The following is a 57,671-nucleotide window of genomic DNA, read 5'->3' on the forward strand; positions in this document are numbered from 1 at the left end:
AACCTGCGACCAATTGATTAAAAGTCAACTGCTCTACCAACTGAGCTAACGACCCACTTTTTTCGTCGCTTCAGGCTTGTTTGATATCCCGTGGCAACGGCGGCATATATTACTGATTTAAGAATTCAGCGCAACAAGTATTTCGATAAAAAACATCTGACTGCTTAGGATTCACGCGACAAGACCAGAAATAATGCGATTTCTGGTCATGCCATAATCACCCAAGGGCATTAAGACGTTTCTGAGCCTGTTTCGCGCCGTCGGTGCCAGGAAATTTACTGACGACCTGTTGGTAAACAGCCTTCGCCTTCGCGGTATCGCCTTTATCCTGCATAATCACGCCGACCTTAAACATGGCATCAGGCGCTTTCGGGGATTTAGGGTAATTCTTAACCACGGAAGCGAAATAATAAGCGGCATCATCTTTTTTCCCCTTGTTGTAATTCAACTGACCGAGCCAGTAGTTGGCATTCGGCTGATAGGTTGAATCCGGGTACTTTTTGACGAAATTCTGAAATGCTGCCTGCGCGTCATCCTGGCGGGACGGATCTTTCACCAGCGCAATAGCCGCATTGTAGTCAGTATTGGCATCCCCGGTCGAGGCGGGAGCGCCAGAAGAGGCGGCTGGCGCCGCGGTAGCCGCCGCACCCTGATCGCCTGCCGAAGACGATGGCTGTGCACCTGCCGCCGCCCCACCGCTGCTCAGACCGTCGATCTGTAACAGAATTTGCTTCTGCCGTTCGACAACCTGATTGAGCTGATACTGATTTTCCTGAATCTGGCCGCGCAGGGAATCAATATCATTCTGATTATCGGAGAGCTGTTGCTGAAGTTGGGTTAAAAGCTGGCTGTGAGCGTTAGAAATACGCTCGAGTTGAGTGACGCGGTCTTCGACCGAGCCTGAGCCGACACTACTGATTGGCGCCTGAGCAAAAGCGGCCCAGGGGGCCGCTATGCCAACCAGTAACGACAGACTCAACAGATGATGTCTGAAGTTACTGCTCATGCAATTCTCTTAGTAAACCAGTACGGCGCGACGGTTTTTAGCGTAAGCCGCTTCGTCGTGACCCAGTACTGCAGGTTTTTCTTTACCGTAAGAAACGATGGAGATCTGGTCAGCAGAAACACCTTTGCCCTGCAGATACATCTTAACGGCGTTAGCACGACGCTCACCCAGAGCGATGTTGTATTCCGGAGTACCGCGCTCATCCGCATGACCTTCTACGGTCACTTTGTAGGACGGGTTGCTACGCAGGAAGTTAGCGTGCGCATCCAGCATTGCAGCGAAGTCAGAACGGATATCGTACTTATCCAGATCGAAGTAAACGATGTTGTTCTGCTGCAGCTGCTGCATCTGCAGACGAGCCTGCTCTTCAGAAGACATATTGCCGCCGTTACCGTTAGCATCCATACCAGTGCCGGCACCCAGCATGCCTTCACCGCTCTGGTCGTTGCTGGCGTTCTTGTTAGAAGAACATGCCGCGATTGCCATAACCGGCAGAGCGATCATCAGCCCTTTCAGCACTTTGTTCAGTTGCATTTCTTTGATTCCTTTAGTAATCAATTATTTATTATCACAGATACGGAGACCAGGCAGGGAATTTTACCTGTCCGTCAGTCGCCGGAATACGCGCTTTGAAACGCCCATCTGTAGAAACCAGATTCAGCACAGATCCCATCCCCTGAGAAGAGCTGTAGATTACCATAGTGCCGTTAGGTGCCAGACTTGGCGTTTCATCCAGGAACGTTGACGACAGAACTTGTACGCCACCCGCTACCAGATCTTGTTTGGCAATGTGCTGCTGACCACCGGCCGAGCTGACCATTACCATAAATTTACCGTCGCTGCTGACATCCGCATCCTGGTTCTGCGAACCTTCCCAGGAGATACGCTGCGGAGTGCCGCCGCCGATGCTGACTTTATACACCTGCGGACGACCGGCCTGGTCAGACGTAAAGGCCAGGTTCTGACTATCCGGGAACCAGCTTGGTTCGGTATTGTTGCTGCGACCGTTGGTCACCTGACGAATCTGGCCCGAGCCCAGATCCATCACATACAGGTTCAGGCTACCGGTTTTCGACAATGCGAAGGCCAGTTTGCTGCCGTCCGGCGAGAAGGCAGGAGCGCCGTTATGCTGCGGGAACGAGGCAATCTGACGCACCGCGCCGTTAGCCAGGGTCTGCACCACCAGCGCTGAACGACCGCTTTCGAAGGTCACGTAAGCCAGTTTAGAACCATCCGGAGACCAGGCCGGAGACATCAGCGGCTGCGGTGAACGGTGGACGACAAACTGGTTATAGCCATCGTAGTCGGAGACGCGCAGCTCATACGGGAACTGACCGCCGTTAGTCTGGACAACGTAGGCGATACGGGTACGGAAAGCGCCTTTTATCCCGGTCAGTTTCTCAAACACCGCGTCGCTGGCGGTGTGAGCCGCATAGCGCAGGTACTGTTTAGTGACCTTATAAGAGTTCTGCGCCAGAATCGTCCCCGGTGCACCGCCGGTATCCACCAGCTGGTAAGCCACGTTGTACGACCCGTCCGGGTTCCCGGTCACCTGACCGACAACCACCGCATCAATACCCAGCGCAGACCATGCCGCCGGCTGAACTTCTTGCGCCGTTCCCGGTTGCTGAGGCAGACGCGAGCGATCCAGTGGGTTGAACTTACCGCTGTTACGCAAGTCAGCCGCCACGATACCGCCAATATCTTCAGGCGCGGCACCCGGCCCTGCCCACTGGAACGGCACAACGCCGATCGGGCGCGCCGAGTCCACCCCCTGGGTGATCTCGATACGTACTTCTGCGTGCAGCACCGCCGCCCACAGCATTAAAAAACCAAATGCTACTCGTAATGCCTGCTTCATCATATCTCCCTTATCCGGGCGGAAAGCCCACGATAATTTAGCAGAATGTTAACAAACTCAAATACACAAAACTACCGAAACCCAGTGACTACCATAGTTTGTTTTCCCCGCATGAACGGGGAAGATCACTACAGTTTAAAGTCCAGTGTGGCATTTTTTATTCTTTCATAAACTGCCTGACTAGGCGGTTTAGGAATAGTCGCAGTTTTTGCCGCTGTCAATGCAGCCTGGCAAAGCGCCTGATCGCCGCCTTCAGATGTTATGCCTTTTAAAGTACCATCAGGTGCGAGGTTGATATGCAACACGCACCGTTTGCCCTGATAAAGGCTTGCATCATACAGACGGCTCTGGATGGCTATCTGAATTTGCCTGGCATAAGCGCTTACTTCTGCCCCGTTATCACCGCCGTTAGAACCAGACTTCCCGGTGTCTTTCGAAGGCTGATTGTTACCTTTTGCCCCACCGCCTGTTTTAGGCGCATTCTTACCTGAACTCAGATCGCCGAGCAGGTCGTCTACGCCCTCAGCATCCTTCGCTGCCGCGGCTTTTTTCGCGGCAGCAGCCTTGGCTGCTGCCGCTTTAGCCGCTTTATCAGCAGCAGCTTTTTCCGCTGCTGCGGCCTTGGCTGCGGCGGCTTTTTCCGCTTTTTCCGCGGCGGCTTTCTCTGCTGCGGCGGCCTTTTCTGCTGCCGCTTTTTCAGAGGCGGCTTTTTGCGCCGCGGCTTTTTCAGCTGCTTTTTCGGCTGCTTTCTCAGCGGCTTTTTCGGCGGCGGCTTTCTCGGCCGCTGCCTGCTTAGCCGCTTCCTGCTGGGCTTTCTTCTCAGCCTGCTGCTGCGCTTTTTTCGCAGCATCGGCTTCGGCTTTCTTCTGGGCATCCGCTGCGGCTTTCGCCGCTTCAGCTTCCGCTTTCTTCTGAGCATCCGCCGCGGCTTTCGCTGCTTCGGCTTCCGCCTGTTTCTTCGCATCGGCTGCGGCTTTAGCGGCTGCGGCTTCGGCTGCTTTCGCCTGCGCATCGGCCTTCGCTTTCGCGTCAGCTGCGGCTTTTGCTGCCGCTTCCTGTGCTTCTTTCGCCTGAGCATCCGCTTTAGCTTTCGCCGCTGCCGCCGCTTTCGCCGCCGCCTCTTCAGCCTGCTTCTGCTCTTCCTTCGCTTGCTTAGCCGCTTCCTGCGCCTGCAAACGCTCCTGCTCCATCTGTTTCAGTCGTTCCTGTTCGGCGGCCTGCTTTTCACGCAATTCTTCAGCCTGCTGCTGAGCCTGCTTCTCGCGCTGCTCCGCAGCCCGACGCGCGCTGGCCTGCTGCTGCTGTTGGCGGTTGTAGTTACTCACCACCGCCCCCGGATCGACCATTACCGCATCAATGGAAGAACCTCCGCCGCCGCCGGCTGAGGTATCCAGATGCTCGTCGAACGAACTCCAGATCAGCAGCGCGATCAGAATGATGTGCAGCGCGACTGAAATTATGATCGCTCGTTTAAGCTTGTCGTTTTGTTCGGTTGCCTTTGACACTATCGGTTCCCAAAAACTGTTCGCCTGTCCCCGCTACTCTCGCCGGCCGCGAGTCTGTGATTCTCGCAGCCAGCGGCCCGGCGGGCGCACATATCCGAAGCGATTAAATAGGCTTGGTCATTAAGCCAACCGATTTAACCCCTGCGCTATGCAACAGGTTAAGCGCTTTAATAATTTCATCGTAAGGTACGTCTTTCGCACCGCCGATCAGGAACACCGTCTTCTCGTTGGCGTCGAGTCGGCGCTTCGCTTCAGCAATAACCTGCTCTGGCGGTAGCTGCGACAGCGTTTCCGGACCCACTTTCACGCTGTACTGTCCGACGCCGGAAACTTCAACAATCACCGGCGGATCATCATTACTTTTGACCGCCTGTGTTTCCGTCGCATCCGGCAGGTCGACCTCTACGCTCTGCGTAATGATCGGCGCGGTCGCCATAAAGATCAGCAACAGCACCAACAAGACATCCAGCAGCGGAACGATGTTGATCTCGGACTTCAGTTCGCGACGTCCGCGTCCACGTGCTCTGGCCATGGCTTACCCCTTATTGCTTTCGCTGCTGGTAAACGCCTGACGGTGCAGAATCGCGGTGAACTCTTCCATAAAGTTGTCATAGTTCAGTTCAAGTTTATTCACACGCTGGTTCAAACGGTTGTAGGCCATCACCGCCGGAATCGCCGCGAACAGACCGATTGCCGTGGCGATCAGCGCTTCGGCGATACCCGGAGCAACCATCTGCAGAGTAGCCTGTTTCACCGCACCGAGTGCGATAAAGGCGTGCATGATCCCCCAGACGGTACCAAACAGGCCGATATACGGACTGATGGAACCCACGGTTCCGAGGAACGGGATGTGCGTTTCCAGCGTCTCGATCTCACGGTTCATCGAGATGCGCATGGCGCGTGATGCCCCTTCAACCACCGCCTCTGGCGCATGGCTGTTGGCGCGATGCAAACGAGCAAACTCTTTGAAACCACTGTAGAAAATTTGTTCCGAACCCACCAGGTTATCGCGACGCCCCTGGCTCTCCTGATACAGGCGAGAAAGCTCAATGCCCGACCAGAACTTGTCTTCAAAGGCTTCCGCCTCGCGGCTTGCCGTGTTGAGGATGCGCGTTCTCTGAATAATAATGGCCCAGGAAGCGATAGAAAAACCAATCAAAATCAACATGATAAGTTTAACCAGAAGGCTTGCCTTCAGGAACAAATCAAGGATATTCATGTCAGTCACTGCTTAAACTCCGCGACAATAGACTTGGGAAGCGCACGAGGCTTCATTAAGAGTGGATCAACGCACACGATGAGAACCTCAGCTTCGTTCAAAACTGCATTCTCTGCGTTGACGATTCGCTGCGTGAAAACCAACGAGGTACCTCTCATCGAGGTGATTTCCGTCTGGATTTCGAGCATGTCGTCGAGTCTGGCGGGCGCAAAATATTCCAGCGTCATTTTGCGAACCACGAAGGCAACTCGCTCAGCCAGCAAAACCTGCTGACTGAAGTGATGGTGGCGCAGCATCTCTGTGCGTGCTCTTTCATAAAAAGCAACGTAACTGGCGTGGTAAACCACACCACCGGCATCGGTATCTTCATAGTAGACACGAACCGGCCATCGAAACAGCGTTGTATTCACTTTACATCCCGGTAATGCAAAAAAAGATTAGTGCTTTCAAACTTCGCTACTATACGCGCGGGAAAGGTGGTTTGGAATGGGGGAAAGTAAACAGCGAGTAAATTTTTATGGGCTTATGCAAGCCCATGAGGTTAACAGAGTTCTCTTATTCTCTTCTCTTTCAAAAGAAGAAAAAAAACAGCCCCGTGATGAGTACAATATCAGCGATAAGTGGACAAAAAATCCCTTGCCAGTGAATGGCATGCGGGCGGAAACCGACGCCGTGGATAACGCCGGCACACACGGCCCACATCAGCAGGAAGCCGTGCCAGATCTCCAGCTCACTGGTCTTTGCCGCAAAGCGCGACGGATCCCAGAAAATGCAGCCGGCCAGCAGCAGCGCCATCAATAAGGAAAGCGCCCTTAACGGGCGCTTATCCATTATCGCATACAGCATTGCGATAATTTTACTCATCAGTGTTCTTCTTTACCTGCTTTGGTGCTTTCCACGTGCTCAAGCGCTAACGCGGTGATAACCCCAAAAGCACAGGCAAGAAGCGTTCCCAAAATCCATGCGAAATACCACATATCTAGCTCCTTACCTTAATACAACGAGTGGGTGTTCTTTTCGATGTCTTCGCGGGTAATGCGACCGAACATCTTCCAGTAACACCAGGTGGTGTAGCCCAGAATAATCGGCACGAAGATAATCGCCACATAAGTCATTACGTTCAGCGTTCTCTGGCTGGAGGTTGAATCCCACATGGTCAGGCTCACGTTCATCATCGTGCTGGACGGCATGATGAACGGGAACATCGCAATCCCGGCAGTCAGGATGATGCAGGCCAGCGTCAGAGAAGAGAAGATAAACGCCAGAGCGCCCTTCTCCATCCGCGAGGTCAGGATAGTCAGCAGCGGCAAGACGACGCCCAGTACCGGGATAGCCCACAGCGAAGGCATATTATTGAAGTTCGCCAACCATGCTCCAGCCTGACGAGTCACCTCTTTGGTCAGCGGGTTAGACGGCGCAGTGTGGTCGATAGCCGAGGTGACCACATAACCGTCAATCCCGTATACCACCCAGACACCGGCCAGCAGGAAGCAAACCAGCGTTACCAGCGCCGCTACCTGAGAGGTAGTGCGGGCACGCAGGTGCAGCTCACCCACGGTACGCATCTGCAGGTAGGTCGCCCCCTGCGTCAGAATCATCGCCACGCTAACAATACCGGCCAGCAGACCAAACGGGTTCAGCAGCTGGAAGAAGTTACCGGTGTAGAACAGGCGCATATATTCATCCATATGGAACGGTACGCCCTGCAGCAGGTTACCGAACGCCACGCCAATCACCAGCGGAGGAACGAAGCTACCGATGAAGATGCCCCAGTCCCACATGTTGCGCCAGCGCGTGTCTTCAATCTTCGAGCGGTAGTCAAAACCCACCGGACGGAAGAACAAAGAGGCCAGCACCAGAACCATCGCCACATAGAAGCCGGAGAACGCGGCGGCATACACCGTCGGCCAGGCGGCAAACAGCGCGCCGCCGGCGGTGATCAGCCACACCTGGTTTCCGTCCCAGTGCGGAGCGATGGAGTTAATCATGATTCGACGCTCGGTGTCATTACGACCGAGGAAACGGGTGAGCATGCCCACCCCCATGTCGAAGCCATCGGTGACGGCAAAACCAATCAGCAGGACACCGATCAGCAGCCACCAGATAAAACGCAATACTTCATAATCGATCATTTGACGACTCCTGTCTTAGCGTGCCGGCTGAGTAGTCGTGGAAGACTGCTCGTAGTGGTAGCGACCGGTTTTCAGGCTGCTTGGTCCACGGCGTGCGAATTTGAACATCAGATACAGCTCCGCGACCAGGAACAGGGTGTACAGACCGCAAATCAGCAGCATCGAGAAGAGCAGATCGCCCGCAGTCAGGGACGAGTTCGCTACCGCGGTAGGCAGTACCTCACCTATCGCCCACGGCTGGCGGCCATATTCCGCCACGAACCAACCGGACTCGATAGCGATCCACGGCACAGGAATTGCGAACATCGCAACGCGCAGCAGCCATTTCTTCTCGCCAATCTGGTTACGGATAACGGTCCAGAACGACGCCGCGATGATACCGAGCATCAGGATGCCGCAGGCCACCATGATACGGAACGCGAAGTACAGCGGCGCAACGCGAGGAATAGAATCTTTCGTCGCCATCGCAATTTGTTCTTCCGTCGCTTCAGCCACATTCGTGGTATAGCGTTTCAGCAGCAGACCGTAGCCCAGATCTTTCTTCACGTGATTGAATTCATCACGAACGGCCTGGTCGGTTGAACCGGAACGCAGCTGTTCCAGCAGCGCGTAAGCTTTCATCCCGTTGCGGATGCGCGCTTCGTGCTGGCTTAACAGATCTTTCAGACCGATAACCGGCTTGTCTACGGAACGGGTCGCAATGATACCCAGCGCATAAGGGATCTGAATCGCGAAATGGTTTGTCTGTGCGTCCTGGTCCGGAATACCAAACAGGGTAAAGGCAGCCGGAGCCGGCTGGGTTTCCCATTCGGCTTCGATGGCCGCAAGTTTAGTTTTCTGCACGTCGCCCATTTCGTAACCGGATTCATCGCCGAGCACGATAACGGAGAGAATCGCCGCCATACCGAAGCTGGCAGCAATGGCAAAGGAACGTTTAGCGAAGGCGAAGTCGCGGCCGCGCAACATATAGTAGGAACTGATACCCAGAACGAACATCGCGCCGCAGACGTAGCCGGATGCGACGGTATGCACAAATTTCACCTGAGCAACCGGGTTCAGAACCAGTTCAGAGAAACTGACCATCTCCATACGCATGGTTTCAAAGTTGAAATCCGAGGCGATCGGGTTTTGCATCCAGCCGTTAGCCACGAGGATCCACAGTGCAGACAAGTTGGAACCCAGTGCCACCAGCCAGGTTACCGCCATGTGCTGAACTTTGCCCAGACGATCCCAACCGAAGAAGAACAGACCTACAAAGGTAGATTCGAGGAAGAAGGCCATCAGACCTTCAATGGCCAGAGGCGCACCGAAGATATCGCCCACGTAGTGAGAGTAATAAGACCAGTTTGTCCCGAACTGGAACTCCATGGTCAACCCGGTTGCTACACCCAGCGCAAAGTTGATACCAAACAACTTGCCCCAGAATTTGGTCATATCTTTATAAATCTGTTTGCCGGAGAGGACGTAAACCGTTTCCATGATGGCCAGCAGGAACGCCATACCGAGCGTCAGTGGCACAAAAAGGAAGTGGTACATCGCGGTCAAGGCAAACTGTAAGCGCGACAGTTCGACTATATCTAACATCATGACTCCTTGCTCATCGCATGAAGACTCCGAGAATGAACCCTGCACATCTGATTCATACGCATGCCCCAATACAAAATAACTTGCTTCCCGCTTCGTTACCGTTTCGTCACCAGACGAAACAGCTCCTCGCAAAGGTTACAAATACGTTAACGAAAAACCCAATTGATTCCCCAATATATTACGCCGCAATAACCTTACAATAAACAGGATTTTATTGAATCAGTTTTACATTTACGACAGTGATCAATATATAGCGAAAATGCCTGACTTAAGCCAATTTGATTGGCGACAATTTAACGTTTTTTTATGGATTTTTCCAAGCTTTAAACATTGATATAAATCAATTTTTCTCACTCATGTTAATTATGTATCCCAACAAAGAATAATGGTGAAAGTAATGTTAAATATATGTTTAATGCATGCCAATAATGGTTACTAAAAAGAGAGATATGAGAAGTATAGGTAATATGATTTAACTTTAAGCCGCGTGGCGTGAAAAAAAATAGCGACCCGATTAATGTTAGACGCTTCACAGTATTTTTCCTGATAGACAGCATCAATTAAATCATCATTTTTATCTTTTCATTTTCTGGCAAGAAATAGCACTGAGTATCATTCCCTCCCCTGCCGAAAAATATCTTATTTTTATTTATAAAAAACAGGTTTTAAATCAATACAATAGAAGTGGTTTTTCTGAACGGTTCGGCCGTGGCGCAGTAAAACTGCGCCACCAGCCGCCCTGAAGCGCCAGGAAAGACAGGCATAAAAAAGGCCACCTGGACGGTGGCCAACCATGTCGAAATCGGACATTGTTCTGCTGCGCAGGAGCAGAGAGGGTTTACTTAATGATGGATTTCAGCGCTTCGCCGATATCCGCCAGGCTACGCACGGTTTTTACGCCCGCGGCTTCCAGCGCAGCAAATTTCTCATCAGCCGTGCCTTTCCCGCCTGCGATAATGGCGCCCGCGTGGCCCATACGCTTGCCTTTCGGCGCGGTAACGCCCGCGATGTAACCGACAACCGGTTTGGTGACGTGATCTTTGATGTAGGCAGCCGCTTCTTCTTCTGCGCTACCGCCGATCTCACCTATCATCACGATAGCCTCGGTCTGCGGATCTTCCTGGAACAGCTTCAGGATGTCGATAAAGTTAGAGCCCGGGATCGGGTCGCCGCCGATACCCACACAGGTAGACTGGCCAAAGCCATAGTCGGTAGTCTGCTTAACGGCTTCATAGGTCAGCGTACCGGAACGGGAAACGATGCCCACTTTGCCCGGCTGGTGAATGTGGCCCGGCATAATGCCGATTTTGCAAGCGCCAGGAGTGATAACGCCCGGGCAGTTCGGGCCTATCATGCGCACACCGGCTTCATCCAGCTTCACTTTCACCGTCAGCATATCCAGCGTCGGGATACCTTCGGTGATGGTAATGATAAGCTTAATGCCTGCGTCGATAGCTTCCAGAATAGAGTCTTTACAGAACGGGGCCGGAACGTAGATAACGGTCGCGGTCGCGCCGGTCGCTTCAACAGCCTCACGCACGGTGTTGAACACCGGCAGACCCAGGTGAGTAGTGCCGCCTTTGCCCGGCGTAACGCCGCCGACCATTTGGGTGCCGTAAGCAATCGCTTGTTCAGAGTGGAAAGTCCCCTGGCTACCGGTAAAGCCCTGGCAGATAACCTTGGTGTTTTTATCAATTAAAATGGACATTATTTCCCCTCCACTGCGGCAACAACCTGCTGTGCTGCGTCCGTCAGACTTTTCGCTGCAATAATATTCAGGCCGCTGTCAGCCAGTTTTTTCGCACCCAGTTCGGCGTTGTTCCCTTCCAGACGAACGACAACCGGTACGTTCACGCCCACTTCCGCTACCGCGCCGATGATGCCGTCAGCAATCAGGTCGCAACGCACGATACCGCCGAAGATGTTAACCAGTACGGCTTTAACATTGCTGTCGGAAAGAATGATTTTGAACGCTTCGGTCACGCGCTCTTTGGTTGCGCCGCCGCCAACGTCGAGGAAGTTAGCCGGTTCGCCGCCGTGCAGTTTAACGATGTCCATGGTGCCCATTGCCAGGCCCGCGCCGTTAACCATACAACCGATGTTGCCGTCCAGCGCAACGTAGTTCAGTTCCCACTGCGCAGCCTGCGCTTCACGCGGGTCTTCCTGCGACTGGTCACGCATTTCACGCAGATCCGGCTGGCGGAACAGCGCATTGCCATCGGCGCCCAGTTTGCCGTCGAGGCAGATCAGGTCGCCCTGTTTGGTGATAACCAACGGGTTGATTTCGATCAGCGCCAGGTCGCGCTCCAGGAAGATAGTCGCCAGACCCATAAAGATTTTGGTGAACTGCTGAACCTGTTTACCTTCCAGACCCAGTTTGAACGCCAGCTCGCGTCCCTGGTAAGGCATCGGGCCTGCCAGCGGATCGATAGCAATTTTGTGGATCAGGTGCGGGGTTTCTTCCGCCACTTTTTCGATTTCCACGCCGCCTTCGGTGGAGGCCATGAACACCACGCGACGGGAGCTACGGTCAACAACCGCACCCAGATACAGCTCTTTAGCGATATCTGTCGCTGCTTCAACCAGAATCTGGTTAACCGGCTGGCCGTTGGCGTCTGTCTGGTAGGTCACAAGGCGTTTGCCCAGCCAGTGCTCAGCAAAAGCGCGAATGTCTTCTTTACTGTTAACTACTTTCACACCGCCCGCTTTACCGCGGCCACCAGCGTGAACCTGACATTTCACTACCCACGGACCCGCGCCGATTTTTGATGCGGCTTCTTCTGCTTCGCGCGGAGTAGTACAGGCATAACCCACCGGCGCCGGTAAACCATAGCGGGCAAACAGTTGTTTTGCCTGATATTCATGTAAGTTCATGTGTTCAGTCCATCCTTCAGGGAATAATTATCTTTAAACCTGTAGGCCTGAAAAACGCGCTAGCGCCGCCATCAGGCATCTCATCAACGCCGGATGGCGGCGTAACGCTTTATCCGGCCTACGGTAGGTAATACTCTTGCTGACTACACGTCCAGCAGCAGACGTGTCGGGTCTTCCAGCAGCTCTTTGATAGCGACCAGGAAGCCTACCGACTCACGTCCATCGATCAGACGGTGGTCGTAAGAGAGCGCCAGGTACATCATCGGCAGAATTTCTACCTTGCCATTGACCGCCATCGGTCTGTCTTTAATGGCATGCATACCCAGAATGGCGCTCTGCGGTGGGTTGATGATTGGCGTGGACATCAGAGAACCGAATACGCCGCCGTTGGTAATGGTGAAGTTACCGCCGGTCAGGTCATCTACGGTCAGCTTGCCGTCACGGCCTTTCACTGCCAGCTCTTTAATATTCTTTTCGATATCCGCCATGCCCAGCAGGTCCACATCACGCAGAACCGGCGTCACCAGACCGCGCGGGGTAGAGACCGCCATGCTGACATCGAAGTAGTTGTGATACACCACGTCATCGCCATCGATGGAGGCATTCACTTCCGGATAGCGTTTCAGCGCTTCAACCACGGCTTTCACATAGAAGGACATAAAGCCCAGACGGATACCGTGACGTTTTTCGAAGGCATCGCCGTACTGCTTACGCAGATCCATAATCGGCTTCATGTTGACTTCGTTAAAGGTCGTCAGCATGGCGGTGGAGTTCTTCGCTTCCAGCAGACGCTCGGCAACGCGTTTGCGCAGGCGGGTCATCGGCACGCGTTTTTCAGAACGGTGGCCCAGTTGCGCAACCGGTGCTGGCGCTGCGGCAGGCGCTTTGGCTTCGGTTTTAGCCGGAGCCGCCGCCAGATGTTTCTCAACATCTTCACGGGTCAGGCGGCCGCCGACGCCGGTGCCTTTAATGGCAGCGGCATCGAGGTTGTGTTCAGCCAGCAGACGACGAATCGCCGGGCTGAGCGCATCATTGCTCTGCTCTTCCAGAGACGCCTGCTGACGCTGAGCCGGGGTGGACTCTTTGGCGTCGGCTTTCGCCGCAGACTCTTTGCCCGCGCTGTTGCCTTCACGCAGGCGACCGAGAATCTGGCGAGAAAGTACGGTTGCACCTTCGTCTTCCAGCACTGCGTCCAGAATGCCGTCCGCTGAAGCCGGTACTTCCAGTACCACTTTGTCAGTTTCGATTTCCACCAGCACTTCATCACGCTGGACGCTATCGCCCGGTTTTTTATGCCAGGTCGCAACCGTCGCGTCAGCTACGGACTCAGGCAGATCGGGAACCAGAATATCTACGCTACTCATTATGTATCCTTTAATTAATCGACGTTCAGCGCGTCATTGACCAGATCTTGTTGCTGTTTCTGGTGAACGGACATATACCCTACCGCCGGAGAGGCGGAGGCCGGGCGGCCTGCGTAACGCAGAGAGGCCCCAAACGGAATCACTTCGCGGAAGTGATGCTGACTGCAGTACCACGCACCCTGGTTGAGCGGCTCTTCCTGGCACCAGACAAAGTCATGCACGTGAGCGTAAGGCTTCAGCGCTTCCTGTACCGCCTGATGCGGGAACGGATAGAGCTGCTCTACGCGCACGATAGCGACATCTTTTTGGTCGTTCTTACGGCGTTGTTCCAGCAGATCGTAATAAACCTTACCAGAGCACAGGACAACACGCTTCACTGCTTTCGGGTCGAGGTCATCAATTTCACCGATAGCCGGCAGGAAAGTGCCGTTCGCCAGTTCGTCGAGGCTGGAGACCGCCAGCGGATGACGCAGCAGAGATTTCGGCGACATCACCACCAGCGGGCGACGCATACCGCGCAGCGCCTGACGACGCAGCATGTGGTACACCTGAGCCGGAGTCGATGGCACGCAAACCTGCATATTCTGTTCAGCGCACAGCTGCAGATAGCGTTCCAGACGCGCGGAGGAGTGCTCCGGACCCTGGCCTTCGTAGCCGTGCGGCAACAGCATCACCAGACCGCACATCCGGCCCCATTTCTGCTCGCCGGAACTGATGAACTGGTCGATAACCACCTGAGCGCCGTTAGCAAAGTCGCCAAACTGCGCTTCCCAGATGGTCAGCGTGCGCGGTTCGGCAGTGGCGTAGCCGTATTCGAACGCCAGCACCGCTTCTTCAGAAAGCACCGAGTCCCAGACTTTGAAATGCTCCTGACCGTTATGCACATGCTGCAGCGGGGTGTAGGTTGAACCGTTCACCTGGTTATGAATCACGGAGTGGCGGTGGAAGAACGTACCGCGACCGGAGTCTTCACCGGACAGACGGATCGGAATACCTTCATCAACCAGCGTAGCGTAAGCCAGGTTTTCTGCCGCGCCCCAGTCGAACAGCTTCTCGCCGGCCGCCATCGCCTGGCGATCGCCATAAATCTTCGCCACACGGGACTGCATCTCAATGCTGTCCGGCACGGTGCTGATGCGTTTAGCCAGCTCCTGCAGACGTTTCATCTCGACTTTACTCGGGTAGCTCTCATCCCACTCGTGGTTGAGGTACGGCGACCAGGTAAAGGAGTGCAGATTCATCGGACGCCACTCCTCAACCACGCATTCGCCGGCATCCAGCGCATCACGATAGAGGTTAACCAGTTCGGTCGCATCTTCCAGGGTCGACACTTTGTCGTGCTCAAGTTTGTCGGCGTAGATTTTGCGCGGGGTCGGATGTTTTTTGATTTTCTGATACATCAGCGGCTGAGTTGCGCTCGGCTCGTCGGCTTCGTTATGGCCGTGACGGCGGTAGCACACCAGGTCGATAAAGACATCGCGTTTGAAGGTATTACGGAAATCCAGCGCCAGGCGGGTGACGAAAGCAACGGCTTCCGGATCGTCCGCGTTGACGTGGAAGATAGGCGCCTGAACCATTTTACCGATATCGGTGCAGTACGGCGTAGAGCGCGCATCCAGCGGGTTCGAGGTAGTAAAGCCCACCTGGTTGTTAATAACGATACGTACGGTACCGCCCACTTCGTAGCCGCGCGCCTTGGACATGTTCAGGGTTTCCTGAACCACGCCCTGACCGGTCACTGCGGCGTCGCCGTGGATAGTAATCGGCAGCACTTTATTGCTGCTCGGCTCGTCGAGGCGATCGAGACGCGCGCGAACCGATCCGATAACCACCGGGCTGACGATTTCGAGGTGCGATGGGTTAAACGCCAGCGCCAGATGCACCAGGCCGCCTTCGGTTTCCATGTCGGAAGAGAAGCCCATATGGTACTTCACGTCGCCGGTGCCAAGGTGTTCTTTATGCTTACCCGCAAACTCGTCGAACAGGTCCTGCGGTTTTTTACCCAGAACGTTCACCAGCACGTTCAGACGACCGCGGTGCGCCATGCCGAGCACCACTTCACGGGTGCCGCTTTTACCTGCGTGCCGGATCATCTCTTTGAGCATCGGGATCAGCGCATCGCCGCCTTCCAGCGAGAAGCGTTTGGCGCCCGGGAATTTCGCGCCGAGGTAACGTTCCAGGCCTTCGGCTGCCGTCAGCTCGGTCAGGAAACGTTTTTTCTCGTCAGCGGTAAAGCTGGCTTTGCCTGCTACCGACTCAATACGCTGCTGAATCCAGCGTTTTTCTTCGGTAGAGGTGATGTGCATGTATTCCGCGCCGATAGCGCCGCAGTAGGTTTGTTTGAGCGCGGCAATCAGCTCGCCCAGTTTCATCGTATCTTTGCCGATGGCGAATGAACCTACGTTATAGCTTTCCTGGAAATCGGCCTCGGTCAGATCGTGGTATGCAGGATCGAGATCCGCCACTCTCTCTTGCTTCCACAGTCCCAGCGGATCGAGATTCGCATGCTGGTGACCACGGAAGCGATATGCGTTGATGAGCTGCAGGACTTTAACCTGCTTCACATTGGTATCAGGGTCGGAAATCGAAGAAGTGTAACGTGAGGCATCCTTCGCCAGTCGACGGAAATAATCACGCGTTTTCGAGTGAAATTGATCCGGTTTGACTCCGGTGCCAGGTAACTGCTGGAACATAGAACGCCAGTTGGCGTCAACAGAGTCAGGATCGGTTAAGAAGTCTTCATAGAGCTGTTCTATCCAGCTCTGGTTCGAACCAGAGAGGTAAGAAGAGTCCAGCCAGGCTTTCATTGCGCCGTTCTGCATCGTGATCCCTTAAGCATTTATATGCTTATTTCGCCGTAGAAACTACCACGCACAGCAATTGTACGTGCCGGGGTTCACTCTTTACGGACGAGTTGTGGCTTCTGCGTCCGCGAAGGAACCTTTAAAAACTGCCTAATAATCTTCTTTGTTCAGGCTGCGACTGTGTTGCGACCCTCACTCACTCCGGTCACATAGTTCACTATGCTCCCGGAGATTCGTTCTGCTCGCGCCTTGTCTCGCGCTGAACATCTCGATTATTACTATTCATGTGGCAGTTTTTAGAGGTTTCCTGCTATATCCCCCGGCGGCGCGAACGCTTGCCGGGGCTACTGCTTCGGGTAGCCCGGATAAGCGATAGCGCCATCCGGGACAGACCGGGTTGCTTACGCACTGCGCTGCAGCAGCATCGACTTAATATGGCCGATGGCGCGCGTCGGGTTAAGCCCTTTCGGACAGACACTGACGCAGTTCATGATGCTGTGACAGCGGAATACGCTGAAAGCATCGCTTAGCCCTTCGAGACGGCTGTCGGTTTCGGTATCGCGACTGTCAATCAGGAAACGATACGCAGCCAGCAGACCGGCCGGGCCGATAAACTTGTCCGGGTTCCACCAGAACGACGGGCAAGAGGTTGAGCAACATGCGCAAAGAATACACTCGTACAGACCATCAAGCTTCTCACGCTGCTCCGGAGACTGCAGGTGCTCACGAGCCGGAGGATTTTGCCCATTATTCAACAAGTAAGGCTTAATCTTCTCATATTGTGCATAGAATTGCCCCATGTCCACCACCAAATCACGGATAACCGGCAAACCGGGCAGCGGACGGATGACAATTTTCTTACCCGCCTGATTCAGCGCGGAGATCGGCGTGATGCACGCCAGACCGTTTTTGCCGTTCATGTTCAGACCGTCGGAGCCACACACCCCTTCACGGCAGGAACGACGAAATGAGAGTGACGGGTCTTTTTCTTTCAGCTGCATCAGGGCATCCAGCAGCATCATGTCACGACCTTCTTCCGCTTCGAGGGTGTAATCCTGCATGCGCGGAGCATCGTCAACGTCCGGGTTATAACGATAAATTGAAAACTCGAGTTTCATTTTCCTGTCTCCGCATTAATAAGTACGAATCTTCGGCGGGAATGCCGGACGCAGTTTCGGTTCCATATTGACGCTACGACGCGTCATGGATTCCGACTCTGGCAGATACAGGGAATGGCACAGCCAGTTTTCGTCATCACGATCCGGGAAGTCGAAGCGACTATGCGCGCCGCGGCTTTCGGTACGGAAGTTTGCCGACACCGCAGTGGCGTAGGCCGTTTCCATCAGGTTATCCAGCTCCAGACACTCAACGCGCTGGGTGTTGAATTCACTGGAGGTGTCATCCAGGCGCGCATTTTTCAGGCGCTCGCGGATAGCTTTCAGCTGCTCAAGCCCTTTGGCCATCGCATCGCCTTCGCGGAAGACCGAGAAGTTATGCTGCATGCACTCTTGCAGCGCTTTACGGATTTCCACCGGATCTTCGCCGTTACGGTTGCCGTTCCAGCGGTTCAGACGCTCAAGGGAGGCATCGATTTCAGCTTCGGTCGCGTCAAGCAGATCGCCCTGCTCGGCAATCGACTCCTGCAGATGCAGACCGACCGCACGACCAAACACCACCAGGTCAAGCAGAGAGTTACCGCCCAGACGGTTCGCGCCGTGGACCGATACGCAGGCAATTTCGCCGACGGCGAACAGGCCAGGAATCACCACGTCTTCGCCCTGCTCGTTTACGGTCAGCGCCTGGCCGGTCACTTTGGTCGGAATACCGCCCATCATGTAGTGGCAGGTCGGGATAACCGGAATCGGCTCTTTCACCGGGTCGACGTGGGCGAAGGTACGAGAAAGCTCCAGAATGCCCGGCAGACGGGATTCCAGAACCTCTTTGCCCAGATGGTCCAGTTTCAGTTTTGCATGCGGGCCCCACGGGCCGTCACAGCCGCGACCTTCGCGGATTTCGATCATGATGGAACGCGCCACCACATCACGACCCGCCAGGTCTTTCGCATTCGGGGCGTAACGCTCCATAAAGCGCTCGCCGTGTTTGTTCAGCAGATAACCGCCTTCACCGCGGCAGCCTTCCGTCACCAGAACCCCGGCCCCGGCGATACCGGTCGGGTGGAACTGCCACATTTCCATATCCTGCACCGGCACGCCGGCGCGAATCGCCATCCCGACACCGTCACCGGTGTTGATGTGGGCGTTAGTGGTGGACTGGTAGATACGGCCCGCGCCGCCGGTTGCCAGCACGGTCGCCCGCGCTTTGAAGTAAACCACTTCCCCGGTTTCAATGCACAGCGCGGTACAACCCACCACCGCGCCATCGGCGTTTTTCACCAGATCCAGCGCATACCACTCGGAGAAAATGGTGGTGTGGTTTTTCAGGTTTTGCTGATAAAGGGTATGCAGCAGTGCGTGACCGGTACGGTCAGCCGCAGCCGCGGTACGTGCCGCCTGTTCGCCGCCGAAGTTTTTCGACTGGCCGCCAAACGGACGTTGATAAATGGTGCCATTCTCCAGACGGGAGAACGGCAGCCCCATATGGTCAAGCTCCAGAATCGCTTCCGGGCCGGTCTTACACATATATTCGATGGCATCCTGGTCGCCGATATAATCGGAACCTTTCACCGTGTCATACATATGCCATTCCCAGTTATCTTCATGGGTATTACCGAGCGCCACGGTGATGCCACCCTGCGCGGAAACGGTATGGGAACGGGTAGGGAACACTTTAGAGAGCAGCGCACAGGTCTGGCCGCTCTGGGAAATTTGCAGCGCCGCGCGCATACCTGCGCCACCGGCACCAATCACAACTGCATCAAATTCTCTGACAGGCAATTTCATCACACACCCCACACCACAACAAATCCATAAAGAACGTAAGCCACCAGCGCAACAACGATAACCAGTTGCAGAATTAAGCGTACAGCCAGCGGTTTAACGTAGTCCGTCAACACCTGCCACATCCCGATCCAGGCATGAATCAGAATGGAGACGAGGGCTAACAGGGTGAAGACTTTAGTGAATGCGGAGGAGAAAAAACCCGTCCAGACTTCCCAGGAAATTTCACCGGTGGTGGCGAAAAAGCCGACCATATAGATGATGTAAAGGGTCAGAACGATGGCGGTAGCACGAACCAGAATGAAGTCATGTACGCCGTTGCGTCCCAGTGCTGAGGCGTTGCTTACCATACGAGGACTCCTGCGAGAAGTGAAAGCACGACAGTAATAACAAAAGAAATCTTAGCGGAGCGTGTCCCTACTTCGAGGGTTTCTTCCAGGTAGCCAAAATCCATCAACAGGTGGCGGATACCGACAACGGCGTGGTATGCCAGCGCGGTCAGGATGCCCCACATGATGAACTTCACAAAGAAGCTATCCATGATGGAAGACGCAACGAGGAAACCTTCTGGAGAGGAAAGGCTGGTGCCCAGCAACCAAAGCAGAATCCCGACCGCCACGAAGGTGATCACACCGGAAACGCGATGGAGAATGGACGCTATCGCTGTGATTGGGAACCGGATCGTTTGCAGATCCAGATTGACAGGTCTTTGTTTTTTCACATTTCTTACCATGAATAACGCCCACATGCTGTTCTTATTGTTTCCTTCCTCCGGTCTGCTTGCGGGTCAGACAGCGTCCTTTCTATAACCAGTGGTCATGATAAAACCCCTTTTCAAGAGCTAAAACGTGACCAGACAACGCTGGGTGGCTCGGGATTGCAGGGTGTTCCGGAGACCTGGCGGCAGTATAGGCCGTTCACAAAATCATTACAATTAACCTACATATAGTTTGTCGGGTTTTGTCCCGAACAGTGATCGAGGTCACGATAACAACATTATTTTAAATTTTAATCACCTGATTTGACAAATATTAAACATTCTTGTTACAACCATTACCAGATAAATGCAATAATGCGCAAAAGTTATGGGGTCACTCTTTCACCTGAGAATAAGTTATGCAACAGTGTGATGGTATTGACCGATGTAATCAGGACAGTTATTAGTGGTATACAGATTTTTAAATTCGGACTGCTAAAACGCTGATTTGCTGCTGTTTCGTCGTAGGCTGAAGACGTACCATCAAGCGCCTTTGCTCTGTACCCTGCCATTTCCGCTGACGCAGAGCTGTGTGCAACATAACAAACTGGTAACGTAATCAGACACGGGCCGAAGGCAAATCCACACCCGGCAGTCTTACGCAATAAAGGCGCTAAGGAGACCATAAATGTCTGATGCTAAAGCAAAAATCACCCTAGGCGGTGATACTGCTATTGAACTGGATGTGCTAAAGGGCACGCTCGGTCAGGATGTTATTGATATTCGTAGTCTTGGATCAAAAGGCGTATTCACCTTTGACCCTGGTTTCACTTCCACCGCATCATGTGAATCTAAAATCACGTTTATCGATGGTGATGAAGGTATCCTGCTCCACCGCGGTTTCCCGATCGATCAGTTAGCGACCGAGTCCAACTACCTCGAAGTGTGTTACATCCTGCTGAACGGTGAAAAACCGAACCAGGAACAGTACAACGAATTCAAGACCATCGTTACCCGCCACACCATGATCCACGAGCAGATTACCCGTCTGTTCCACGCGTTTCGCCGCGACTCCCACCCGATGGCGGTGATGTGCGGTATCACCGGCGCGCTGGCCGCGTTCTATCACGACTCTCTGGATGTCAACAATCCGCGCCACCGTGAAATCGCCGCCTACCGCCTGCTGTCCAAAATGCCGACAATGGCAGCCATGTGTTACAAATATTCAATCGGCCAGCCTTTCGTTTATCCGCGCAACGACCTCTCTTACGCGGGCAACTTCCTGAATATGATGTTCTCCACACCGTGTGAAACCTACGAGGTTAACCCGGTACTGGAACGCGCTATGGACCGTATCCTGATCCTGCACGCCGACCACGAACAGAACGCATCCACCTCCACCGTCCGTACCGCAGGTTCTTCTGGCGCGAATCCGTTCGCCTGTATCGCTGCGGGCATCGCCTCCCTGTGGGGACCGGCGCACGGTGGCGCCAACGAAGCTGCGCTGAAGATGCTGGAAGAGATCAGTTCCGTTGAGCACATTCCGGAATTTGTCCGTCGCGCGAAAGACAAAAACGACTCTTTCCGTCTGATGGGCTTTGGCCACCGCGTGTACAAAAACTACGACCCGCGCGCCACCGTGATGCGTGAAACCTGTCATGAAGTGCTGAAAGAACTGGGCACCAAAGACGATCTGCTGGAAGTGGCCATGGAACTTGAGCACATCGCGCTCAACGACCCGTACTTTATCGAGAAGAAACTCTACCCGAACGTCGATTTCTACTCCGGTATCATTCTGAAAGCGATGGGCATTCCGTCCTCCATGTTTACCGTTATCTTCGCGATGGCGCGTACCGTTGGCTGGATTGCTCACTGGAACGAAATGCACAGCGACGGCATGAAAATCGCGCGTCCGCGTCAGCTGTATACCGGCTACGAAAAACGCGACTTCAAATCCGACGTGGTCAAAGGCTAAGTGCGATTCTGAAGAGCAAAAACGCGCCTGCGGGCGCGTTTTTTTATTGTTAACAAAGTGCGTTCTGGCGGCATTGCCCGGCGGCGCTTCGCTTGCGCGGGCCGACAAAAGCAGGTCGATAGCGCAGGCCGCTTGCGTGGGCCTACCCCAACCGGTAGATACCGTGGGCCGGGTCAGGCGCATGCCATACCGGCACGCTATCTAAAAGAGCGAGCAACGTATCGCTAACGCTGGCATCCCGGACACCAGTAAAACGGCCGCGACGCGAGCATCGTTTTCTCGATAATCCCGCCGCAGCGCTCGCAAATTTCGCCATCGCGATGGAAAACCTTAAAGTGGAACAGCGCGCCGTGATGTTTATTCTCATCCACCCTACCGCGGGTACGATACGACAGGCGCGGAATATCCAGCAGCGCATGGGCCAGGGCATCGAGCTGCTTATCATCGAGCGCCGATGCGTTATGCCGCCCGCTCAACCCCACCTGCCAGAGAATCTCCACGCGTAAATAGTTTCCCAGCCCGGCCAGAAACGCCTGATCCAACAGCAAAGCGGAAAACTGCCGCCGACGGAATCTGGCCGACAGCAGGCGGGCTTTGACCGATTCCGCGGTCAGCGTCATATCCAGCACATCCGGTCCCACCCGCAATAAAAACGGATGGCTGGCCAGCTGCTCCGGCGTCAGAATAGCGATATCCGACGCGCTATAGAGCAAAATCGCCTTCTCCGCTGTCTGCAGTCTGACCCGCAGCACCCTATTGCTGACCGGCTGTTCGCCCGCCGCCACCACGCGCCAGACGCCGTACAGCTGATTATGACTGTAGAGCGTCAGGCCGCCGGAGAAATGGGTCAGCAGAGCTTTGCCGCGGGTTTCTATATGGGTTATCCGCTGGCCTACCAGTTGAGCTTGATACACCTGTAGCGGCGGAAAAGCGAACCAGACATCGGTAAGAGGTTCGCCTTTGACCGCCGCCTCCAGGCTATCCGCCGCGCGGCGGATCTCCGGACCTTCTGGCATAGTAGCGTCCTTGTGTTAGTGCGTGGCCCCGCCGACGATTTTCACATCGCCTTCCTGGCGCAAGGAGACGGCAATCGCCGTCTCCAGCGCCGCACGGACCGTTGGTAGCGCCATACTCGCCTCACCCGGATGGGCGGCCGCCTGCTCCGGGAGGTACGGAATATGGATAAAACCGCCTTTCGCTCCGCTTCTCCCGTTTAATGCCTGCAGCAGGCCATACATCACATGGTTGCAGACGAATGTCCCCGCCGTTTGCGACACCGATGCCGGTATGCCCTGTCCGCGCAGCGCCGCGACAATCGCTTTCACCGGCAGGCTGCTGAACCAGGCCGCCGGACCGCCGGCCACCACCGGCACGTCAACCGGCTGCTGGCCTTTATTATCGGCAATACGCGCATCATCGACGTTTATCGCGATGCGTTCGACGGTAATATCGACACGCCCCCCCGCCTGCCCGACCGCTATCGTTAACACCGGCTGATACTCATCCAGCGCCGCATACAGCGTCGTCAGGGCCTCGCCAAATACACAGGGCAGCTGTCGTGCGACCACGCGCTCGCCGCCAACGATCGCGCCGTCAAGCTGCTTAACCACTTCCCACGAAGGGTTCACCGCCTCGCCGCCAAAGGGTTCAAATCCAGTAATCAATACGCCAGCCACGATCCCTCCTTACAAGAACAGCAGGAAACAGAGCAAAAAAACGTTCACGATGGCTAATATCAAGCCAATGATGGTTTTATTCTTCTGTTTCCGCGCTGACCTGAATATTGCGTCCGGCAAAAGCCGCACGCAAACGGCGCGCAAAATCCAGCGCATGCTCGCCGTCGCCGTGAAGACACACGGTGTCGGCGATAACGTGCGCCCATTCACCGGTGAGACTGCGTACCCGATTGTGTTGCACCATTTCCAGCGTCTGCGCCAACGCCTGCTCTTCGCTGTCGATAAGCGACCCGGGCTGTGAACGCGGCACCAGACTACCGTCAGCCAGATACCCGCGATCGGCGAACACCTCCTGCCGCGTAGCCAGCTTGTAATGTTGTCCGGCGCGAATTAATTCACTGCCTGCCAGCCCGACCAGGATCAGCGCAGGATCGAAATCCCGCACCGCCCGGGCAATCGCATCGGCCAGCGGCGCCTCTTTTGCCGCCTGGTTGTAGAGCATACCGTGCGGCTTCACGTGCCTGAGTTCACCGCCTTCCGCGCGCACGATCGCCGCCAGCGCGCCAATCTGATACAGCATCTGGGCATAGACCGTCTCCGGCGGCAGCTGCATTGCGGTGCGGCCAAAATTTTCCCGATCGGGAAAGCTGGGATGCGCCCCGACGGCCACGCCGTTTTTCAACGCCTCACGCACGCATTTATGCATCAGTAACGCATCGCCGGCGTGAAAACCGCAGGCGATATTGGCGGAGGAGACCAGCTGTAACAACGCGCTATCGCTCGCGCAGCCTTCCCCCAGATCGGCATTTAAATCAATGATCATCGCTCAGTCTCCATGCCAGTTGTTCCAGATAACGCTGCTGATCCGCACGCGCTTTCAACGCCTCTTCCAGCGTGCACGGAACAAAGTGAATCGGCTGGCCCAGCGGAATTTGCGCCAGCTGGTACATATCAGCGTCGATAATACAGGCAATACGCGGGTAGCCGCCGGTGGTCTGCGCGTCGTTCATCAGAACAATCGGCTGGCCGCTATGCGGGACCTGCACCACGCCCGGCAGCAGGCCGTGCGAGAACATTTCGCGATCGGTGGTGCGGGTAAGCGGTTGGCCCTGCAGGCGATATCCCATCCGGTTACTCTGGGCGCTAAGCTGCCAGGGGGAACGCCAGAACGCCCCCTGCGAAGCCCGATCAAATTCATGGTACTCCGGCCCCGGTAACGCGCGGATGCGGTTCCCGACCGGCAGTGACTTAATGCCACGCGACGCGCTGAATCGCCGGGACGCTTTCCCCAGTTTCAGCCGATCGCCATCCTGTAGTCGCCGCCCTTCAAGGCCGCCAATGCCGACTTTCAGATCGGTACAGCGCGAGCCAAGCACCTGCGGGACATCAATGCCTCCGGCCACCGCCAGATAGCTGCGGATCCCGTACTGCGGGTTTTTAAGCACCAGATGCTGCCCGGCCTTCGCCGCCATTCGCCAGCCAACCCATACCGGCTTGTCGTCCAGCATGGCTTCACAGGCGGCACCGGTCAGCGCAAACCAGCAATCGCGTTCAAACTGAATATCCACCTGGCCGAGCGTAATCTCCAGCGCGGCGGCATTCGCCGCGTTGCCGACCAGCAGGTTGGCAATCACCAGCGAAGGTTTATCCAGCGCGCCGCAGAGACTGATCCCCGACTGCCGCTGTCCTTCACGCCCGCCATCCTGTACCGAGGAGTACATTCCGGCGCGGATCATCTTCAGCATATCCCCTCCTTTTGCGGCACAAAGCGAACGCGATCGCCGGCACGCAGCAGCACGGGCTCCTGACGCATGGGATCAAAAAGCGCCAGCGGCGTGCGGCCCAGCAGTTGCCATCCGCCCGGCGTCGCCAGCGGATACACGCCGGTTTGCGCGCCGCCGATGCCGACAGAGCCGGCGGGGACCCGCAGACGCGGTTCCGCATGTCGCGGCATCGCTAAACGTTCCGGCAGTCCGCCGAGATAGGGAAATCCCGGCTGGAAACCAAGAAACCACACCACGTACTCGACGGAGGCGTGCAGTTCAACGACCTGCTTTTCCGTCAGCCCGCTGTGGAGCGCCACGTTTGCCAGATCGGGGCCATCTTCACCACCGTAGATAACCGGAATGGTCATCAGCCGCGACTGCGGCTCAAGCGCCTCACTCTCCTCCCACCAGCGCTGCAACTGCTCAATCGCATCCCATGCCATCGTCTGCGGATGGCGCAGGACCACGGTAATATTGTTCATCCCCGGTATCGCATCCAGGGCCTCTTCATGATCCGCCAGTCTTTGGGCCAGCCGCCAGATACGCTTTTGACTCTCCAGCGTCAGCGGGGGATCGAGCTCCAGAACCACGGCGGTTTCGCCTAACATGTAACAACGCGCTCGCTGCACTTTTTTTCTCTCATCAGGCCGGGTTAGGAATATCAATAAAGGTCACATCCAGATCGGTATTTTCCGTCAGCCATTCGCTCAACGCGCGAATACCGCCGCGTTCAGTGGCATGGTGCCCGGCGGCATAAAAATGCAGGGACTGCTCGCGCGCGGAGTGGATGGTTTGCTCCGAGACCTCGCCGGTAATAAACGCATCGACGCCGAAGCGAGCGGCGCTGTCAATAAAGCTCTGACCACCGCCGGTACACCAGGCGACACGGGCCACTTTTTCTGGCCCGGTATCCCCGCACCATAGCGGTTTGCGTCCCAGGCGCGCCTCAATCCACGAGGCCAGCTCGAGCCCGGAAACCGGCATCGACAGCTCTCCCCACGGGAGCAGCGGCTCAATTTCGCCCTTGATAGTCATTCCGAGCAGTTGCGCCAGCTGGGCGTTATTCCCCAGCTCCGGGTGGGCATCCAGCGGCAGATGCCAGCCATAGAGATTGATATCATTCGCCAGCAGCGTCTTCAGACGCTGGCGCTTAATGCCGCGAATCACCGGCGATTCGCCTTTCCAGAAATAACCATGATGAACAATCACCGCATCTGCCTGCAGGCGCACGGCTTCATCCAACAGCGCCTGACTGGCGGTGACGCCGGTGATAATTTTTTGCACCGTTTCACGCCCTTCCACCTGTAGGCCATTTGGCGCGTAGTCGCTGAATGTCGCGCTATTGAGCTTTTCGTTAATCAGTTGTTCCAGTTCACTATTTTTCATTGCCGCTCCATCAGGTCATCATTTTGTGCACAGGCATAACATAGCGGTATCCGCGTAGATCGTCGATAGCCTCTCGGCGAGAGCCTATCATTTGACTTTTAGCTTAATCCCGCAATTTGTCTACCCACCCCATAATGCATTCGTGTATATTTATGCACTATTAAAGCATATTAAATAACCAGAAAGCCTTTAAGACCATGAATATCACTACCAAACCGCTATTCATGCAGAAAGATCGACTTTCGTATTACGGCAGGAACCAGGCGTTACATGAACAGACAATCCTCGCAGCCGCGCGCAATCTATTACGTCGTGGCGCTGCAAATTTGGGAATACTTTAGTTTTTACGGGATGCGGGCGCTGCTGATTTTGTATCTCACCAATCAGCTTAAGTATGACGATAGCCACGCCTACGCCCTCTTCAGCGCCTACTGCTCTCTGGTGTACGTCACGCCGATTCTCGGCGGTTTCCTGGCCGATAAACTCCTCGGCAACCGAATGGCGGTGATGCTCGGCGCGTTGTTGATGGCCATTGGCCACCTGGTGTTGGGCGCCAGCGAAATTGCGCCGACCTTCCTCTATCTGTCGCTCGCAATCATCGTCTGCGGCTACGGATTGTTTAAATCCAACGTTAGCTGCCTGTTGGGAGAGCTGTACGAGCCCACCGATCCACGTCGCGACGGCGGCTTCTCGCTGATGTATGCGGCGGGAAATATCGGTTCGATCGTCGCCCCCATCGCCTGCGGATATGTGCAGGAAGAGTACAGCTGGGCCATGGGCTTCGCCCTCGCCGCCGTCGGGATGATTGCCGGGCTGGTGATTTTCCTCTGCGGCAGTCGCCATTTCCGCCACACCTCGGGCGTCAACCGCGAAGCGCTCTGCGCGCGCCGCTTTATGCTGCCCACCTGGGGCTGGCTGCTGGTTCTGCTGATCGCGGCCCCGCTGCTGATCGGCGTACTGTTCTGGCAAGAGTGGTCGGTCTATGCGCTGATCGTGGCAACGATTGTCGGCCTGGTGGTACTGGCCAGAATTTATCGGCGGGCAGAGACGGCCAGACAACGTCGAGACCTGCGGCTCATTATCGTCCTGACCGGGTTCAGCCTGCTGTTCTGGGCTTTCGCGCAACAGGGCGGCAGCTCCATCAGCCTGTATATCGACCGCTTCGTGAACCGGCATATCCTGCGTTATGAGGTCCCGACCGCGATGTTCCAGTCGGTGAACGCCTTTGCGGTCATGTTCTGCGGAATGGTGCTGGCCTGGCTGGTGAAAGAGAATATCAACGGCAACCGTACCGTGCGGATCTGGGGGAAATTTGCGCTGGGTCTGGGGCTGATGAGCGCCGGCTTCTGCATTCTGACCCTGAGCGCGCGCTGGTCAGCCGCTTACGGACAATCGTCGATGCCGCTGATGGTGCTGGGCCTCGCGGTGATGGGCTTTGCCGAGCTGTTTATCGATCCGGTGGCGATGGCGCAAATCACCCGCATCGCAATCCCCGGCGTGACCGGCGTGCTGACCGGCATCTATATGCTGCTCTCCGGCGCCATCGCCAACTATCTGGCCGGCGTGATTGCCGACCAGACGGCGCAGGGCGCGTTCGATGAAGCCGGTGCGACCAACTACGCCATTGATGCCTATATTAACGTGTTCAGCCAAATCACCTGGGGGTCTTTAGCCTGCGTCGGCCTGGTGCTGATCATCTGGCTGTATCACGCCCTGCGGGTCAGGAGCCGCGCCCTGGCCGTGGAGTAAGGCTTTTACTGGCAGCCTCCCAGGCCGCCAGCGTCTCCAGCCGCGCCTGCTTATGATCGACCAGCGGGCGCGGATAGTTCAGGGTCACCCCCTGCTTATCGGCCCACCGCCACGGCTGATGCAGCGCGTTATCAGGAACGTCCGCCAGCTCAGGCAGCCATTGCCGAATAAACGCCCCCGCTTTATCAAACTTCTCGCCCTGGGTGGTTGGATTAAATATACGAAAATAAGGGGCGGCGTCGGTGCCTGTCGAGGCGGCCCACTGCCACCCGCCGTTATTGGCCGCCAGGTCGCCATCAATCAGCTGGTTGATAAAATAGCGTTCGCCCGCGCGCCAGTCGATGCGCAGATCCTTGACCAGAAAACTGGCGGCAATCATCCGCAGCCGGTTATGCATCCAGCCCGTGGCATTGAGCTGGCGCATCGCGGCATCGACAATCGGAAAACCCGTCTTCCCGGCTTGCCACGCCTCTAATCCTTGCTCATCGTCCCGCCATGCCACGTTATCGGTCCAGGCAATAAACGGACGCCCCTTGCATAACTGCGGGTAGAACACCATCAAATGCCGGTAAAATTCCCGCCAGATAAGTTCGTTCAGCCAGACGGAACCTGCTTCGCCGTCGAGCGCTGCGGGCTGCTCAGCCAGCAGTCGATGCAGGCACTGACGTGGGGAAAGTACGCCCACGGCCAGACATGGCGACAGTCGGCTGGTGCCTTCCGTGGCGGGAAAATCACGCTGCAGATCATAACCGGCGGCTTTTTGCTGGCAGAAATGACGCAGCCTGGCGATAGCCGTTTTCTCATCGTCGGCAAAAAGGTGTGGGTCGAAAGCCTCCTGCGGATAGCGAATCTCCGGCAGCGGCGCTGGCGCCAGGGGGCCGTGGCTGCGTACCGTCGGCGCGGCGACGCACTCCGGCAGCGCCTCGCGCAATCGACGGAGAAAAGCGTTTTTAAAGGGCGTAAACACTTTATACATTTCGTGATTACCGGTCAGCACGCTGCCGGGAGACAGTAACAGCGCATCGTCAAACCCGTGACACACCACGCCGCTCAGCCGTTTTTCCACCGCCGCATCGCGCTGACGCTCGTTAATTTCGTACTGGTAGTTATAAAACAGGTGGCTGACCTGCTGCTGCGCGCAATAGTCCGTCAGTAGCTGGACGCTGGCCGAAAAATCCTCCGCCTCCGCCACCAGCAGCGCTATCCCCCGCTCGGCAAGAGCTGACTGCAGGCTACGCAGATGGCGGACGATAAAAGCCGCCTGCCGCGGCGCCATACCGTGCTGACGCCACTGGCCCGGCGTGGCGATAAACAGCGCCAGCACGCGGGCATGCGGATCGCGACAGGCGGCGGCAAGCGCCAGGTTGTCATGGATACGTAGGTCAGCGCGAAACCAAACCAGATGAGTGGCCATAAAACTCCTGCAATCAGTCACATTCATGGATTCGATATCTCCCGTCCGGGTACGTAGCCCGCGAGGGAAGCATCAGGAAATTCAGATATAGAGTGTTGCAGGAGGCGCGCAGGCGCAAGCAGAGCTCGTCTGAGCGGGCAAAAAAAAACCGCCGGAGAACCGGCGGTTATGCAGTCGGGCGATGGCTGTCAGTAAAAATCGGCGGCGGCTTTTTCAGCCTGCGCCATCCACACCGGCTGTTCGCTGGTTTTTGCCCATACCCGGTGCAGCCAGCTGTAATAGCGGGCCCGGTCTTTCCACAACAGCATCACCGGAAGTGCTGCCACGCCAGCCACGACGGCGAAAGCACGACGTAAAAAGATAACGTGAGTCGGATAAGTTTTATACAACGCCATAATTTCTCTCCCTTAGTCAGGCCGGCAAGCGACGCCGGTAAAGTGTCAATGTCTTTCTGGCTAAAATAATACCGCTTTGGCTGTAATTTTACTACTCATCCGACCACTAAAAGCGGCCCGTTTTGCCTTTATTTACATTCACCCGGTAATTTAGTTACAAAAAAGTTAAATTAATACTAACCATTGGTTAATTTGTGGTTTTAGTGATTTTTATACTTTTTTTACACCCCCCGTTCTGATTTTTGCAAAATCTTTGCACGCGAATTTCTATCCTCCAGGTAAATCGTAAAGACACCCGGAGGTGGATTGTGAGTGCAGGCGTAATTGCTGGCGTGGCGCTGGTATTCCTGTTGCTGGCCTATTTGGTCTATGCCCTGATAAACGCGGAGGCATTCTGATGGCCGCACAAGGATTCTTACTTATCGCCAGTTTTCTGCTGCTGCTGATGGTGCTGGCTCGCCTGACGGGGACGTTGCTGGCCAGAATGATCGCCGATACCCCGCTACCGGGGCTTGCCGGCATTGAACGCGGCATCTGGCGGATCTCGGGGATTCGTACCCAGGAGATGAACTGGCGCCAGTATCTGCTCGCCATTCTGCTGTTTAATGGCGTGGGACTGGTGGTGCTGTTCGCCCTGCTGATGTCTCAGGGCGCACTGCCGCTCAACCCTCAGCATCTTCCCGGCCTGTCATGGGATCTGGCGCTGAATACGGCGGTGAGTTTCGTCAGCAACACCAACTGGCAGGCCTATGCCGGAGAAAGTACCCTCAGCTACCTCAGCCAGATGGCCGGTCTGACGGTGCAAAACTTCCTCTCGGCGGCCACCGGTATCGCGGTGATTTTTGCCTTCACCCGCGCCTGGTCTCGCCAGCAGGTCAGCACTCTGGGTAACGCCTGGGTCGATCTCACCCGCATTACCCTATGGCTGCTGCTGCCGGTGTCACTGCTGATCGCGGTGTTCTTTATTCAGCAAGGCGTGCCGCAAAACTTTCTGCCGTATCAGGCCTTCACCTCGCTGGAAGGGGTGCATCAGTCGCTGCCAATGGGGCCGGTCGCCTCGCAGGAAGCCGTCAAAATGCTCGGTACCAACGGCGGTGGGTTCTTTAACGCCAACTCCGCGCACCCGTTTGAAAACCCGACGGCGCTGAGCAACATGGTGCAAATGCTGGCGATGTTTTTGATCCCGGCCGCACTGTGCTTTGCCTTTGGCGACGTCGTCGGTGACCGCCGCCAGGGACACGCCATCCTGTGGGCAATGACGCTGATCTTTATCGTCTGCGTGGCGGTGGTGATGTGGGCAGAAACCCACGGTAACCCGCACCTGTTGCAACTGGGGGCGGACAGCAGCCGGAATATGGAAGGCAAAGAGAGTCGCTTTGGCATTCTGACCAGCAGTCTGTTCGCGGTTATCACCACCGCCGCCTCCTGCGGCGCGGTCAATGCCATGCACGACTCCTTTACTGCGCTGGGCGGCATGGTTCCCATGTGGCTGATGCAAATAGGCGAAGTGGTCTTCGGCGGCGTGGGCTCGGGTCTGTACGGCATGCTGCTGTTTGTCATGCTGGCGGTCTTTATCGCCGGGCTGATGATTGGCCGGACGCCGGAATATCTCGGTAAGAAGATAGATGTACGCGAAATGAAAATGATCGCCCTCGCCATCCTCGTGACGCCCACTCTGGTGCTGCTGGGTACCGCGCTGGCGATGATGACCGAGGCCGGACGCGCGGGGATGTTTAATCCGGGAGCGCACGGCTTTAGCGAAGTGCTGTATGCCGTCACCTCCGCCGCCAATAACAACGGCAGCGCCTTCGCCGGCCTCAATGCGGCCACGCCATTCTGGAACCTGCTGCTGGCGTTTTGCATGCTGCTCGGCCGTTTTGCGGTCATCGTGCCGGTAATGGCTATCGCCGGTTCTCTGGTGAGTAAAAAGATCCAGCCGACCAGTTCCGGCACCCTTGCCACCCATGATGTGCTGTTTATCGGTCTGCTGATCGGTACCGTGCTGCTGGTTGGCGCCCTGACCTTTATTCCTGCCCTGGCGCTCGGCCCGTTGGCGGAACACTTCTCCTTACTTTAAGTGATGCGGAGCACCCTGTTATGAGTCGCAAACAATTAGCCCTGCTCGAACCGACGCTGGTGCGCCAGGCGCTGCTGGATGCCGTGAAAAAACTGAGCCCGACGGTGCAGTGGCGCAACCCGGTGATGTTCATCGTCTGGATCGGTAGCCTGATAACCACGCTGCTGGCCGTGGCGATGGCCAGCGGGCATCTCGCCGGCAGCGCCGCTTTTACCGCCGCCGTGAGTATCTGGTTGTGGTTTACCGTGCTGTTCGCCAACTTCGCCGAAGCCATGGCAGAAGGCCGCAGCAAAGCGCAGGCCAACAGTCTGAAAGGGGTGAAAAAAACCGCTTTTGCTCGCAAGCTGCGCGCGCCGCAGCATGATGCGCCTGTCGACCATATTCCGGCCGAGGATTTACGCAAAGGCGATGTGGTGCTGGTGGAAGCTGGCGATATCATTCCCTGCGACGGGGAAGTTATTGAAGGCGGTGCCTCGGTGGACGAAAGCGCCATCACCGGTGAATCGGCGCCGGTGATCCGCGAATCCGGCGGCGACTTTGCATCGGTGACCGGCGGGACGCGCATTCTTTCTGACTGGCTGGTGATCCGCTGTAGCGTCAACCCTGGGGAAACCTTCCTTGATCGGATGATCGCCATGGTCGAAGGCGCCCAGCGCCGCAAAACGCCAAATGAAATTGCGCTGACGATCCTGCTCATCGCCCTCACGCTGGTGTTCCTGCTGGCGACCGCCACCATCTGGCCATTCTCCGCCTGGAGCGGCAATGCGGTCAGCGTGACGGTACTGGTGGCGCTGCTGGTATGCCTGATTCCGACCACCATCGGCGGGCTGCTGTCGGCGATCGGCGTCGCCGGGATGAGCCGCATGCTGGGCGCCAACGTTATCGCCACCAGCGGACGCGCGGTAGAAGCCGCGGGCGACGTTGACGTCTTACTGCTGGATAAAACCGGTACGATTACCCTCGGTAACCGCCAGGCCTCGGCGTTTTTACCGGCGGAAGGCGTCGAAGAAAAAACCCTTGCCGATGCCGCCCAGCTCTCATCTCTGGCCGATGAAACGCCGGAAGGCCGCAGCATCGTGGTGCTGGCAAAACAGCGCTTCAACCTGCGCGAGCGGGATCTGCAGTCGCTGCATGCGACCTTCGTTCCCTTCACCGCCCAGACGCGCATGAGCGGGATTAATATCGATCGGCGAATGATCCGCAAAGGCTCCGTCGACGCGATTCGTCGCCATGTCGAGGCCAACGGCGGCCACTTCCCGGCGGACGTCGACAAACAGGTGGAAGATGTCGCCCGCCAGGGGGCGACGCCGCTGGTGGTCGCGGAAGGCAAACGCGTGCTGGGGATCATTTCGCTGAAAGATATTGTTAAAGGCGGAATTAAGGAGCGCTTCGCTCAGCTGCGTAAGATGGGCATTAAAACGGTCATGATTACCGGCGATAACCGCCTGACCGCGGCGGCGATTGCCGCCGAAGCGGGCGTCGATGATTTCCTTGCCGAAGCGACGCCGGAAGCCAAACTGGCGCTGATCCGTCAGTACCAGTCCGAAGGTCGTCTGGTGGCGATGACCGGCGACGGTACCAACGATGCCCCGGCGCTGGCTCAGGCCGATGTCGCGGTGGCGATGAACTCCGGTACCCAGGCGGCAAAAGAGGCGGGCAACATGGTGGACCTCGACTCCAACCCGACCAAACTGATCGAAGTGGTGCATATCGGTAAGCAGATGCTGATGACCCGTGGGTCGTTGACCACCTTCAGTATTGCCAACGATGTGGCGAAGTACTTTGCCATTATTCCGGCCGCCTTTGCCGCCGTTTACCCGCAGCTGGCGATGCTCAACGTCATGCACCTGCACTCGCCTGCCTCGGCGATTCTGAGCGCGGTTATCTTTAACGCGCTGATCATCATCTTCCTGATCCCGCTGGCGCTGAAGGGCGTGAGCTATCGCCCGCTGTCGGCTTCAGCCATGCTGCGCCGTAATCTGTGGGTTTATGGCCTGGGCGGGCTGCTGGTGCCGTTTATCGGCATTAAAGCTATCGATCTGTTACTGACCCTGACCGGGTTGCTGTGAGGAACATACCATGTCATTCATTCGACCGGCACTTGTGCTATTTATTCTGTTAACGCTCCTCACCGGCGGCGTCTATCCGCTGCTGACGACGGCGCTTGGGCAGTGGTGGTTCCCGCAGCAGGCAAACGGCTCACTGATCCGCATCGCCGGCGAAGTCCGCGGTTCCAGCCTGATTGGCCAGAATTTTACCGCGGCGGGCTATTTCCAGGGGCGCCCTTCGGCGACCGCTGACACGCCGTACAATCCGCTCGCCTCCGGCGGCAGTAATCTGGCCGTCAGCAACCCGGCGCTGGATAAGGCCGTCAGCGAACGCGTGCAGGCGCTACGTCTCGCCAACCCGGAAGCGAATCCGCGCGTTCCGGTTGAGCTGGTGACAACCTCGGCAAGCGGGCTGGATAATAACCTCACGCCGACGGCAGCGCTCTGGCAGGTGCCGCGCGTCGCGAAGGCCCGTAATCTGAGTATTGCGCAAGTCACCCGCCTGGTGAATGACGCGACGCAAACGCCGCTGGTCAGTTTTCTCGGCCAGCCTGTGGTAAATATAGTGCAACTGAATATGGCGCTGGATGCCCTGAAGGATAAGTAAAATGAGTGACGAGCCGCTGCGCCCGGACCCGGACCGCCTGTTGCAACATACCGGCGAGCCGCATCGCGGCAAGCTAAAAGTGTTCTTTGGCGCCTGCGCGGGCGTCGGTAAAACCTGGGCCATGTTGGCGGAAGCGCAGCGGCTGCGCGCCCAGGGGCTGGATATTCTGATTGGCGTGGCGGAAACCCACGGTCGCAAAGAGACCGCGGCGATGCTGGACGGGCTCAGCACCCTCCCCCAGCGCCGCTTCTCTCATCGCGGACGCTATGTCCATGAGTTCGATCTCGACGCCGCGCTGGCGCGCCGACCAGCGCTGATTCTGGTGGATGAGCTGGCGCACAGCAACGCGCCAGGCTCGCGCCACCCCAAACGCTGGCAGGATGTCGAAGAGCTTCTCGATGCCGGTATCGACGTGTTTACCACCGTGAACGTCCAGCACCTCGAAAGCCTGAACGATGTCGTCAGCGGGATTACCGGCGTGCAGGTGCGCGAAACCGTCCCCGATCCCTTTTTTGACGCCGCCGACGACGTGGTGCTGGTCGACCTGCCTCCTGACGATCTCCGTCAGCGCCTGAATGAGGGTAAGGTCTATATCGGCGGTCAGGCGGAGCGGGCCATCGAAAACTTTTTCCGCAAGGGAAACCTGATTGCTCTGCGTGAACTGGCTCTGCGTCGGACCGCCGATCGGGTCGATGAACAGATGCGCGCCTGGCGCGACCGTCAGGGGCAGGAGAAAGTCTGGCATACCCGCGACACCCTGCTGCTGTGCATCGGCCATAATACCGGCAGTGAAAAACTGGTGCGCGCCGCCGCGCGCCTGGCCGCGCGATTCGGCAGCATCTGGCATGCAGTTTACGTCGAAACCCCCTCCCTGCACCGCCTGCCGGAAGCCAAACGGCGCGCTATCCTGGCCGCCCTGCGGCTCGCTCAGGAGTTAGGGGCGGAAACGGCCACGCTCTCCGACCCGTCAGAAGAGAAAGCCGTACTGCACTACGCCCGCGAGCATAATCTGGGCAAAATCGTCATCGGCCGCCAGGGAAAACGCCGCTGGTGGAGCCGCAGCGGATTCGCCGATCGCCTGGCGCGCGACGCGCCCGACCTCGATCTGGTGGTTATCGCCCTTGATGAAAAAAGCGCACCGCTGCCCACGCGGGCCAGCGATAGCCGTACCGCCATCGAGAAGTGGCGCTTGCAAATCCAGGGCTGCTTCGTGGCGCTGGCGCTCTGCGCGGTCATTACGCTGGTGGCGATGCAGTGGCTGGTGGCCTTTGAAGCCGCCAACCTGGTGATGCTCTACCTGCTTGGCGTGGTGATTATCGCGCTGCTATACGGCCGCTGGCCGTCGGTGCTGGCGACGGTTATCAACGTGGTCAGCTTCGACCTGTTCTTTGTGTCACCGCGCGGTACGCTGGCGGTTTCCGACGTACAATACCTGCTGACCTTTGGCGTCATGCTGACCGTCGGTCTGCTGATCGGGAATCTCACCGCCGGCGTCCGCTATCAGGCCCGCGTGGCGCGCTATCGCGAGCAACGCACCCGCCATCTGTATGAGATGTCAAAAGCGCTGGCGGTCGGGCGCAGCGAGGATGACATTGCCGCGACCAGCGAGCGCTTTATCGCCTCCACATTCCAGGCCCGCGGGCAGCTGCTGCTCCCCGACAGTAGCGGTAAACTGCACCCGCTCACCCACCAGCCGGGACTGACCTCGTGGGACGATGCCATCGCCCGCTGGAGCTTCGATAAGGGCCAGCCCGCTGGCGCCGGTACCGATACGCTGCCGGGCGTCCCCTATCAAATCTTACCGCTGAAAAGCGCCGCCCGGACCTGGGGGCTGCTGATAGTGGAACCCGAAAACCTGCGTCAGCTGATGATTCCGGAACAGCAGCGCCTGCTGGAAACCTTTACGCTACTGGTCGCCAGCGCGCTGGAGCGGCTGACCCTCACCGCCAGCGAAGAGCAGGCCCGGCTCAACAGCGAGCGGGAAAGTCTGCGCAACTCGCTGCTGGCGGCGCTCTCCCATGATTTGCGCACGCCGTTGACCGTGCTCTTCGGGCAGGCGGAAATTCTGACGCTCGACCTGGCCAGCGAAGGCTCGAAGCATGCTCCGCAGGCCAATGAAATTCGCCAGCACGTGCTGAATACGACCCGGCTGGTTAATAATCTGCTGGATATGGCGCGTATTCAGTCCGGCGGATTTAACTTGCATAAAGAGTGGCTGACGCTCGAAGAGGTGATCGGCAGCGCCCTGCGGATGCTGGAACCGGGCCTCGGCGGGCAGCATATTCAGCTGACGCTGCCCGATCCGCTGCTGCTGGTTCACGTCGACGGCCCGCTGTTTGAGCGGGTGCTGATTAATCTGCTGGAGAATGCGCTGAAGTATGCCGGTTCGCAGGCGCAGATCGGTATTGCGGCGCAGGCAGATGAGCGGCAGCTGCGCTTAGAGGTGTGGGATAATGGCCCCGGGATCCCGGCAGGCCAGGAACAGGCTATCTTTGATAAATTCGCCCGCGGGCATAAAGAGTCGGCGATCCCTGGCGTCGGGCTGGGTCTGGCCATCTGTCGCGCGATCGTTGAAGTGCACGGCGGTACGATCGGCGCCCATACGCGACCGGAAGGCGGTGCCTGCTTCCGTGTTACACTCCCCAGGGAAACGGCCCCGGAACTGGATGAATGGAGCGGAGCGGCATAACGCCGCCCCGGCGAAATGCCCCGAGACGCGCAGCTACACGCCAGCCCAGGCTGGCGCCAGAGTCTGCGGTTGAGGCGTCAGCCGCGTTCCGGACGTTTGTGAAGGAGAGTGTCCTATCTGTCTGAACGGGAAGAACGGGTGATAAACGTACTGATTATTGAAGATGAACATGCTATCCGCCGCTTTCTGCGCACCGCGCTGGAAGCCGACGGCATGCGCGTATTTGAAGCCGATACCCTGCAGCGGGGTCTTATTGAAGCCGCAACCCGCAAACCTGATGTGGTCATCCTCGATCTCGGGCTACCCGATGGTGACGGCAATGAGTTTATTCGCGATGTGCGCCAGTGGAGTCAGATGCCGATTATCGTGCTGTCGGCCCGCACCGAGGAGCACGATAAAATTGCCGCGCTTGACGCCGGTGCCGATGACTATCTCAGTAAACCCTTTGGTATTGGCGAACTGCAGGCGCGATTGCGCGTCGCGATGCGCCGACATGCTGGCGCGCAGGCTGACGAACCGCTGGTGCGCTTCGCCGATATTGAAGTCGATATTCCCGCCCGCCGCATCGTACGCGGCGACGATGAGCTCCACCTGACGCCGATTGAATTTCGTCTGCTGGTGGTGCTGTTAAATAATCCCGGTAAGGTCCTCACCCAGCGCCAGTTGCTCAATCAGGTGTGGGGGCCCAATGCGGTGGAACACAGCCATTATTTACGCATTTATATGGGGCACCTGCGGCAAAAGCTGGAGGCCGATCCGGCGCGCCCGCAGCATTTACTGACCGAAACGGGGATCGGCTATCGGTTTATGCCGTAGCGCGACGCCTGTCGCCATCCTGCTGACTCTGCAGATATCAGAAGGAAGACAGCAGCGAATGGATGAATGCCGCAATAAAAAAGGGCTCCATGCTGGCATGGAGCCCTTTTCGCTACTCTACAGGCTCAACCGCGCCTGAAAGGGGCGATAATCACCTGAGAATGGCTGTCCGTTTTACCGGACTCAGGCGTTTTTCAGCACTTCGCTGACGATTTCCACCGCTTCTTTCTCGATCTGCTTACGATGTTCTTCCCCCAGGAAGCTCTCGCAGTAGATCTTGTAAGCGTCTTCCGTACCTGACGGACGCGCGGCGAACCAGCCGTTGTCGGTCATCACTTTCAGGCCGCCAATCGATGCGCCGTTGCCCGGCGCGGCGGTCAGACGTGCGGTGATCGGATCGCCGGCAAGCTGGCTGGCGCTGACCATTTCCGGCGACAGCTTAGACAGCGCCGCTTTCTGTGCGGAAGTCGCCGAAGCCTGCAGACGGTTATAGCTCGGCGCGCCGAAGCGGGCAGCCAGTTCGTCGTAGTGCTGCTGCGGGTTTTTACCGGTGACGGCGGTGATTTCTGCCGCCAGCAGGCACATGATGATACCGTCTTTGTCGGTCGACCACGGGGTGCCGTCAAAACGCAGGAACGAGGCGCCCGCGCTCTCTTCGCCGCCAAAACCGAAGCTGCCGTCGAACAGGCCGTCAACAAACCATTTAAAGCCCACCGGCACTTCCACCAGCTTGCGGCCCAGGTCGTTAACCACGCGATCGATCATCGCGGAGGAGACCAGCGTCTTACCAACGGCGACATCCTGGCCCCACTGCGGACGATGCTGGAACAGGTAGTTAATCGCCACCGCCAGATAGTGGTTCGGGTTCATCAGCCCCACCGGAGTGACGATACCGTGGCGGTCATAATCCGGATCGTTAGCAAAAGCCAGATCGAACTTATCGCGCAGCGCCAGCAACCCTGCCATCGCACACTCAGATGAGCAGTCCATGCGAATGGCGCCGTCTTTATCGAGGTGCATAAAGCGGAAGGTTTGATCGACGTGATCGTTGACGATAGTCAGATCGAGTTTGTAGTACTCGGCAATGCGTTTCCAGTATTCGATACCGGCCCCCCCCAACGGATCGACGCCGAGCTTCAGGCCGGCTTTCTGAATCGCCGCCATGTCGACGATATCCGCCAGCCCTTCGATAAACGGCTGCACCAGATCCTGTTCTTTGACATGACCGGATGCCAGCGCCGCATCGAGGGAGATGCGCTTGACGCCCTGCAGACCCGAGGCCAGCAGTTCGTTGGCACGGTTCTCAACCACTTTGGTGACGTTGGTATCAGCCGGGCCGCCGTTCGGCGGGTTGTACTTGATACCGCCATCTTCCGGCGGGTTGTGGGACGGTGTAATCACGATGCCGTCCGCCAGCGGACCGCCTTTTTTGTTGTGCACCAGGATGGCATTGGAAATGGCCGGCGTCGGGGTAAAACCGTTGTTTTCCTGCACGATAACATCAACGCCGTTGGCTGCCAGCACTTCCAGAACCGAAATAAAGGCCGGCTCGGAGAGCGCATGGGTATCTTTACCCACGTAGCAAGGGCCGGTAATCCCGTTCTTCGCGCGGTCTTCAGCAATCGCCTGAGCGATTGCCAGAATATGCTGCTCATTGAAGTTATGGCGCCCTGCACTGCCACGATGGCCAGAGGTGCCAAACTTCACCGCATGCTCCGCGTTGCTCGCTTCCGGCTTCAGTACATAGTACTGTGCAGTCAGCTGAGCGACGTTAATCAAATCACTCTGTTGTGCAGGCTGACCCGCACGCTTATCGATTGCCATTGCCTGATCCTTCTGATGCAAGGTGAATAAAACTAGATAGTGCCGCAGACCTTCTCAATTAATTCCGCTGGGAACTGCATTGACTGCATGATGTGTTCGATCATGCTGCACTTACGACCGGTATTGGTATTGGTGATAACCCACCACGGCGTACCAGGAACCTGTTTTGGTTTGGTCTGGTTACCACTTTTTAGCAGAATCCGTGAATCTTCGGCAAAATAAACGCGAGTGCGCCCGTGCAGAGACTCGGTGGCCTCAGCAAATGCTTTGTTATCTAAGGAGTACAGCGTAGTCAGGACCAGCATAAAGCGGTTCACCGCGCGTTTTTGTTCGGCGTATTCATCAGATAACAGCAGTTCGCGCATCGCGCGGACTTTATCTTTCGCCGGATTCGCGGGCTTCGCTTCGACAGCAGGTGCCGCCGGTGCCGGAGCGGCTTTTACGACCGGTGCGGCAGTCTGGGAAACGGCGGAAAATTTCAGCATGCGCCGTAAAATGTCGGATGCACTCTCGCCAATATGCTGGGTGTGGCTGGCAATATAGCGATAGAGATCATCATCAACTTCAATTGTTTTCATCTTAATCCAGTGCGATATCTTATTCTGAATACAAGTTGTCAGGATTATAAGGACAAATCCTGACCGCGGATAGCGTCAAACCAGGATGGCGGTAAAACTCAGAGAGCTCTGGGTCTTGCAGCCGGATGGCAGAATGTCCAACATAATACCCTAACCCGACGAAGCGAAAAAAAGAACTTTGCCATGAAATTAAATAGCCGCACGCAATCTGCACAAAATCCGCACAATAATTCCCCTGTTGTCCTGGTTCACGGTCTGTTTGGTAGTCTCGACAACCTGGGCATCCTCGCCCGCGACCTGGTGGCCGACTACGATATTCTGCAGGTTGATATGCGTAACCACGGTCTCTCTCCCCGTTCGCCGGAAATGACCTACGCGGCGATGGCGCAGGATCTGGTCGATACGCTTGACGATCGGCAGATAGAGAAAGCCACTTTTATCGGTCATTCGATGGGGGGAAAAGCGGTCATGGCGCTCACCGCGCTGGCGCCGGAGCGCATCGCTGGTCTGGTCGCCATTGATATTGCCCCAGTGGACTACCACGTGCGCCGTCATGATGAAATTTTCAACGCCATCAATGCCGTCACCGACGCCGGCGCCGCGTCCCGTCAGCAGGCCGCCGCGGTGATGCGTGAACATCTACAGGAAGAAGGCGTGATTCAGTTTCTGCTGAAATCTTTTGTTGACGGCCAGTGGCGCTTTAATGTGCCGGTATTATGGGATCAATATCCGCACATCGTGGGCTGGCACACTGTTCCCGCCTGGCCCCATCCGACCCTGTTCATTCCGGGGGGCAACTCTCCCTACGTCACCGATGACTACCGCGATCCCCTGCTCGCCCAGTTCCCGCAGGCGCGGGCGCACGTCATTGCCGGCGCCGGTCACTGGGTGCACGCGGAGAAACCGGAAGCCGTCCTGCGCGCCATTCGTCGCTATCTGACCGCTTTACAGGCTTAACTGGCTAAAAACTGCCCGACCGCGCTGCAGAATGCCCGCGGTCGTTGGCGCAGCGGTTCGCCTGATGTATTATGGCGCGCTATCTGTGTCGGCTATAGCCCGGCAACTTGTTTCCCCGAAGTCACTCTGAATCATGGCAAAAGAACAAACGGACCGTACGACATTAGATTTGTTCGCAACCGAGCGTCGCCCGGGTAGACCAAAGACCAATCCGCTTTCGCGCGATGAACAACTGCGCATAAACAAACGCAATCAGCTCAAACGCGACAAAGTTCGCGGCCTGAAGCGTGTGGAGTTAAAACTCAACGCTGAGGCGGTTGATGCGCTCAACGAACTGGCGGAAGCTCGCAATATGAACCGCAGCGATTTGATCGAAGAGATGCTGATGAACCAGCTGGCAACTCTGCACGGCGGTGATAAAGCCTGAAAATCCTCAAAAAAACACTTTCATGTAGCAGAGTGTGCAGTCGGGCGTGATTGCTGTTTCCGCGCCCTCCCCTGTTCTGCTATGATTGCCGTTATCTGCGGGCATTACGCCACTACCACATCATTAAGTTTCAAGAGGTTATTTTACTCATGGCAATCATCGGCATCTTTTTTGGCAGCGACACGGGCAACACCGAGAATATTGCAAAAATGATTCAGAAGCAGCTTGGTAAAGATGTTGCTGATGTTCACGACATTGCCAAGAGCAGCAAAGAAGATCTGCAAGCCTACGACATCCTGCTGCTCGGCATTCCGACCTGGTACTACGGTGAAGCTCAGTGCGACTGGGATGATTTTTTCCCGACGCTGGAAGAGGTCGACTTTAACGGTAAACTGGTTGCGCTGTTTGGCTGCGGCGATCAGGAAGACTACGCGGAATACTTCTGCGACGCGCTGGGCACCATTCGCGATATCGTTGAGCCGCGCGGCGCCACCATCGTAGGCCACTGGCCGACTGCGGGCTATCATTTTGAAGCCTCTAAAGGCCTGGTGGATGACGATCACTTCGTCGGTCTGGCTATCGATGAAGACCGCCAGCCGGAACTGACCAACGAACGCGTAAGCCAGTGGGTTAAGCAGGTCTCTGAAGAACTGCACCTCGAAGAAATTAAAAACGCCTGATGATTGTGCGGCGTTACCGTAAAGTTTCGCCGCATTAATAGATAGAAGCAATCAAACAAATAGCTACAAGTTTTTAACTTTTAATCACATATCTGTACAATGTCCTCTGATTTAACGAGGTCAGGTGACGCAGTTTGTAGCTGGGGCCTCGTTTTTGACAGCATACAAGGCCCGATACTTGCAGTTTTCATTTGACGACAGCAGTTCTATAATGAGACGCATTGCATCGGGTGATTCTCTGTATTACTTCCGCTGATGGAAGTAGATCGTTTAGCAACAGGACAGATTCCGCATGACTGACAACAATACCGCATTAAAGAAGGCTGGCCTGAAAGTCACACTTCCTCGATTAAAAATCCTGGAAGTCCTGCAGGAACCGGATAACCATCACGTCAGTGCGGAAGATTTATACAAGCGCCTGATCGACATGGGTGAAGAGATCGGTCTCGCTACTGTTTATCGCGTGCTGAACCAGTTTGATGATGCGGGCATTGTGACTCGTCACAACTTCGAAGGCGGTAAATCTGTTTTCGAACTGACCCAGCAGCATCATCACGATCACCTTATTTGCCTCGATTGTGGCAAAGTGATCGAATTCAGCGATGAGTCTATCGAAGCGCGTCAGCGTGAAATCGCCCACCGTCATGGCATCCGTTTGACCAACCACAGTCTGTACCTTTACGGTCACTGTGCGGAAGGCGACTGCCGCGAAGATGAACATGCACACGACGCGCTGGAAAAGTAATTTCCCACCGCGTGAACCGCAAAAAGCCAACCTGACAGTTGGCTTTTTTTATGCGTGGAATCTGCCGCTCGACCTTCCCTCCCGGGCGATGTTGCTTTACTGTGAAATTCCTTTCCGTCTTACCCGAGAATCGACATGGAACTTCGTCAGCTACGTTACTTCGTCCGGATTGTGGAAACCGGCAGCATGGGCAGCGCTGCGCTCGATCTCAATATTGGCGTCTCGGCGCTCAGCCAGCAAATGACACGCCTGGAAAATGAACTCTCCATTCGCCTGCTGCAGCGCACCTCACGCGGCGTCACTCCCACCAATGCTGGCCTGGCCTTTTACTCTCAGGCGCAGCTGGCGCTACGCCATGCTGATGATGCGATCCTTGCTGCCCGGGAAGCTCGCCTGTCCGGGCACGTCAGCGTCGGCATGGCTCCCAGCACCGCATCAATACTGGGGATGCCTTTTATTAATGCGATGCGGGAAAGCTATGCCGATGTTCGCCTGCACGTCGTGGAAAGTCTCTCCGGCAATCTGGAACGAATGATCAACACCCGCCAAATTGATTTAGCCGTCGTTTTCCAGAAAGAGAAAATCCTGCGCTGGAGCGCCAGACCCATCCTCGAAGAACGGCTATTTTTGATTGGAACCTACGCCGTACTGACCGAGATTGCTGACGACACCATTTCCCCCTCGCAGCTGGCGAATATTCCCCTGATTATGCCCAGTCAGGGTCACGGCCTGCGCGGCAGGCTAGAGGCTATCAGCCAGGAACATGCCCTGAAGCTGGACATTGCCGCCGAAATTGATGGTCTGACCCTACTGATGCGCGCCGTGCGCAGCGGTCTTGGAGCGACACTGCAGCCCGGGGCTGCAATTTCCCACCTTGATAAAGAGGCATTAAGAGTGATCGGCGTCCATAACCCGATACTCAGTCGCCCCAACTTTTTAGTGAGCCTGTCTGACGATGAGCTCACTCCGGCAGGCCTCGCCGCCCGCGTGGTGCTCAGCAAAGTCATGCGCCAGCTGGTGGAAACTGGCCACTGGCCTGGGGCCACTCTTTACGCCAACTAAAGAGGTCTTTAGCCGAGCAGCATAGCGCCCACACAACTCCTGCGTATACATTTCAATTACAGATTTAACAATTGGTTAAAGAGTAATGGAGTCTACGATGGTTGATGTACTGGTGATTGGCGGAGGCAATGCCGCGTTATGTGCCGCCTTAACCGCCCGCGAAGCAGGAGCGTCGGTGCTGTTGCTTGAGGCTGCCCCACGCGAATGGCGCGGGGGAAACTCCCAGCATACCCGCAATTTACGCTGCATGCACGATGCGCCGCAGGATGTGCTGGTGGACAGCTATACCGAAGAGGAATTCTGGCAGGATCTCTGGCGAGTCACCGAAGGCAATACCAATGAAGCGCTGGCGCGTCTGGTGATCCGCACCTCGTCGCAATGTCGCGACTGGATGCGCCAGCACGGCGTTAACTTTCAGCCTCCCCTCTCCGGGGCACTGCACGTGGCGCGGACCAATGCGTTCTTCATGGGTGGCGGCAAAGCCCTGGTGAATGCCTACTACCGGAGCGCGGAAAAGCTGGGCGTACAAATTCGTTACAATACGCCGGTGCAGGCGCTTGAGCTACGCAACGGCACGTTTGTCGCAGCCATCGCGGGAGAGGAGCGCATTGCCGCCAAATCCTGCGTACTTGCTGCCGGTGGTTTCGAATCCAACCGCCAATGGCTCCGTGAAGCCTGGGGGGAAAACGCGCGCGGCGAGTGGCCTGCCGATAACTTTCTCATTCGCGGCACCCGCTTTAATCAGGGGGTACTGCTCAAATTTATGATCGATGCTGGTGCAGATATTATCGGCGATCCCTCTCAGTCGCACTGCGTGGCGATTGATGCCAGAGCACCGCTGTATGACGGTGGTATCTGTACCCGCGTGGACTGTGTCTCGTTAGGGGTGGTGGTTAACCGTGACGCGGATCGCTTTTATGATGAAGGCGAAGATTTCTGGCCGAAGCGTTACGCCATCTGGGGACGTCTTGTTGCCCACCAGCCGGGGCAAATTGGTTATTCCATTATCGACAGTAAAGCGATCGGCCACTTTATGCCGCCGGTTTTCCCTGGCGCGCAGGCTAATACGCTGGAAGAACTGGCCCGCCAGCTAGGCCTGGATGCTATGCGCTTTACCCACACGGTGAATCAATACAATCAGGCCTGCCAGCCGGGACAATTCGATCATACCACCCTTGATAACTGCGTAACGGCCGGTCTGACGCCGCCGAAAACTCACTGGGCACGCCCGATCGATACCCCGCCTTACTACGGATATGCCCTGAGACCGGGGATAACTTTCACCTATCTGGGGCTGAAAGTGAATGAACATGCGGCGGTTCACTTCGCCGGACAGCCAAGCCGCAATCTGTTCGTTGCTGGCGAGATGATGGCCGGCAACGTGCTTGGTAAAGGCTATACCGCAGGCGTTGGCATGTCTATCGGCACGACCTTTGGGCGTATAGCCGGCAAAGAGGCCGCCCTGGCCGCAGGTAAGGAGGCGCACCATGAAGCCGCTTGAGAAATTAATCATCGAGGCTCAAATTCTTAGCGAGCCGGAAGCAGAAGTCGAACGCGTCATGCAGGTCTGTAATGCCTGTCGCTATTGTGAAGGCTTTTGCGCGGTGTTCCCGGCGATGACCCAGCGCCTTGAATTCGGTAAAGCAGATATTAATTATCTGGCGAACCTGTGCCATAACTGCGGCGCCTGTCTGCATGCCTGTCAGTACGCGCCGCCGCATGAATTTGCGATTAACGTGCCGAAGGCGATGGCAGAAGTCAGGCTGGAAACGTATCAACATTATGCCCAACCAGCCGCTTTCGGCGCGCTGTATCGCCGGGCGGGCGTGACCGTTACGCTGACGCTGGTCTTTGGCCTGATTCTCTTTTTACTCCTCGCTATGGGGTTGAAAGGCTCGCTGATTCATCCCCCTTTAGCGGGCGATTTCTACCAAATCTTCCCGCACAGTCTGCTGGCGTGGATGTTTGGTTCGGTGTTTATTGTGGCGATCGGTTTGCTCATGGCGGGCGTTATCCGCTTCTGGCGAGAGATCTCTCCCGGCACGCCGCGCTCCGCAGACATTGCCGAGGCCTCACACAACGCGTTGACGCTGAAATATCTTGATGGCGGACACGGCAAGGGCTGTAACGAAGCGGATGATGCCTTTACGTTAATGCGCCGTCGCTTTCACCACTTCACCTTCTACGGTTTTATGCTCTGTTTCACGGCTACCCTGGTTGCGACGGGATATCACTACTTCGCCGGTTGGGAAGCGCCCTACCCGTTTTTCAGCGTTCCGGTGCTCCTCGGCACGCTGGGCGGTATTGGTCTTGTTGTCGGCCCAGCGGGCCTGCTGTGGCTTAATCTGAAACGCTCAGCGCTGCATGGCGACCCGCGGCAGAAGCCGATGGATCGCGGCTTTATATTGCTGCTGTTGCTGACCAGTCTGACTGGCCTGGGACTACTGGCGGGGAGAGAAACATCGTGGATGGGTATTCTGCTCGCCATCCATCTCGGCGTGGTCATGGCACTCTTTTTGACTATCCCTTACGGAAAATTTGCCCACGGATTTTACCGCTGCGCTTCTTTACTCAAATGGGCGATAGAGAAGCGCCGTGGAAAGCAAACGGGGGTCGCTGGCGACTAACCCACACACTCTTACCTCTATAAATACAAGATAAAGACAATGGAGAGCAAACCCTATGACTCAATCCACATCGCGCGCCGGAACCTTCGGCGCAATACTGCGTGTGACCAGCGGTAATTTCCTCGAACAGTTCGACTTTTTTCTGTTCGGTTTTTACGCTACCTATATCGCAAAGACCTTCTTCCCGGCGGAGAGTGAGTTCGCCGCATTAATGTTGACCTTTGCCGTTTTTGGCTCCGGTTTTTTGATGCGCCCTATCGGGGCTATTGTGCTGGGCGCCTATATCGACAGAATCGGTCGACGCAAAGGGCTAATGGTGACCCTGGCGATCATGGGCTGTGGCACGCTGCTGATCGCCCTGGTTCCCGGTTATCAAACCATCGGCATCCTGGCGCCAGTGTTGGTTTTACTGGGGCGGTTGCTACAGGGGTTTTCCGCTGGCGTGGAGTTAGGCGGGGTTTCCGTTTATCTCTCTGAGATCGCCACGCCAGGAAATAAAGGCTTCTATACCAGCTGGCAGTCTGCCAGCCAGCAGGTGGCGATCGTCTTTGCTGCGCTGATTGGCTACGCTCTGAACGCCACGCTGGGGCACGATGAGATTTCCGAATGGGGCTGGCGGATCCCCTTCTTTATTGGCTGTATGATTATTCCGCTAATTTTTGTTTTACGCCGCTCGCTCCAGGAAACGGAAGCCTTTTTACATCGGACCCATCGTCCTGACACCCAGGAGATTTTCACCACGATGGCTAAAAACTGGCGCATCATCGGCGCTGGCACTCTGCTGGTGGCGATGACGACAACCACATTTTATTTTATAACCGTCTATACCCCGACCTATGGAAGAACGGTTTTGCACCTCAGCGCGCGGGATAGCCTGATTGTCACGATGCTGGTTGGCATTTCCAACTTTATCTGGTTACCAATCGGCGGCGCAATTTCCGATCGCATCGGGCGTCGCCCGGTGCTAATGGGCATTACCATACTTGCTCTGCTCACCACATGGCCAATGATGAACTGGCTTACCGCCGCGCCGGATTTCACGCGTATGACGCTGGTGCTGCTCTGGTTCTCGTTCTTTTTTGGTATGTACAACGGCGCAATGGTTGCTGCACTCACCGAGGTGATGCCTGTGTATGTGCGCACCGTGGGCTTTTCGCTCGCGTTCAGCCTCGCCACCGCCATTTTCGGCGGCCTGACGCCAGCTGTCTCTACCGCACTGGTTCAGATGACTGGCGATAAGAGTTCACCGGGATGGTGGTTGATGTGCGCCGCACTGTGCGGACTCGCTGCTACCGCGATGCTGTTTGGTCGTCTAAGCCGCACTTATCAACCGGCGGAATATCAACGCTGAAACGACAACGGGCGGAGATAATGCTCCGCCCGTTTTCACTCTGTCGTCCGTTTTATTTCGTCGTGTTGTTGCTGCGAATCTCTTTCCAGATGCGATCGCAACGCGCTTTCACCGCCTGGTCGTTACCGGTACGGGTTGCCTGAATACACTGTTGGTAATCGAGAACGCGCACGCTTTCCTGGTTGGCAAACGCCTGATGCTGTTTCTCTTCTTTCAGCACGTCCAGAACGCTCTGGCAGGCCTGAACCTTGTCCGGGTTGCCTTCTGCCGTATTGATACAGGCGCTATAAGCCTCTTTTAGTTTCGAATCTTCCTTCGGCGCGGGAGCCTGCGTGCAGGCAACCAGACCCGATGCCATAACCGCGATGAGCAATAGCTTCTTCATAATTAACCTCTCAGGTTTGCGGCAGGTTTACATCTGCCGCAGCGGCATCAGAAAATAGTAAACGGAGCAATAACTATGAACTTCACGTCACGCTCATCCTGGAAGATGTTGCCATAGCCACCGCTCCAGCTCGGGATATCGGAGTGGTTGTCGTATTGGGTAAAGTGCAGTTTAAACAGCGTTCCTTTTGCCCGGCCGTCCTGTACGGTGTACATGGCATCGAGGCTATACGCGGACTCTTCCAGACGTTTGTCCGGATTGTAGTAGGCGTCCGGCGTGGACATTCTGCCCGGTTTGGCATCCCATGCGTAGACGTAAGACGCGCCAAATGCCCAGCCCGGCATATTCCAGTTTTTCATGTCATACATCGCGCCGAAGAAGACCGCTTTTTCACCGTTGGCGTTGAAGTCAGAACGGTTATCCCACCATATATCAAGGCGACCGTTAGAAGAGGCATAGGTCGGGGTCATACGTTGCAGGAAGTAGCCCTGCTGGCCTTCAGCTTTCACCCAGGTGCCTTCCAGACGCAGATCGAGGACGTCAGCGACCTTGTAGCCAAAGGTCAGCGCCTGCAGCCAGGCAGTACCGTCGTAGATATCGTTCACACCGCCGTTACTGACTTTGTCACGCGTGCCGTAGAACTGGTAGCTGGTGTTTAACGGCGTACCCGCGATATCAAATTTGTAGCTGGCCTTGGCAAAATACTGGTCAATATAGCCTTCAGCCTGACCAAACGCCGCTTCCAGCACGAGGTCATTTTTAAAATCGTATTTGGCGCCCAGTGAGTGTAGATAATCGACTTTGGTTTTCTTGTCGTTCTGGTAGAAATTATCCATCTCGATGTGCCATGGCGCTTTGTATTCGTTGGTCCACATATAGGAGAAACTCAACGCGCCGGCGTCACCGTAATCAAAGTTAGCCCCGGCTTCAGCCCCCTGGTAAGTGCCCGGCATAAAGCTCCAGTGCGGAGCCAGCAGCGTTTGCCCGGTTGGCTGGATATAACCGCCGCGAGCCCATACCGGGCCATATTTAAATTTCGCCGCCGCTTTATACAGGCTGATCCCGCTCTTATCGCCAGAGTAATCTTCGTCGTAGGCTTTATTCTTCGAGGAGAAGGCAATTTCGTTCGGGTGAGCGCTTTCGCTGCTTTCCGCCATTTCAATCGCGGTGAAGGCAGCCACGTCAATACCAAACATATCAGCGGCATAGCCGGACTGGAAATCCAGATTGGCGTTCCAGGTCGAATGGGAAAGGTTGGTTTTGTATTTATCGCCGTCGGTCACATCCTTCCGGTCGCGCTCACGCTGCCAGTAGTAGATGCCGCCGGTTAAAGTGGAATCATCAATAAAACCTGCTGCGCTGGCCTGCGGAACAGCGATCCAGCCCGACATCGCGGTGACGGCGGCAATAGCCAACACCAGCGTACTACGTTTGCCACTAAACGTACGCATGTGCATATCCTCTTTGACGTTTTAAAAATGCGGTGCCAAAGGCAAGCCGCGAAAAAATAAATAAGACTGCGAAAAGTGGAGCGGTAAAAACCGCATAACCACTGTTGATAGACTATTTTTCGTGACGCGAATTATCAATCTCTTTCGCCGATCAAAACTTAAGATTATGACAAAGCGCACATATTCTATTTCTTTTTGTAACAACACTTCCCCTCATACTCTTTCATCGTAAGTAATTACTAAATAGAAAGAAAATTGAGAATGAAAGCGCTTACAGCCGTTTTATGTCGCGGGGGGAGGCGTGGCGGGTCTGGCAGAGATGACACACAGCAAACAAGATTAATTCGCATCGCGAAAATAACCAACTTAATCCACTGATTTCAGGATAAAAAAAACGCCGCGAAATGCGGCGTTTTACTCAGAAACGACGGCCGGGCCGCGACGAAAAAGTTACTCGCCGGCTTTAGCCCAGGTATCACGCAGGCCAACGGTGCGGTTAAACACCAGATGCGTTGCGGTTGCATAGCGGCTATCGAGACAAAAATAACCTTCACGCTCAAACTGATAGGCCTTGCTGGCCTCCGCAGCGGCCAGGCTCGGCTCGGCGAAGCCCTGCTTGATCACCAACGATTCAGGGTTCATCACCGCCAGGAAGTCTTCTTCTGCCCCCGGATTCGGCACGCTGAACAGACGATCGTAAAGACGGATTTCAACCGGCAGCGCGTGTGCTGCGCTCACCCAGTGAATCACGCCCTTCACCTTGCGGCCATCGGCAGGATCTTTGCTCAGCGTATCGGCATCATAGGTACAGAAGATGGTGGTGATAGTACCTTCTGCATCCTTCTCTACGCGCTCGGCCTTGATCACGTAGGCGTTACGCAGGCGCACTTCTTTACCCAGCACCAGACGCTTGTACTGCTTATTCGCCTCTTCACGGAAGTCGGCGCGGTCAATCCAGATCTCAGCACTAAACGGTACTTCGCGGCTACCCATCTCCGGTTTATTCGGGTGATTCGGCATCGTCACCCTTTCGCTTTCGCCCTGCGGGTAGTTTTCGATGACCAGCTTAACCGGGTCGATAACGGCCATGGCGCGCGGCGCGTTTTCATTGAGATCTTCGCGGATGCAGGATTCCAGCGATGCCATCTCAATGGTATTGTCCTGCTTGGTCACGCCAATGCGCTTGCAGAACTCGCGGATGGACTCAGCGGTATAGCCACGACGACGCAAACCGGAAATGGTCGGCATACGCGGATCATCCCAGCCTTCCACGTGCTTCTCGGTAACCAGTTGATTCAGCTTACGCTTGGACATCACGGTATATTCGAGATTCAGACGCGAGAATTCGTACTGACGCGGGTGAACCGGGATGCTGATGTTGTCCAGCACCCAGTCATACAGACGGCGGTTATCCTGGAACTCCAGGGTACACAGGGAGTGCGTAATGCCTTCCAGCGCATCGCTAATGCAGTGCGTGAAGTCGTACATCGGATAGATGCACCACTTGCTGCCGGTCTGATGATGATCGGCAAATTTAATGCGGTACAGCACCGGATCGCGCATGACGATAAACGGCGAAGCCATATCGATTTTGGCGCGCAGGCAGGCTTTACCCTCTTCAAAACCACCGGCACGCATTTTTTCAAACAGCGCCAGGTTCTCTTCCACGCTGCGATCGCGATACGGGCTGTTTTTACCCGGCGCTTTCAGCGAACCGCGGTATTCGCGAATTTCATCCGCCGACAGTTCGTCAACATAGGCCAGGCCTTTGTTGATCAGCTCAACGGCATACTGGTGCAGTTGGTCAAAATAATCAGACGAGTAGCAAACATCCCCGGACCAGTGGAAACCTAACCACTGCACGTCGTTTTTAATCGACTCTACGTATTCGATATCTTCTTTCACCGGGTTGGTGTCATCGAAACGCAGGTTGCATTGGCCCTGGTAATCCTGAGCAATACCAAAATTCAGGCAAATAGACTTCGCATGGCCAATGTGCAGATAACCGTTCGGTTCCGGCGGGAAGCGAGTATGAACGGTGGTGTGCTTACCAGTAGCCAGATCTTCATCGATGATCTGACGAATAAAGTTAGTCGGGCGGGCTTCTGCCTCACTCATCGTGGGTTCCTCAAAGCTTAAACAACGTATAACGGCACATGATCTTACAAGCGGGGCGTTGAGACAACTATTAGTTACTGAAAATACGTATCTGAAGAAGCTTATGGGGTCAGATGCGCCAAAAAAAAGCGGCGGAGGTTTCCCCCGCCGCTCAGGCATAAACGTGACTCAGGAGCCTTATTTACCTTTAATCTCATACAGCGGCGTCTGGCCTGCCACAACCTTACCGGTTGCCTGAATCACCAGCGCACTGTAATCGTCGCTGTTGCTGCACACGACCGGACTGATCATTGAACGGGCATTGGCATTCAGGAATTTCAGATCCATTTCCAGAATCGGCTGACCGGCTTGCACTTCTGCGCCTTCTTCAACCAGACGTTTGAAGCCCTGGCCGTTCAGCGCCACGGTGTCGATACCCATATGGACGACGATTTCCGCGCCATTTTCGGTTTCCAGACAGAACGCGTGGTTGGTATTGAAGATCTTCACGACGGTACCCGCAGCCGGAGCCACGACGGTTTTGTCGGTCGGTTTCACCGCCACGCCATCGCCGACCGCTTTGCTGGCGAAGGCTTCATCAGGCACCTGCTCCAGCGCAACGATATCACCGGTAATCGGCGAAACCAGCGCCGCGATGGTTTTGGCGTTAGCCACGGCCTGCGGTTTTGCCGTCGGAGCGGCGGCGGGCGCAGCGTGACCTTCTGCCGCGGCTACCGGCCCCGTCGTTTTCATCGCGTTAGCGATTTTTTCCGCCACGAAGCCGACAATAATCTGTACGCTCGTTTTGTTCAGGCGAATCACGCCAGATGCGCCCAGACGTTTCGCCAGCGCTTCGTTCACCAGAGAAGAGTCCTTAACGTTCAGACGCAAACGGGTGATGCACGCATCGATACCGGTCAGGTTGTCAGAACCGCCGACGGCGGCGATGTACTGACGTGCCAGACCCGTCACATCCTGCTCTTTGCCACTGCTGACATTCACATCCTGACCATCCGCTTCACTACCGGCAACGGCCAGTTCGCGCCCCGGGGTCATCAGGTTGAATTTGGTAATGGTGAAGCGGAAGATCACGTAGTAAATAACGAAGAAGACCAGACCCTGTGGGATCAGCATATACCAGTGGACCGCCAGCGGGTTACGGGACGACAGTACCATATCCACCAGACCGGCGCTGAAGCCGAAACCGGCAATCCAGTGCATGCTGGCAGCGATGAAGACCGAAATACCGGTCAGCACGGCGTGAATGACATACAGCACCGGGGCAACGAACATGAAGGAGAATTCCAGCGGTTCGGTGATCCCGGTAAAGAAGGCAGCAAAAGCACCCGCCATCATAATACCCAGCACTTTCGCCTTGTTCTCAGGACGCGCGCAGTGGTAAATAGCCAGCGCCGCCCCCGGCAGACCAAACATCATGATCGGGAAGAAGCCCGCCTGGTAACGACCGGTGATACCCACAACCGCTTTGCCTGCTTCGATAGACTGCGCGCCGCCGAGGAAGTTAGGAATATCGTTGATACCGGCAACGTCAAACCAGAACACCGAGTTGAGCGCGTGGTGCAAACCGACCGGAATGAGCAGACGGTTGAAGAACGCATACACACCCGCACCGACAGAACCCAGCTTCTGGATATGCTCACCGAAGTTCACCAGACCGTCGAAGATAACCGGCCAGATGTACATCATGATGAACGCGACAGCGATCATCACAAAGGAGGTGAGAATCGGCACCAGACGGCGACCGCTAAAGAAGGAGAGCGCTTTTGGCAGCTCAACACCGCTGAAGCGGTTATACAGCTCTGCGGAAATGATCCCCACGAGGATGCCCACGAACTGGTTGCTGATCTTACCGAATGCCGCAGGAACCTGATCCGCCGGAATCTTCTGGATCATGGAAACCGCAGCCGGAGAGCAGAGCGTGGTCAACACGAGGAAGCCCACAAAACCGGTTAGCGCCGCAGCGCCGTCTTTATCCTTAGACATACCATAAGCCACACCAATGGCGAATAGTACGGACATATTGTCGATGATCGCGGAACCGGATTTAATGAAGAACGCTGCCAGCGCGTTGCTTCCACCCCAGCCTACCGGGTCAATCCAGTAACCGACACCCATTAATATCGCTGCCGCCGGCAGCGTGGCGACCGGCACCATAAGCGCGCGGCCAACCTTTTGCAGATAACCTAGAATGCTCACTTTATTCCCCCTATGAGACCCCGATAAGGCTCATTCAAAGCCACTTTTTTATTGTGTAACCAGGTTGGTTTTTTAACTTACTTGCAAAGTGTGTGGAAAATTAATTCGTATCGCAAATTAAATGCGTACTTTTTGTGACCATAATCACCAAATATCGTATTAACCCCTCCCTTCGGCTGGCTAACATCGAAAACTTATTTTATCATTCAAAAAATCAACACGGATTGACCCCGCTGGTCGTAGTCACTGTAATACTCTTAATGGTATGCCGGCGCCAATCCGCCAGGTTCTAATTTAACTATAGAGGTGAAGAATGAGACTGATCCCCCTGGTAACCGCTGAACAAGTCGGCAAATGGGCCGCTCGCCACATCGTTAACCGCATTAACGCGTTCAAACCGACAGCGGACCGTCCGTTTGTCCTGGGTCTGCCTACCGGTGGTACGCCTCTGACCGCTTACAAAGCGTTGGTTGAAATGCACAAATCAGGCCAGGTTAGCTTTAAACATGTTGTGACCTTCAACATGGACGAATACGTTGGCCTGCCGAAAGAGCATCCGGAAAGCTATCATAGCTTCATGCATCGTAACTTCTTTGATCACGTTGATATTCCGGCAGAAAACATTAACCTGCTGAACGGCAATGCGCCAGATATTGATGCAGAATGTCGTCGTTACGAAGAAAAAATCCGCTCCTACGGTAAAATCAACCTGTTTATGGGCGGCGTCGGCAACGACGGGCATATCGCGTTCAACGAACCCGCCTCTTCACTGGCCTCCCGCACCCGTATTAAAACCCTGACTCATGAAACCCGCGTGGCAAACTCACGCTTCTTCGACGGCGACGTGGATCTGGTGCCGAAATATGCGCTGACCGTGGGCGTGGGCACCCTGCTGGATGCGGAAGAAGTGATGATTCTGGTACTGGGTCACCAGAAAGCGCTGGCGCTGCAGGCGGCGGTTGAAGGCAACGTCAACCATATGTGGACCATTACCTGTCTGCAGCTGCACCCGAAAGCAGTTATCGTCTGCGACGAGCCGTCCACCATGGAACTGAAAGTGAAGACATTGAAATACTTCAATGAATTAGAAGCCGAAAACGTCAAAGGGCTGTAAGGTAGTCTCGTCCTGCGGCCTCTCCGCGGGACATTTCATTTTTTTGCTACACCAGCTCTGCCAGGCGGCATCAGATCAACCCTGTAGAAGCCAGCCTGCCGCAGAGCGTGTGTGAACCGGGGGTCGTAATGTATGCATTAACCCAAGGCCGGATTTATACCGGTCATGAAATTCTGGATGACCATGCGATTATCATCGCTGATGGCCTTATCGAACGTATCTGTTCACTGGCTGATTTGCCGTCTGAGATTGAGCAACGCTCGGTCAATGGCGCCGTTCTTGCCCCCGGTTTTATCGACGTGCAGCTGAACGGCTGTGGCGGCGTGCAGTTTAACGACAGCCCTGACGCCGTCACCGTCGAAACGCTGGAAATTATGCAGAAGGCCAACGAACGTTCTGGCTGCACCAGCTATCTGCCGACGCTGATTACCTCCAGCGATGATTTGATGAAACAGGGCGTGCGCGTCATGCGCGAGTACCTGCAAAAACATCCGAACCAGGCGCTGGGTCTGCACCTTGAAGGCCCGTGGCTGAACATGGTGAAAAAAGGCACGCACAACCCGGACTACGTTCGCCTGCCGGACGCGGCGCTGGTCGATTTTCTGTGTGAAAATGCCGATGTGATAACCAAAGTGACGCTCGCCCCTGAGCGCGTCAGTAGCGAGGTGATTCGTAAACTGGTGGCTGCCGGGATCGTGGTTTCCGCAGGCCACTCCAACGCCACGCTGAAAGAAGCGAAAATCGGTTTTCGCGCGGGCATCACCTTCGCCACCCATCTGTACAACGCCATGCCGTATATTACCGGGCGTGAGCCGGGCCTGGCTGGTGCGATTTTCGACGAGCCGGATGTTTACTGCGGTATTATCGTCGACGGTATGCACGTTGATTATGCTAACGTGCGCAATGCAAAACGCCTGAAAGGCGACAAGCTGTGCCTCGTCACTGACGCCACCGCTCCGGCGGGCGCGCATATTGACCAGTTCATTTTTGCCGGTAAAACAATATACTACCGGAACGGGCTGTGCGTGGATGAAAATGGTACCCTCAGCGGTTCTTCGCTGACCATGATTGAAGGTGTCCGCAATCTCGTCGAACATTGCGGTATCGCGCTGGACGAAGTGTTGCGTATGGCAACCCTCTACCCCGCGCGCGCCATTGGCGTAGAGAAACAGCTCGGCAGCATCGCACCGGGAATGGTCGCTAACCTGACCGCCTTCACCCGCGATTATAAAATCATCAAGACCATCGTTAATGGTAACGAGGTCGTCACTGAGTAAGTAAAGAATGACAGCAGGCGGACATGCTCAAATTGGTAACGTTGATCTCGTAAAACAGCTGAACAGCGCGGCCGTGTATCGGCTCATTGACCAGCACGGCCCCATTTCACGCATTCAGATTGCGGAACAAAGCCAGCTTGCCCCTGCCAGCGTGACGAAAATCACGCGTCAACTGATTGAACGCGGGCTGATCAAAGAAGTCGATCAGCAGGCCTCTACCGGAGGCCGCCGCGCTATCTCAATTATTGCGGAAACCCGCAACTTCCATGCTATCGGCGTGCGCCTTGGCCGCTACGACGCGACCCTGACCCTGTATGATTTAAGCAGCAAGACGC

General features: G+C 55.9%; 52 protein-coding genes (1 of these 52 running past the window's edge). 19 read left to right on the forward strand and 33 right to left on the reverse strand.

What is annotated here, in order from left to right:
• Positions 1–217: 217 nt before the first annotated feature.
• From cpoB to sdhC, 19 genes are all read right to left on the reverse strand, one after another.
• Positions 218–1,006, reverse strand: coding sequence for a cell division protein CpoB (gene cpoB, locus CWM52_RS19740; protein ID WP_100685643.1), 789 nt, complete (start codon positions 1,004–1,006; stop codon positions 218–220).
• A gap of 9 nt (positions 1,007–1,015) precedes the next feature.
• The gene (pal, locus tag CWM52_RS19745) at positions 1,016–1,540 is read right to left on the reverse strand and encodes a peptidoglycan-associated lipoprotein Pal (RefSeq protein WP_002895068.1); all 525 of its coding nucleotides are present in this window, start codon (positions 1,538–1,540) and stop codon (positions 1,016–1,018) included.
• Positions 1,541–1,574: 34 nt separating this feature from the next.
• Positions 1,575–2,867: a Tol-Pal system beta propeller repeat protein TolB gene (gene tolB / locus CWM52_RS19750; RefSeq protein WP_100685644.1), complete on the reverse strand. Its 1,293-nt coding sequence runs from the start codon at positions 2,865–2,867 to the stop codon at positions 1,575–1,577.
• A 128-nt stretch (positions 2,868–2,995) separates the two neighbouring features.
• The gene (gene tolA / locus CWM52_RS19755) at positions 2,996–4,372 is read right to left on the reverse strand and encodes a cell envelope integrity protein TolA (protein WP_100685645.1); all 1,377 of its coding nucleotides are present in this window, start codon (positions 4,370–4,372) and stop codon (positions 2,996–2,998) included.
• Between the two features lie 103 nt (positions 4,373–4,475).
• Positions 4,476–4,904 (reverse strand): colicin uptake protein TolR, encoded by a 429-nt coding sequence (gene tolR / locus CWM52_RS19760; RefSeq protein WP_100685646.1) that lies wholly within the window; start codon positions 4,902–4,904, stop codon positions 4,476–4,478.
• A 3-nt stretch (positions 4,905–4,907) separates the two neighbouring features.
• The gene (tolQ, locus tag CWM52_RS19765; RefSeq protein WP_004859692.1) at positions 4,908–5,600 is read right to left on the reverse strand and encodes a Tol-Pal system protein TolQ; all 693 of its coding nucleotides are present in this window, start codon (positions 5,598–5,600) and stop codon (positions 4,908–4,910) included.
• Positions 5,597–6,001 (reverse strand): tol-pal system-associated acyl-CoA thioesterase, encoded by a 405-nt coding sequence (ybgC, locus tag CWM52_RS19770; RefSeq protein ID WP_100685647.1) that lies wholly within the window; start codon positions 5,999–6,001, stop codon positions 5,597–5,599. The genes tolQ and ybgC overlap by 4 nt, the downstream gene beginning before the upstream one ends.
• 160 nt (positions 6,002–6,161) lie before the next feature.
• Positions 6,162–6,455, reverse strand: a complete 294-nt coding sequence (ybgE, locus tag CWM52_RS19775; RefSeq protein WP_100685648.1) for a cyd operon protein YbgE — start codon at positions 6,453–6,455, stop codon at positions 6,162–6,164.
• Positions 6,455–6,568, reverse strand: a complete 114-nt coding sequence (cydX, locus tag CWM52_RS19780; protein ID WP_004859685.1) for a cytochrome bd-I oxidase subunit CydX — start codon at positions 6,566–6,568, stop codon at positions 6,455–6,457. Before cydX ends, ybgE begins: the two co-directional genes overlap by 1 nt.
• Before the next feature lie 15 nt (positions 6,569–6,583).
• A complete protein-coding gene (gene cydB, locus CWM52_RS19785; protein WP_100685649.1) occupies positions 6,584–7,723 on the reverse strand; it encodes a cytochrome d ubiquinol oxidase subunit II in 1,140 nt (379 codons plus the stop codon).
• A 15-nt stretch (positions 7,724–7,738) separates the two neighbouring features.
• Positions 7,739–9,307 carry a cytochrome ubiquinol oxidase subunit I gene (cydA, locus tag CWM52_RS19790; protein ID WP_100685650.1) on the reverse strand — a complete coding sequence of 523 codons (1,569 nt, stop codon included), beginning with the start codon at positions 9,305–9,307 and terminating at the stop codon, positions 7,739–7,741.
• A gap of 841 nt (positions 9,308–10,148) precedes the next feature.
• Positions 10,149–11,018: a succinate--CoA ligase subunit alpha gene (gene sucD, locus CWM52_RS19795; RefSeq protein WP_004859678.1), complete on the reverse strand. Its 870-nt coding sequence runs from the start codon at positions 11,016–11,018 to the stop codon at positions 10,149–10,151.
• The gene (gene sucC, locus CWM52_RS19800) at positions 11,018–12,184 is read right to left on the reverse strand and encodes an ADP-forming succinate--CoA ligase subunit beta (protein ID WP_004859677.1); all 1,167 of its coding nucleotides are present in this window, start codon (positions 12,182–12,184) and stop codon (positions 11,018–11,020) included. Before sucC ends, sucD begins: the two co-directional genes overlap by 1 nt.
• A 143-nt stretch (positions 12,185–12,327) precedes the next feature.
• Positions 12,328–13,548, reverse strand: a complete 1,221-nt coding sequence (odhB, locus tag CWM52_RS19805; RefSeq protein WP_100685651.1) for a 2-oxoglutarate dehydrogenase complex dihydrolipoyllysine-residue succinyltransferase — start codon at positions 13,546–13,548, stop codon at positions 12,328–12,330.
• A 14-nt stretch (positions 13,549–13,562) separates the two neighbouring features.
• On the reverse strand, positions 13,563–16,370 hold the full coding sequence (gene sucA / locus CWM52_RS19810; protein WP_100685652.1) for a 2-oxoglutarate dehydrogenase E1 component: 2,808 nt from the start codon (positions 16,368–16,370) through the stop codon (positions 13,563–13,565).
• A 383-nt stretch (positions 16,371–16,753) separates the two neighbouring features.
• Positions 16,754–17,470 carry a succinate dehydrogenase iron-sulfur subunit SdhB gene (sdhB, locus tag CWM52_RS19815; protein WP_100685653.1) on the reverse strand — a complete coding sequence of 239 codons (717 nt, stop codon included), beginning with the start codon at positions 17,468–17,470 and terminating at the stop codon, positions 16,754–16,756.
• 15 nt (positions 17,471–17,485) lie between these two features.
• Positions 17,486–19,252, reverse strand: coding sequence for a succinate dehydrogenase flavoprotein subunit (sdhA, locus tag CWM52_RS19820; protein WP_004859668.1), 1,767 nt, complete (start codon positions 19,250–19,252; stop codon positions 17,486–17,488).
• Positions 19,252–19,599 carry a succinate dehydrogenase membrane anchor subunit gene (gene sdhD / locus CWM52_RS19825; RefSeq protein ID WP_004859665.1) on the reverse strand — a complete coding sequence of 116 codons (348 nt, stop codon included), beginning with the start codon at positions 19,597–19,599 and terminating at the stop codon, positions 19,252–19,254. The genes sdhA and sdhD overlap by 1 nt, the downstream gene beginning before the upstream one ends.
• Positions 19,593–19,997: a succinate dehydrogenase cytochrome b556 subunit gene (sdhC, locus tag CWM52_RS19830; RefSeq protein WP_004859662.1), complete on the reverse strand. Its 405-nt coding sequence runs from the start codon at positions 19,995–19,997 to the stop codon at positions 19,593–19,595. The genes sdhD and sdhC overlap by 7 nt, the downstream gene beginning before the upstream one ends.
• A 637-nt stretch (positions 19,998–20,634) precedes the next feature.
• Here sdhC and gltA point away from each other — a divergent pair.
• On the forward strand, positions 20,635–21,921 hold the full coding sequence (gene gltA, locus CWM52_RS19845; protein WP_100685655.1) for a citrate synthase: 1,287 nt from the start codon (positions 20,635–20,637) through the stop codon (positions 21,919–21,921).
• A 224-nt stretch (positions 21,922–22,145) separates the two neighbouring features.
• On the opposite strand, the gene nei is transcribed toward gltA, so the two are convergent.
• The 6 genes from nei to CWM52_RS19875 form a co-directional block, all read right to left on the reverse strand.
• Positions 22,146–22,937, reverse strand: a complete 792-nt coding sequence (gene nei / locus CWM52_RS19850; protein ID WP_100685656.1) for an endonuclease VIII — start codon at positions 22,935–22,937, stop codon at positions 22,146–22,148.
• 15 nt (positions 22,938–22,952) lie between these two features.
• Entirely contained in the window at positions 22,953–23,597 is a 645-nt protein-coding gene (pcp, locus tag CWM52_RS19855; RefSeq protein WP_100685657.1) for a pyroglutamyl-peptidase I, read from the reverse strand.
• A 76-nt stretch (positions 23,598–23,673) separates the two neighbouring features.
• On the reverse strand, positions 23,674–24,420 hold the full coding sequence (gene pxpA / locus CWM52_RS19860) for a 5-oxoprolinase subunit PxpA (protein ID WP_100685658.1): 747 nt from the start codon (positions 24,418–24,420) through the stop codon (positions 23,674–23,676).
• Positions 24,410–25,342, reverse strand: a complete 933-nt coding sequence (gene pxpC / locus CWM52_RS19865) for a 5-oxoprolinase subunit PxpC (protein WP_100685659.1) — start codon at positions 25,340–25,342, stop codon at positions 24,410–24,412. Before pxpC ends, pxpA begins: the two co-directional genes overlap by 11 nt.
• Positions 25,336–25,992 (reverse strand): 5-oxoprolinase subunit PxpB, encoded by a 657-nt coding sequence (gene pxpB, locus CWM52_RS19870; RefSeq protein WP_100685660.1) that lies wholly within the window; start codon positions 25,990–25,992, stop codon positions 25,336–25,338. Before pxpB ends, pxpC begins: the two co-directional genes overlap by 7 nt.
• Before the next feature lie 13 nt (positions 25,993–26,005).
• Positions 26,006–26,749, reverse strand: coding sequence for a type 2 GTP cyclohydrolase I (locus CWM52_RS19875; protein WP_100685661.1), 744 nt, complete (start codon positions 26,747–26,749; stop codon positions 26,006–26,008).
• Positions 26,750–27,019: 270 nt separating this feature from the next.
• Between CWM52_RS19875 and dtpD the strand changes: the two genes are divergently transcribed.
• A complete protein-coding gene (gene dtpD, locus CWM52_RS19880; protein WP_100685662.1) occupies positions 27,020–28,498 on the forward strand; it encodes a dipeptide permease DtpD in 1,479 nt (492 codons plus the stop codon).
• Here dtpD and phrB read toward each other — a convergent pair.
• Both phrB and CWM52_RS19890 read right to left on the reverse strand, forming a co-directional pair.
• Positions 28,470–29,912 carry a deoxyribodipyrimidine photo-lyase gene (gene phrB / locus CWM52_RS19885; protein WP_100685663.1) on the reverse strand — a complete coding sequence of 481 codons (1,443 nt, stop codon included), beginning with the start codon at positions 29,910–29,912 and terminating at the stop codon, positions 28,470–28,472. The genes dtpD and phrB overlap by 29 nt on opposite strands.
• Positions 29,913–30,100: 188 nt before the next feature.
• On the reverse strand, positions 30,101–30,307 hold the full coding sequence (locus CWM52_RS19890) for a DUF2517 family protein (RefSeq protein WP_100685664.1): 207 nt from the start codon (positions 30,305–30,307) through the stop codon (positions 30,101–30,103).
• 308 nt (positions 30,308–30,615) lie between these two features.
• On the opposite strand from CWM52_RS19890, the gene kdpF reads away from it, so the two are divergent.
• From kdpF to kdpE, 6 genes are all read left to right on the forward strand, one after another.
• Positions 30,616–30,705 (forward strand): K(+)-transporting ATPase subunit F, encoded by a 90-nt coding sequence (gene kdpF, locus CWM52_RS19895; protein ID WP_015584874.1) that lies wholly within the window; start codon positions 30,616–30,618, stop codon positions 30,703–30,705.
• Positions 30,705–32,384: a potassium-transporting ATPase subunit KdpA gene (gene kdpA / locus CWM52_RS19900; protein WP_100685665.1), complete on the forward strand. Its 1,680-nt coding sequence runs from the start codon at positions 30,705–30,707 to the stop codon at positions 32,382–32,384. The genes kdpF and kdpA overlap by 1 nt, the downstream gene beginning before the upstream one ends.
• Before the next feature lie 20 nt (positions 32,385–32,404).
• Positions 32,405–34,453, forward strand: a complete 2,049-nt coding sequence (kdpB, locus tag CWM52_RS19905) for a potassium-transporting ATPase subunit KdpB (protein ID WP_100685666.1) — start codon at positions 32,405–32,407, stop codon at positions 34,451–34,453.
• Positions 34,454–34,463: 10 nt separating this feature from the next.
• Positions 34,464–35,039, forward strand: coding sequence for a potassium-transporting ATPase subunit KdpC (kdpC, locus tag CWM52_RS19910; RefSeq protein ID WP_100685667.1), 576 nt, complete (start codon positions 34,464–34,466; stop codon positions 35,037–35,039).
• 1 nt (position 35,040) lies between these two features.
• Complete coding sequence (gene kdpD / locus CWM52_RS19915; protein WP_100685668.1) at positions 35,041–37,728, forward strand: two-component system sensor histidine kinase KdpD; 2,688 nt, start codon at positions 35,041–35,043, stop codon at positions 37,726–37,728.
• A gap of 138 nt (positions 37,729–37,866) precedes the next feature.
• Positions 37,867–38,544 (forward strand): two-component system response regulator KdpE, encoded by a 678-nt coding sequence (kdpE, locus tag CWM52_RS19920; protein ID WP_100685686.1) that lies wholly within the window; start codon positions 37,867–37,869, stop codon positions 38,542–38,544.
• Positions 38,545–38,727: 183 nt separating this feature from the next.
• Here kdpE and pgm read toward each other — a convergent pair whose 3' ends face one another.
• Complete coding sequence (gene pgm, locus CWM52_RS19925) at positions 38,728–40,368, reverse strand: phosphoglucomutase (alpha-D-glucose-1,6-bisphosphate-dependent) (RefSeq protein ID WP_100685669.1); 1,641 nt, start codon at positions 40,366–40,368, stop codon at positions 38,728–38,730.
• A 32-nt stretch (positions 40,369–40,400) separates the two neighbouring features.
• Positions 40,401–40,946: a replication initiation negative regulator SeqA gene (seqA, locus tag CWM52_RS19930; protein ID WP_100685670.1), complete on the reverse strand. Its 546-nt coding sequence runs from the start codon at positions 40,944–40,946 to the stop codon at positions 40,401–40,403.
• 183 nt (positions 40,947–41,129) lie between these two features.
• Between seqA and ybfF the strand changes: the two genes are divergently transcribed.
• The 8 genes from ybfF to CWM52_RS19970 all read left to right on the forward strand — a co-directional run bounded on the left by ybfF (position 41,130) and on the right by CWM52_RS19970 (position 48,795).
• Positions 41,130–41,903, forward strand: coding sequence for an esterase (gene ybfF, locus CWM52_RS19935; protein WP_100685671.1), 774 nt, complete (start codon positions 41,130–41,132; stop codon positions 41,901–41,903).
• Positions 41,904–42,036: 133 nt separating this feature from the next.
• Positions 42,037–42,330, forward strand: coding sequence for a LexA regulated protein (ybfE, locus tag CWM52_RS19940; RefSeq protein ID WP_100685672.1), 294 nt, complete (start codon positions 42,037–42,039; stop codon positions 42,328–42,330).
• Between the two features lie 149 nt (positions 42,331–42,479).
• Positions 42,480–43,010: a flavodoxin FldA gene (gene fldA, locus CWM52_RS19945; protein WP_206057729.1), complete on the forward strand. Its 531-nt coding sequence runs from the start codon at positions 42,480–42,482 to the stop codon at positions 43,008–43,010.
• Positions 43,011–43,302: 292 nt separating this feature from the next.
• Positions 43,303–43,755 carry a ferric iron uptake transcriptional regulator gene (gene fur, locus CWM52_RS19950; RefSeq protein ID WP_015584881.1) on the forward strand — a complete coding sequence of 151 codons (453 nt, stop codon included), beginning with the start codon at positions 43,303–43,305 and terminating at the stop codon, positions 43,753–43,755.
• Between the two features lie 135 nt (positions 43,756–43,890).
• Entirely contained in the window at positions 43,891–44,817 is a 927-nt protein-coding gene (gene tcuR / locus CWM52_RS19955) for a tricarballylate utilization LysR family transcriptional regulator TcuR (protein ID WP_100685674.1), read from the forward strand.
• A gap of 97 nt (positions 44,818–44,914) precedes the next feature.
• Positions 44,915–46,318 (forward strand): FAD-dependent tricarballylate dehydrogenase TcuA, encoded by a 1,404-nt coding sequence (gene tcuA, locus CWM52_RS19960; protein ID WP_100685675.1) that lies wholly within the window; start codon positions 44,915–44,917, stop codon positions 46,316–46,318.
• The gene (gene tcuB, locus CWM52_RS19965; protein ID WP_100685676.1) at positions 46,305–47,444 is read left to right on the forward strand and encodes a tricarballylate utilization 4Fe-4S protein TcuB; all 1,140 of its coding nucleotides are present in this window, start codon (positions 46,305–46,307) and stop codon (positions 47,442–47,444) included. Before tcuA ends, tcuB begins: the two co-directional genes overlap by 14 nt.
• A gap of 55 nt (positions 47,445–47,499) precedes the next feature.
• Entirely contained in the window at positions 47,500–48,795 is a 1,296-nt protein-coding gene (locus CWM52_RS19970) for an MFS transporter (RefSeq protein WP_100685677.1), read from the forward strand.
• Between the two features lie 52 nt (positions 48,796–48,847).
• Here the strand turns inward: CWM52_RS19970 and chiQ are convergent, their stop codons facing one another.
• The 4 genes from chiQ to nagE all read right to left on the reverse strand — a co-directional run bounded on the left by chiQ (position 48,848) and on the right by nagE (position 54,945).
• Positions 48,848–49,180, reverse strand: coding sequence for a ChiQ/YbfN family lipoprotein (chiQ, locus tag CWM52_RS19975; protein WP_100685678.1), 333 nt, complete (start codon positions 49,178–49,180; stop codon positions 48,848–48,850).
• 47 nt (positions 49,181–49,227) lie between these two features.
• A complete protein-coding gene (gene chiP, locus CWM52_RS19980) occupies positions 49,228–50,631 on the reverse strand; it encodes a chitoporin ChiP (RefSeq protein WP_100685679.1) in 1,404 nt (467 codons plus the stop codon).
• A gap of 450 nt (positions 50,632–51,081) precedes the next feature.
• Positions 51,082–52,749 carry a glutamine--tRNA ligase gene (gene glnS / locus CWM52_RS19990; protein ID WP_100685680.1) on the reverse strand — a complete coding sequence of 556 codons (1,668 nt, stop codon included), beginning with the start codon at positions 52,747–52,749 and terminating at the stop codon, positions 51,082–51,084.
• A 177-nt stretch (positions 52,750–52,926) separates the two neighbouring features.
• The gene (gene nagE, locus CWM52_RS19995; RefSeq protein WP_100685681.1) at positions 52,927–54,945 is read right to left on the reverse strand and encodes an N-acetylglucosamine-specific PTS transporter subunit IIBC; all 2,019 of its coding nucleotides are present in this window, start codon (positions 54,943–54,945) and stop codon (positions 52,927–52,929) included.
• 313 nt (positions 54,946–55,258) lie between these two features.
• Here nagE and nagB point away from each other — a divergent pair, with 313 nt between their 5' ends.
• From nagB to nagC, 3 genes are all read left to right on the forward strand, one after another.
• On the forward strand, positions 55,259–56,059 hold the full coding sequence (gene nagB / locus CWM52_RS20000) for a glucosamine-6-phosphate deaminase (protein WP_004859594.1): 801 nt from the start codon (positions 55,259–55,261) through the stop codon (positions 56,057–56,059).
• A gap of 128 nt (positions 56,060–56,187) precedes the next feature.
• Positions 56,188–57,336 (forward strand): N-acetylglucosamine-6-phosphate deacetylase, encoded by a 1,149-nt coding sequence (nagA, locus tag CWM52_RS20005; RefSeq protein ID WP_100685682.1) that lies wholly within the window; start codon positions 56,188–56,190, stop codon positions 57,334–57,336.
• Between the two features lie 7 nt (positions 57,337–57,343).
• Positions 57,344–57,671, forward strand: partial view of a DNA-binding transcriptional regulator NagC gene (nagC, locus tag CWM52_RS20010; RefSeq protein ID WP_100685683.1) — the 5' portion only. It continues 893 nt past the right edge of the window; 328 of the gene's 1,221 nt are visible here — the first part of the coding sequence; its start codon is at positions 57,344–57,346; its stop codon lies off the right edge, out of view.

It is taken from the genome of Raoultella sp. T31 (genome assembly GCF_002806725.1).
Classification (GTDB): Bacteria; Pseudomonadota; Gammaproteobacteria; order Enterobacterales; family Enterobacteriaceae; genus Klebsiella; species Klebsiella electrica.

Excerpts from the sequence above, each read along its gene's own strand:
- cpoB (WP_100685643.1), bottom strand. The coding sequence starts at position 1,006 with ATGAGCAGTAACTTCAGACATCATCTGTTGAGTCTGTCGTTACTGGTT.
- pal (WP_002895068.1), bottom strand. The coding sequence starts at position 1,540 with ATGCAACTGAACAAAGTGCTGAAAGGGCTGATGATCGCTCTGCCGGTT.
- tolB (WP_100685644.1), bottom strand. The coding sequence starts at position 2,867 with ATGAAGCAGGCATTACGAGTAGCATTTGGTTTTTTAATGCTGTGGGCG.
- tolR (WP_100685646.1), bottom strand. The coding sequence starts at position 4,904 with ATGGCCAGAGCACGTGGACGCGGACGTCGCGAACTGAAGTCCGAGATC.
- ybgE (WP_100685648.1), bottom strand. The coding sequence starts at position 6,455 with ATGAGTAAAATTATCGCAATGCTGTATGCGATAATGGATAAGCGCCCG.
- cydX (WP_004859685.1), bottom strand. The coding sequence starts at position 6,568 with ATGTGGTATTTCGCATGGATTTTGGGAACGCTTCTTGCCTGTGCTTTT.
- cydB (WP_100685649.1), bottom strand. The coding sequence starts at position 7,723 with ATGATCGATTATGAAGTATTGCGTTTTATCTGGTGGCTGCTGATCGGT.
- cydA (WP_100685650.1), bottom strand. The coding sequence starts at position 9,307 with ATGTTAGATATAGTCGAACTGTCGCGCTTACAGTTTGCCTTGACCGCG.
- sucD (WP_004859678.1), bottom strand. The coding sequence starts at position 11,018 with ATGTCCATTTTAATTGATAAAAACACCAAGGTTATCTGCCAGGGCTTT.
- sucC (WP_004859677.1), bottom strand. The coding sequence starts at position 12,184 with ATGAACTTACATGAATATCAGGCAAAACAACTGTTTGCCCGCTATGGT.
- odhB (WP_100685651.1), bottom strand. The coding sequence starts at position 13,548 with ATGAGTAGCGTAGATATTCTGGTTCCCGATCTGCCTGAGTCCGTAGCT.
- sucA (WP_100685652.1), bottom strand. The coding sequence starts at position 16,370 with ATGCAGAACGGCGCAATGAAAGCCTGGCTGGACTCTTCTTACCTCTCT.
- sdhB (WP_100685653.1), bottom strand. The coding sequence starts at position 17,470 with ATGAAACTCGAGTTTTCAATTTATCGTTATAACCCGGACGTTGACGAT.
- sdhA (WP_004859668.1), bottom strand. The coding sequence starts at position 19,252 with ATGAAATTGCCTGTCAGAGAATTTGATGCAGTTGTGATTGGTGCCGGT.
- sdhD (WP_004859665.1), bottom strand. The coding sequence starts at position 19,599 with ATGGTAAGCAACGCCTCAGCACTGGGACGCAACGGCGTACATGACTTC.
- sdhC (WP_004859662.1), bottom strand. The coding sequence starts at position 19,997 with ATGTGGGCGTTATTCATGGTAAGAAATGTGAAAAAACAAAGACCTGTC.
- gltA (WP_100685655.1), top strand. The coding sequence starts at position 20,635 with ATGTCTGATGCTAAAGCAAAAATCACCCTAGGCGGTGATACTGCTATT.
- nei (WP_100685656.1), bottom strand. The coding sequence starts at position 22,937 with ATGCCAGAAGGTCCGGAGATCCGCCGCGCGGCGGATAGCCTGGAGGCG.
- pxpA (WP_100685658.1), bottom strand. The coding sequence starts at position 24,420 with ATGATCATTGATTTAAATGCCGATCTGGGGGAAGGCTGCGCGAGCGAT.
- pxpC (WP_100685659.1), bottom strand. The coding sequence starts at position 25,342 with ATGCTGAAGATGATCCGCGCCGGAATGTACTCCTCGGTACAGGATGGC.
- CWM52_RS19875 (WP_100685661.1), bottom strand. The coding sequence starts at position 26,749 with ATGAAAAATAGTGAACTGGAACAACTGATTAACGAAAAGCTCAATAGC.
- dtpD (WP_100685662.1), top strand. The coding sequence starts at position 27,020 with ATGAACAGACAATCCTCGCAGCCGCGCGCAATCTATTACGTCGTGGCG.
- phrB (WP_100685663.1), bottom strand. The coding sequence starts at position 29,912 with ATGGCCACTCATCTGGTTTGGTTTCGCGCTGACCTACGTATCCATGAC.
- CWM52_RS19890 (WP_100685664.1), bottom strand. The coding sequence starts at position 30,307 with ATGGCGTTGTATAAAACTTATCCGACTCACGTTATCTTTTTACGTCGT.
- kdpA (WP_100685665.1), top strand. The coding sequence starts at position 30,705 with ATGGCCGCACAAGGATTCTTACTTATCGCCAGTTTTCTGCTGCTGCTG.
- kdpB (WP_100685666.1), top strand. The coding sequence starts at position 32,405 with ATGAGTCGCAAACAATTAGCCCTGCTCGAACCGACGCTGGTGCGCCAG.
- kdpC (WP_100685667.1), top strand. The coding sequence starts at position 34,464 with ATGTCATTCATTCGACCGGCACTTGTGCTATTTATTCTGTTAACGCTC.
- kdpD (WP_100685668.1), top strand. The coding sequence starts at position 35,041 with ATGAGTGACGAGCCGCTGCGCCCGGACCCGGACCGCCTGTTGCAACAT.
- pgm (WP_100685669.1), bottom strand. The coding sequence starts at position 40,368 with ATGGCAATCGATAAGCGTGCGGGTCAGCCTGCACAACAGAGTGATTTG.
- seqA (WP_100685670.1), bottom strand. The coding sequence starts at position 40,946 with ATGAAAACAATTGAAGTTGATGATGATCTCTATCGCTATATTGCCAGC.
- ybfF (WP_100685671.1), top strand. The coding sequence starts at position 41,130 with ATGAAATTAAATAGCCGCACGCAATCTGCACAAAATCCGCACAATAAT.
- ybfE (WP_100685672.1), top strand. The coding sequence starts at position 42,037 with ATGGCAAAAGAACAAACGGACCGTACGACATTAGATTTGTTCGCAACC.
- fldA (WP_206057729.1), top strand. The coding sequence starts at position 42,480 with ATGGCAATCATCGGCATCTTTTTTGGCAGCGACACGGGCAACACCGAG.
- fur (WP_015584881.1), top strand. The coding sequence starts at position 43,303 with ATGACTGACAACAATACCGCATTAAAGAAGGCTGGCCTGAAAGTCACA.
- tcuR (WP_100685674.1), top strand. The coding sequence starts at position 43,891 with ATGGAACTTCGTCAGCTACGTTACTTCGTCCGGATTGTGGAAACCGGC.
- tcuA (WP_100685675.1), top strand. The coding sequence starts at position 44,915 with ATGGTTGATGTACTGGTGATTGGCGGAGGCAATGCCGCGTTATGTGCC.
- tcuB (WP_100685676.1), top strand. The coding sequence starts at position 46,305 with ATGAAGCCGCTTGAGAAATTAATCATCGAGGCTCAAATTCTTAGCGAG.
- CWM52_RS19970 (WP_100685677.1), top strand. The coding sequence starts at position 47,500 with ATGACTCAATCCACATCGCGCGCCGGAACCTTCGGCGCAATACTGCGT.
- chiQ (WP_100685678.1), bottom strand. The coding sequence starts at position 49,180 with ATGAAGAAGCTATTGCTCATCGCGGTTATGGCATCGGGTCTGGTTGCC.
- chiP (WP_100685679.1), bottom strand. The coding sequence starts at position 50,631 with ATGCGTACGTTTAGTGGCAAACGTAGTACGCTGGTGTTGGCTATTGCC.
- glnS (WP_100685680.1), bottom strand. The coding sequence starts at position 52,749 with ATGAGTGAGGCAGAAGCCCGCCCGACTAACTTTATTCGTCAGATCATC.
- nagB (WP_004859594.1), top strand. The coding sequence starts at position 55,259 with ATGAGACTGATCCCCCTGGTAACCGCTGAACAAGTCGGCAAATGGGCC.
- nagA (WP_100685682.1), top strand. The coding sequence starts at position 56,188 with ATGTATGCATTAACCCAAGGCCGGATTTATACCGGTCATGAAATTCTG.